Raw genomic sequence first — 57671 nt, 5'->3', positions numbered from 1 at the left:
TATATACACAAAATCGCGAGCCTTTCCTCTGCTTATATAAACCGTTCAGGTGAGTTTTATTTGTACCTTAGTCCTCAATGTCAGCGTAATAATCATTTTTTTGCTTTTCCCAGTACCGTCTGTCTTCATCTGTAATTTCCCTTAGCACTTTACATGGATTTCCTACGGCAACCACATTATCAGGAATGTCTTTGGTAACGATAGATCCCGCCCCGATAACTACATTATTTCCAATATTCACTCCTGGAGTGATTACGGTATTTGCGCCAATCCATACACTGTTCCCAATCGTTATCGGTTTACCAAATTCGAGCAAGGTGTTGCGTACATCTGAATCTATCGGATGCCCAGCCGTATATACACCTACCCTGGGGCCGAAAAAAACATGATCCCCTATTGTTACTTTCGCTACGTCAATAATGATGCAGTCATAATTGGCATAGAACTGATTGCCCACTGTAATGTGACAGCCATAGTCACAGCGAAATGGGGGTTCGATATATATCTCCTGACCTGTAGACTCGAACAGTTGTTTAAGTAGCTCTACCCGGTACTCCTGTTGCTCTTCCGTACTGTTATTGAACAAGCGGGTAAGCATTCTCGATTTCTTGCTATCCTTTGCTAATTCTTTTCCACCAGCCATATATAATTTGCCTTCTAACATATTTTCTTTATTCGTTGCCATGTACACTTTCCTTCCTGTTTAAAAGGTTTTCATTTCACTCCATGAAGTTGGACAAATGCCAGATACTAAATTATAGTATAGTTTATTATTATACTTTTAATAAGTATTGTCAAAAGAGCGGACGGATACCTGAAACGACATGTCCCACTTAAAGCTTGGTCCATTCTTTGCGGCTTTTAGATAAGGAGCGGTAAGGAGTTTTTTGCATGACAGCACAGCTTTCCAAAGATCCAAAGTTCGTTCGCAATATGCTATTCTTATTATTTGCTCTTCCAGGTGTGGCTTTTGCATCTTGGGTCTCCCGAACACCTACAGTCCGGGATACACTGGGTGCTTCAACTGCGGAGATGGGAGTTATTATTTTCATGTGAAATGCTTTCTTGCTGATCCTTCGTACGCCCGTTGCCAAACTTGAATATCAAAATGCCTCCGATAATGACCAGCACGCCGATCAGCTTGGTGAAGGTGAACGGAATCTTTTCCAGTCCCAGCCATCCTAACGAATCCCACAGCAAAGCAGTGCCCAATTGTGCCGTTAATACGATAGAGATCGCATAAGTCGGACCAAGCAGCTTCACTCCTTGTACCAGACAGAACACCACGCCAACACCAATCATTCCACTGAACCAGTACCACGGCTGCATATGCTGTAGTGTAAATGTATTTTTCCCTGCAAAAATAAGACTGCCGAGCAAGGAGGCCAGAAACCCCGTTCCCAGCACAAGTGTGGTTGTAGCCCATGAACCTGTCCGTTCGTTCACCTTATTATTGAATATCGTTTGCAGGCTAACAAAGGCTCCTGCGATAACCGCCAGTACAATTCCTGATAACATGATTTCAGCTCTCCCCGCTAATTCTTTTACGAATGATTATGCTTCATAAATATTATGGCCTGCCAGTTGGCCCAAACCTTCTCTGTCACGAATTACAATATAGCCCCGTGCTCGTTCCACCAATCCCTCTGCGCTCATCTTGCGAATCACACGGTTGAGATGCCTATAGCTGGTTCCGATTAAATTCGCCACATCTACGAGACTGGATGCCCGCAGTTCCTCATGGAAAGAAGCATCACCTTCGTCAAAAGAAACGGATAGCAGGTAACTGGCCAGCCTGACTTCCACGGGATACATTAAGTTAAAGCTGGAAAAGTCGGAATCCATGCAAAACTTCCGGGTAACGATATCCAGCAAAAATTGCAGCATTGGAGCGTAGTCTCTGCCATATTTATTCATCCACTGGTGGTGAATACTGATTACATATATAGGAGACACAGCCTCCACCGTGTTGATCACGTTGCTGCTGCGAATATATTCAACATCTCCTATGATCTCAATCGGTGTTTTAAAGCAGAGAACCAGTGTTTTGCCTTCCGTTGAACTGGTATAAATCTTGACCTTGCCCTGTACCAATATGTACAGATGTTCAATGGAATCCCCTTGGGAGCACAGCTTTTCCCCTTGTTCCAAACGATGCAGCGACAAATAAGGCCGCAGTGGCTCATGTAGTATGGTTTCTAGCTGATGCAATTGTAAAAAATGCTTCAGTTGCTCTTGATCCTGAATTTCTTTCATGCTTGAGCTCACCTTCGTTTTCTACGTTCTGGGTTCCTTCTCCGAATGAAGTTCTATTTAGAGCTTCAAAATGATCACACCCGCAATCATCATGCCAATGCCTATAAATTGCGGGAGCTTCATCTTCTGCTTCACTACACCGAACCATCCATTTATATCAACCAGGAAGGTCAGACACAACTGAGCAATCAACAGCGCCGAGATCGTGAACGTAACCCCAATATGCTGAATAGCGGTGACTTCACTGAATATGATGATAGCTGCAAAAGCGCCACCCAAGAGATACATGGGCTTTACCTGCTTCATCTCCGCCACATTTCCATCTCGTGTGAACATCCAGATCAATGCCGCCAAAATAACACCCGTCAGTTGAGTAACCGTAGCCGCCTGCCATGTACCGATATCCTGACTAATCCGTGTATTCGCTACCCCTTGCAGCGTAATACAAGCGCCTCCCAAAAAAGCAAACAAAATTCCTCTCATGAATCGTTATTCTCCCTATCTATGTGACTTTTCTATTTATTAAAGTATAGGTTAGTCTCACCATAAAGGACATATGTCCTGAAACAACTCCAACCATCCAACCCTTTCCTTCCGATCATTACGCTTCAATCCTGTACACTTGCGTTAATAACTAGACAGTATCCCATCATAAACTGCATGTTCCGGCACGATAAAATGGAATGCAGCATTCAATTGAGGAGTTGACCGCCATATGGCTAAACATAATCGGCTGCATCGAACAAGCCGCACTATTAAAATCATTATCCTGTTACTCATCCTGTGGCTGATTGCCGTCATGATCTATCAGACCCATAAGCCATTGCCTCCCTTCGTCTCCTATGAAAGTCAGGAGTATTCAACCAACGAGGTGAACTTCTGGACGGATTTGACCTATCCCTCCGGGGATGGAAGTACCGCACAGCATGAAGGGCAAATTTTGAATCGTATGTTTGGGATCATTGATGAAGCCAAACAATTTATCGTCATCGATCTGTTTCTGTTCAACGATTATAAACATAAGGGCCAGCGCTTCCCCCAAGTCAGCGCACAGATGACCGAGCGTCTGATTGCCAAAAAGAAGGCTCATCCCGATATGCCTATCTTTTTCATTACAGATGAAGTCAATACCAATTACAATTCATCCCCTAATCATTTGCTGGAGAATATGAAACGAGCGGGAATTCAGGTTGTGCAGACCGATGTGGACCCGCTGCGGGATTCCACGCCGAGCTATTCTGCCGTGTGGCGTACCTTTTTCCAATGGTTCGGACAGCAGGGCACAGGCTGGATTCCCAATCTGATGGCCAGTGACGGACCTGACGTTACGGCACGCTCTTATCTCAAGCTGTTGAACGTCAAGGCCAATCATCGTAAATTGGTTGCCAGCGAGCAGACAGCGCTCATTTCCACAGGCAACGTTCACGATGCGAGTGCATATCACTCCAATGTTGCGCTGGAGGTGAAGGGACCCATCATCGGGGACATTTTACAAACCGAGCAGGCGGTACTGGACTTCTCCGGCGGAGGGCAGCTTCCTGCCTATAGGCCACAAGCAGAAGCCTCTGCTCAACCGGGAAAGGACAACTACCGGATCCAATATCTAACCGAAGGCAAAGTATATACCTCGGTTCTGGATGCCATCGGACAGACCAAACAAGGCGACAGTATTCATATGGGCATGTTTTATTTGGCTGACCGCAGAGTGTTGAACAGCCTGCTGGAGGCCTCCGCGCGTGGTGTGAACATCCAATTGCTGCTAGACCCGAATCAAAACGCGTTTGGACAGGAAAAAATCGGTATCCCCAATCGTCCGGTTGCCAAAGAACTGTCCGATAAATCGGGCGGAAAAATCCAAATCCGCTGGTATAATACGACCCATGAGCAATACCATACCAAGCTAATTTATATTGCCAAGGGACAAGGAGATCACATCATTTTGGGCGGCTCCACGAATTTGACACCACGTAATCTGGACGATCTGAATCTGGAGAATGAATTGCGGGTGGCCGCTCCAGCGGATAGTAAGCTGACCCGACAGATTGCGGCCTATTTTGATACATTGTGGAATAACCGGGGAGCTGAATACAGTCTGGATCTGGAAGCTTACGAGGATAATTCTACATTTTGGAAAGATATACTATATCGTTTACAAGATATGTTGGGCTTTACCACATTTTAAAATTGAGATGGCACTGTAGCGTGCTTACTTTATTCATCAAACCTACAGCAGCGGTGAAAGCAGCCGGGCGAGGGATTCCATCAAACGCTTGAACAGACGCTTTTTCATAAATTCCTCGCGGACGATCAGGCTGGCAGACTGCAAATCCCGCTCATAATCCGCCACCATCTGCTGTACACTATGAGTTCGGATCAACAGAGCGTTCACTTCAAAATTCAGGTGGAAGCTACGCATGTCCATATTAGCCGTCCCGATGGTCGCAACCTCCCCGTCAATAATGAGGAGCTTGGAGTGAAGGAAGCCTTTTTCATACTCATATACCTTGACCCCAACCTCCAGCAACGTTTGAAAGTACGAATGGGATGCGAGGAACGGCAGCCACTTGTCCGGTTTCGCAGGAAACAGAATCCGCACGTCCAAACCGGACAGAGCCGCCATCCGCAGTGCGGTCAAAATATCTTCATCCGGGATAAAGTAAGGCGTGGCAATCCATACCGATTTGCGGGCGGATGTGATCATGGAGAAGAACAGATTTTTGAGCACTCTTCGCTCATTATCCGGGCCGCTGGCAATAATCTGCACGCCTCCGTCCGTAATTGGCTCGATTTTGGGGGACAGATATTCCTTATCCAGCACCGATTCACCCGTCATATGAAGCCAGTCCTGCAAAAATATAAGTTGCAGCGTCCGCACAGCCTCGCCCTTTACGACCATGTGCGTGTCACGCCAAAAGCCGTAGGCTTTGTTGCGGCTGAGGTACTCATCCCCTACATTCAGACCGCCGATCAATCCAATATTGCCGTCGATAACCACAATTTTACGGTGATTACGGTAGTTTACCCGACTGGAAAAGAACAAGATCCGTGCGCCGCCATAAGCGACGACTTCTACCCCCGCATCCCGCATTTCCTTCAAGAAAGTCTTCGACAGCTGAATGCTGCCCACCGCATCGTACATAAACCGCACCTTGACGCCAGCTTTGGCCTTTTCGATCAAGATTTCCTGAATGCTGGTGCCGATATCATCCGACCGAAAAATGTAGTATTCCATGTGGATATGATGCTCTGCCTTGCGTAGTTCCGCCAATAGTGTGGAGAAGGTTTCATCTCCGTTGTTCAAGATTTGGGTTTCCGCCGCAAAATAAATCGGGGAACGGGCCAGCCTGCGTGCCAAACGCATCAACTGCTGCTGCTCATCGGTAAAATAGGTCAAGTCCCGTTTGACGTGCATGGCATCCTTCTCAATACGGTCGTAAGCCTGCTGGTCACGCAATGCCTTTTTGTTATACTTACGGCGTTTGAACACATTTTGCCCAAACAAAAAATAAAGAGGAAGTCCAACCACTGGCAGCAGGGCCAGCAGCAAAATCCAGGACATCGTGGTGGAAGGATTACGATTCTCCGAAAAAATAATCAGACTGATGGAGATAACCGACAGGGTAGAAAAGATACTGATGACGGTTCCTTCATTTGTGCCGATGGAATTAAACAAGCCAAAATAATAAATACCAAAAACCATAGCCGCAATTAACACGGCCAGTAAGCTTCGCCTCATAATTTACCTCATTTCCAATGCACTGCATCCTCATCAAGCAGCAAGAAACAGACACTGTATATATGAACTGGATGATTCATCTTTAAAAAATAGACATCTTCATTATATTGTACATGAGCACCTTATTTCTTCCCACTTTTTTGTTAAGATTTATGAAGAAAAAAAGAATCCGTAGAAAAACTCAAAACAAAACCGGATAAACCCGGGTTGACACTTACTTTTTTTCGTGCAAAAATAAACTAACGAACGTTAGGTAGGTGAAAATGATGGGAATGGAAGACATTCGAAAAGCCGCTCTTTTCCAATTTGCCGCCAATGGGTATGAGGGGGCATCCTTAAGCAATATTGCCGCTGAGGTAGGTATTCGAAAACCTTCTATATATGCGCATTTTCAAGGCAAGGAGGATCTGTTTCTACAGGTGGCGAGGTACGCTTTTCAAGAGCAGAATTTACGTATTTTTGAATACTTTTCGGAACGCAGAGATCAGCCGCTGGAGCATACGCTGCATGACTTCCTGTTTTGGATGGGACAGGAATATGAGAGCAACAACACAGCCAAGTTTATGCTTCGCTTTTCCTTCTTACCGCCTGTGTCTTTGTATTCCGAGGTTCTGGATATTGTTAATCCTTTTCTGGAAAATATGGAGCGAAAATTAACTCGCATCCTCCGGAATGCACGAGATAGGGAACCCTTTGGACATATGGAGCCAGTGGATATGGCTCTATCCTTCATAACACTGCTGGACGGAATCATGGTGGAACTGCTCTATAGTGGCAGCCTGAACTACCACCGAAGATTGAAAGCTGCATGGCCTATTTTTTGGCGCGGGATTACGTTAACCCCGCCTCATGAAGCGTGAAGAACAAGAACATAACGAGTGATTAATTTACAACTATTCTATATTTAAAGGGGAACGCTCATCATGAATCGCAGCTGGATTTATGTTTTTATAGGTGGCCTTATTGAGGTCGTATGGGTCTCGGGTCTGAAGCACGCAGATTCTGCACTCGCCTGGATTGTAACCGTGCTGGCTATGATAGCCAGCTTTTATTTGATCATGAAAGCGGCCAGCCGTTTGCCTGTAGGCACGGTGTACGCTGTATTTACCGGACTTGGAACAGGCGGGACCGTTGTAGGTGAAATGCTACTGTTCGGGGAACCGTTTCAATGGTCCAAAACACTGTTAATCGCGCTTTTGCTGGCAGGTGTCGTAGGCCTGAAATTGGTTACTGACCGGGATGCTCAGGAAGGGAGTGGCGCATAATGGCTTGGATTGCATTGGTTATCGCGGGATGCTCGGAAGTGTTTGGAGTCATTGGCATGAAAGGAGTTACGGTTGGCAAGGGCTGGAAAGCACTCATGCTCATGGTTCTATCTTTTGTCATTAGCTTCTCGCTGCTCAGCTACGCCATGAAGAGTATGCCTATGGGAACTTCCTACGCGGTATGGACAGGCATCGGAACGGTCGGCAGCACGATTACAGGCATGTTCTTGTACGGTGAACAAAAAAGCATATTGCGTGTCCTGTTCATCGCTATGATTCTTGCCGCAGCACTGGGTTTAAAGCTAATTTCTTAAAGGAGTGATGCCTTGTGATTACCACCGTAACGCTTAACGCGGCTGTGGATAAAATCTACACGGTTGCAGGCTTCGGTCTGAATGCCGTCCACCGGATCGAGGGCGGCCTGACGGTGCCGGGCGGCAAAGGCGTGAATGCCTCCCGCGTCATTCGCACTTTGGGCGAGCCTGTGCGGGCGACAGGGTTTGCCGCCGGACACACCGGACGGCTGCTCACCGACGGGTTGAACGCGGAAGGCGTAAGCGCCGATTTCATCGAAACGGCGCAGGGGGAAACCCGTCTCGCCATTACCGTTCTCGACCCGTCCACACGCACGCAGACCGAGCTGATCGAAAGCGGCCCGACTATCGGGCCGCTTGAGCTGGCCACGCTGCGACGCAAAATCACGACCCTTGCCGCGGACTCGGCTTGGGTCGTGTTCTCGGGTAGCCTGCCTCCGGGCTGCCCGCCGGATCTGTACGCCGAGCTGTGCACGCTGGCGAAGGCGCGCGGTGCGCGAGTGGCGCTGGACGCGAGCGGCGAGGCCTTGCGCCTGGGGCTGCGCGGAAGGCCCGACCTCGTGAAGCCTAACGAGGTCGAGGCCGCGCGCTTCGCCGGCATCGACGCAGCGCGCGCGGATGCCGCTGATGCGGCGGCAGCGCAGCTGCTGGAGGCCGGAGCGCAGCTGGCTGTCATCTCGCTCGGCGCGCGCGGAGCGCTGGCGGTGACGCGCGAGGCACGCTACCGCGTGAGCCTGCCGAACGCGGACATTGTCAGCGCGCTCGGCAGCGGTGACGCCATGGTCGCCGGGCTGGTCACCGGCGCGGTGGCGGGGCTGGAGCTCCCGGCCATGCTGCGGCGGGGAGCGGCCTGCGGCACGGCGGCGGCGTTGCACGCCATGGCCGGAAAGATCGAGCTCCAGGACGTGCAACGTCTGGAGCAGGGTATTACAGTGACGCTGTTGTAATCGGCGTCACTTTTTTTATCCATCCAAATATTCGTTTGTTCGATGTTGCGAATGTTTGATGCTCGAAATGTCCTGTTCTCCGACTGACTTACAGCAAAACCCTGTTTTCCAGTATATTTTTCATACAAATATGCGACTTCGAAGGGCCTAACTTGACCAGTGAATCCTGAAACTCTGCAATTTCCTCTACCGACGCGGTTTGTACCTTGATGAGATAATTAAATTCCCCGCTGATGCGAAATAAATCGGTGACCTCCTTCGCTGCTCTACAAAAATCTACCAGCTCCTGGCAATACTCTGTCTTTAATAGAATAAACGTGGTCGTCCCACGATTCAGCTCCCGTAAATTAAATACGGTGCTATACCCGGAAATAATGCCTCGTTCCTCCAGCTTCATCATTCTTTCTTTAACGGAAGGTTGAGACATCGAGATTTCTTTACTGATCTGGGAAATAGATATCCGGGCATCATGCTGAAGCAACTGCATAATTTTGTGATCAATATCGTCTATGTGATGATGCATATCAAGCACCTCCTGCTTCGATCTTAAAAAGTAATGTTTTTTGTGCAAATTAACTTTTATTCAATCACTAATATAGTATAAACTCCTCATTTTTCATATATATGAACCGTATTATTATTCATATAATAAGGTTAACTTATATGTAAGGGGAGATTCTGAATGAGCGTGAAGGGTCTTGCACATGTGGCAATCCAAGCCCAGGATTATCAAGCAACCATTGCATTTTATACGGAGGTGTTGGGATTTAAAAGAGGACATCATTGGAGTCTGCCGTCCTTTCAAATTCGGGAAGCTTCCATGCTCATTTCACCTGATCAAAGAACCTGTCTTGAAATTTTTGATAATGATGCAGTCATTCCTGCTCAAGGAAAAAAAGCTTCCTCCGAGGATGAAATTGCCCACGGTGCTTTGCTGCACTTCGCATTTTATGTGGATGATGTAAACGAAATATACCAAAAAGCCCTTGCTCATGGAGCAAGAACCTTTGTAAAACCGGATCAGCTCACGCTTGGTGAACCCCCTCTGGTGGTAAAAAACGCTGTGATCTACAGCCCCAATGGCGAGGTTATCGAATTTATCGAGGATGTAGATTTTGATATGTCTTATTCCAACTAAAAATAGCCAGCATCGTTATAAGCATGATTTCAAATTTACTGAAAAGTCCGCTTCCCTAGGAAGTGGGCTTTTTCATATTTCACTTAACTCCGATCTATGATCAATCTGCAAGAATTAAAACGATTTTAATAAAGGACCGATATATTGATAAGCTACCTTTTTCACCAACATGGATGGTCACGAAATTATATTTAATATTAAACTGAATCAATTTCATAATACCCTCAGTAGCTTTAATTAAGAGTACATATAGATCAAAATGGTTTAGTTTGTCTATATGTAGTATACATTTCGTTGGCTTAATCATTTATGAAATTGATTCAACTATGCAAAGGAGTAGATTACCATCTCAATTGATTTCAGTGTGTATTGGTTTCATTTTAGCTCCGAACTGCTGATGCCGTTCTTCAGCTTGCTTGGACTGGTACTCATCTATTTTGGATTCAGAACGATCCGCCGCCATCGCTATCGCAAACGCCATTGGGTTCGTACCAAGGGGCAAATCGTGGATGCGCATATCGAAGTCGACGTTGATGTCGTTCCCTTTGACCGTGATGATCCGGTAGATACCAGCTACACCCGCCGATTGAAAGTACGCTTCTACACCACTTCAGGTGAAGTCGTAGAATTCTGGAATCCTTATAGCACCAATCTGAGCTTCAACAGGGTTGGAAGAAAGATTAACGTATTATACAATCCGGCGAACCCTCGTGATGCCCTAATTGCAGGCGGTGTAAATGGTGCAGGCTGCCTTGCCGTTATGCTGTTTCTGATCGGTGTTCCCTTCGCTTTAAGCGGGGTATTCGCTTTACTGAAATTTTTCTTGTAACAAGGTTTGGATCATATGCTGTTCATGAAATTTACCGCCATATAAATAGCCAGACCTAAAATAATCAAGGCCGATATTTTATTGAGCATGATGCCGAATCTTCCTTCTGAATCCATACGTCCTACAAGACGTCCGGCCGTCGCCAAACCAATAAACCATATCCACGATACCGACACGGCGGCTAGTCCGAAAGCCCAGCGTTCCCCCCGTCATATTGAAGAGAACTGGTTCCAATCACGCCGACGGTATCCAGAATGGCATGAGGATTCAGTAAGGATACTGAAGCGGCAAAAATCATCTGCCGCTTTGGCGGCATAGGCTGGCTTTCTCCCGAGGAAGCTGTCTTCGACTTCCAAAGGGTCCAAGCCATATAGAGCAGAAACAAACAGCCTGCTGCATAGAGCACATTCGTAAGCCATAGGAAACGCTGCAAAATAAGGGATACGCCCCCAACAGCGAGCGCAATGAGGACAGTGTCACAGACACCTGCCGTAATAACGGCAGGCAACGCATTGCGAAACCGTGACTGGGACGCCCCCTGGTTAAACACAAATACATTTTGTACCCCTAAGGGCAAAATCAGCCCTAATGCCAATAAAACGGCATGGATAACAGCTTCTAGCATGAATATATTCCCCCAAATTCATTCCATCATATTCTCTCTGGTATTTTCTCTCTTAAATAGTTCTCGAACAAAGAGCTTGTACGTTCCTAATCCTCCTGTGTTTCCTTTAAGTTTTTCACGTTCTGCGTGTCCTGTTGTACGCTATGCTTCAACTGCTCTATAGCAAGCTGGTAATCCTGCGGATTATTCATGTTAAATGTGGCCTTATGCCATATGTCTTCACTCACCCCCGGCAGATCCTCTACCTTCGCATAACGAACGTTCAGCTTGTCTAACCAATCAGTGAGACGAAGTCGTCCACTGCGCAAACATTCCTCGGCAGACGGCAGCACACTCTGATGGTACACAGCCAGCAACGGGTGTATACGTCCGTCCACAGAAGAGATTACAGCTTGCAATGCTGGTTCTGTCGTCCCTTGCAACTCCGCCCACTTCTCAGTTACAGCGAGCAGGACATGCAGCACCTCTGGCTGTACAAAAGGCATATCACAAGCGATAACGATGCCCCACTCCGTTCCAGAAGCAGACAAACCTGCATGGATGCCGCCCAAAGGTCCCATGCCCGGGTATACATCAGGTACATTCTCCAAACCAATCGTCCCATACCCCTGCCCGTCACGAGTGACGACAATAACCCGCTCGGTCACCTGCTCTAAAGCGGCAGCCGTCCGTTCAAGCATAGTAGCTCCCTGAATCTCAAGCAGGGCCTTATCCTGTCCCATTCGACTGGAACGTCCTCCAGCGACAATAATACCAGTCACATTCACGACCACATCCCCTTTTCTCAATGAAATAGTTCATAAATAACCCCTTGAACTATTGGACAAAATTTAATATTACATAATTGTTAATTTATTGGTTTGTTAACCCTTTCAACACATGATACATTGAATAGAGAACCTTCCCATAGATCGGCATCCTATGCTTTATTCTCTACCGGGCTAAGAAAGGAATGGCTTGCCTTGCAAAATAGAGAAATTCAAGAGACTCCTCTATACTCCTTAAAGCTGTACAATTTTTTTCTGTATGGAGCCATGGTCATTTTCTCCAGCTTCTTCCCGTTGTATCTTCAAGAGATCGGCATGGACAAGCTTGAGATCGGGAGCCTGATGGCGATTGGGCCTTTTGTATCAGTATTCGCGAATCCCTTCTGGGGATATACCAGTGACCAGAGCCGTAATCTTCGGCGTATTTTGCTGTTTATGATTGCAGGTACATTACTGTTACTGCAAGCTTTATTTCATGTCCATACGTATGTCATGATTTATGTGTCGATGATCGGTTTTTATTTTTTCCAAAGTCCCTTGTTCGCCCAAAGTAACAGTCTCATTCTCAGCTACATTGAGGGCACGGACCGGAAATTCGGCTCCTTCCGCATATGGGGTTCCTTCGGCTGGGCTGTGACGGCGGCAGTGGCTGGCCTGATCATTGACCAAACGGGAATATCCAGTATATCCACCATCTTTACTGTGCTGCTTCTGGCTGCCCTGATCTGTACCCTGGCGATTCCACCACTGAAAAGCAGCGTTGAAACGGCAACCATTCATTTGCGTGGCTTTGGCAGCATTTTAATGAACGGTTACTTTATATCTTTCATTTTGTTGGGTATCTTGGTATCCATTCCGAATTCGATCAACAGCGCCTTTATGTCCCTGTATATCACCGAACTGGGCGGGTCCAAGCTGATGCTGGGTTTTGCTGTCTTTATGTCATCGATATTCGAAATTATTGTTTTTTTGCTGTTCGACCGCTTTTTGAAGAAAAAAATGACAGTGATGGTCGGCTGTCTGGCCCTTGTCAGTTTGCTGTTTGCTCTACGTTGGGAGCTCATGGCCTTGGCCACGGACCCGATTCAGATCGTATTCATTCAGGCACTTCATTGCGTCACCTTCGGTGGATATTTCTATGTAGGCACCCAGTTGACCGTCCTGTTCACACCGATAGCTTACCGCTCATCCGGGCAGGCCGTATATACGTTGACGTGGAGCGGGATATCTGGCATCGTAGCAGGCTTTGCAGGAGGCTGGCTGTTTCAGAATTTCGGTGGCGAAATGATGTACAATGCAGGTGTCTTCTTTGCCTTGCTCGGCTTTATAGGATTCGCCATCATGTGGTATATGCTGTACAAGAACGGTTACAAGCCCTATCATGCCGAAGACCACAAACAAGCAGAAGAAGCCCCTTAACAACACCCGAGGAATATAACACCCTTCTCTTGCTTGCCCCTTACAGACAGGGATGTCTAGTACCGCCAACTATCATTATATATGAAGCCCGTGAGCGTAAAGTAAAGGAGTCTGCCGATGGCAGACTCCTTTTTGACTTGGTCGCACGAGGCTGCCATCCGTCCCATGCTTTCCAATAACCTATTGCTTAGGCAATTGGAAAGAGCTTTTCAGTGATACCACACGGTTGAATACGGGCTCACCCGGCTTGGAAAGCTTCGGATCGACACTAAAATAACCATGACGGAAAAATTGGAACTTGTCCTGCGATTGTGCTTCCTTCATATTCGGCTCGACAAAGCCGTGAGCAATTTCCAGAGAGTTTGGATTCAATTGGTCGAGGAAGGTTTTTTCCGTTCCATCCTCTTCAACCGCTTCCGGATCTTCTGCGTTAATCAAAGGCTCATACAGGCGGAATTCAGCAGAAACGGCCTGAGTAGCCTCCACCCAATGGATTGTGCCTTTGACTTTACGTCCGGTAAAGCCAGATCCGCTCTTGGTTTCTATATCGTAGGTACAATGGATTTCCGTTACATGACCATCCGCATCTTTAATGACATCGTTACATTTGATGAAATAAGCATGCTTGAGGCGTACTTCATTGCCAGGGAACAGGCGGAAGTATTTGCTCGGCGGATTCTCCATGAAATCCTCACGCTCGATATAAATCTCACGCGAAAACGGAATTTGGCGTGTGCCCAGCTCCGGATTTTCCGTGTTGTTTTCCGCTTCCAGCATTTCAACCTGACCTTCAGGATAGTTCGTAATGACCACCTTCAACGGATCAATGACCGCCATTGTACGAGGTGCCTGTAGCTTCAAGTCCTCACGTGCAAAATGCTCCAGCACTTGCAGGTCGATCACGCCGTAGGCTTTGGAAATGCCCGTCTCATATACAAAGCTCCGGATAGCTTCCGGCGTATAGCCACGGCGGCGCAAACCGGAAATCGTTGGCATACGCGGATCATCCCAACCGTCTACATGCTTCTCATCTACCAGAAGCTTGAGTTTACGCTTGCTGGTTACGGTTTGAGCCAGGTTCAGCCGTCCAAATTCGTATTGGTGCGGTACCTTTTCCATCTCGCATTCAGCTACAACCCAATCGTACAGCGGACGCTGATCCTCAAACTCCAGCGAACAGAGTGAGTGCGTTACACCCTCGATGGCATCCTCCAGCGGATGAGCGTAGGAATACATCGGGTAAATGCACCATTTGCCACCCGTGTTGTGATGCTCGGTATGCGAAATACGGTAAATCACCGGATCACGTAAATTAATATTTCCCGAAGCCATATCAATTTTGGCACGCAGCACCTTTTCACCGTTTTGGTATTTCCCTGCACGCATTTCTTCGAACAGCTTGAAATTTTCCTCCACGCTACGTTCACGGTAAGGACTGTTTTGCCCCGGTTCGGTCAGTGTGCCACGAGTTTCGCGGATTTGATCCGCGCTTTGATCGTCCACGTAGGCTTTACCCTTTTGGATCAGCAGAACGGCGCGTTTGTACATTTCGTCAAAATAGTTGGAGGCAAAATGTTTTTCCTCCCATTCATAACCGAGCCACTTCACGTCCTCCTGAATGGAGTTCACGTATTCCGTGTCTTCCTTCGCCGGATTCGTATCGTCAAAACGCAGGTTGGTGCGTCCTCCGAATTCATCTCCCAACGAGAAATTGATCCAGATGGCTTTGGCATGTCCAATGTGCAAATATCCGTTCGGCTCCGGTGGAAAGCGTGTAACAACTTCCTTTACCTTACCAGTACGTAAGTCCTCTTCAATGACACTCTTAATAAAATTGGGGGGAGTGATCGGCTTCTCCACGCTAATCAACCTTTCTTCCGTGTAATCTGTACAAAATCTGTTCCCTTAAATATACCCTTTCACACCGCATAACTCAATAAAATGAAAAACCTTATGCCCTCTTCAGTCCAAAAAGTAACAAGTTATGAAAAAGAGTTAACATTTCTGACAAATAAATTCGTTATAGTGTATATATCTTTTATTTTACCCGGAAAAGGAGAACCCACCCGTGTTTAAGCTACTCATCGTAATCCTGCTGTCTATGCTTTTGTCCTCTTCCGGTATAATTTCCGGTCATCCTTCACCGGATCCGGCACCTGAACCCATACAATCTCGTCCGTTAGCCGTCGCTCCTGAAGACTCATCCGTCAAATTGTATGTTGAGGAGCCGTCCCAGGGGCTATTCCGTACAGCCACGCTGGAAATCGGCCAGCAGCGTCGTACATTCGCATGGTCAGGCTCAGCAGATGTCGCTACCACACCACAGTTGTACTATACGGATGTAAACGGCGATGGCGTTCACGAAGCTGTAGTCATCCTGACCCGTGCTTCAGGCACGGGTGTCGAATTGCAGGAGCTTCATATCGTCAACGCACAGACAATGGAAGAGTATGCGGTTGAATCGGCGACAGATGCCGTATCTCAGCGTGTCCATAGCAGTGTGAAGCTGCGTGACCACAACCAGCAGGTGCATATTGCAGTTACGATTGATGGCATCACACACACGATCGACCCCAAAGCATCGGCGTTTTACGATGATCCAGCCCATTTTACAAACCGTCTCGATTTCAGCTCTGTCGTCATGTACGATGCCGAACAGCCCCCTCTGCGCGCCACCGTATCGGGCAGCGTATCCCCAACCGAATTTGTAGGGGATTTGGAGCTGAAGTATGTATATGAGCATGGACGGTTCCGGGTGGGACCTATTGAGTTTGCAGCTTCCTCTCCATTTTGACGACTCTCGCAGAATAAGGTAGCATGGGATTAAATGCTAGACTGGCTGGTTTAGCGATTTTCCGAGTGAAAGAGGGGATCAATCATGTTTACATACGCGTTGGACGAACGCACCGTCCTTCGTCCGCTCACCAAGGAGCATGTGCAGCCTCTGTTTGAGCTGATCGAAATGTCCCGTGACCGCCTGCGTCAGTGGCTTCCATGGGTGGATTCCACCACGGAAGTCAGCCACACAGAGCAGTTTGTGCAGAGCGCCTTAAAGCAAGCCGCAGAGAACGGCAGCGTGACCGCCGGAATCTGGCTGGATAATGAGTTGGCTGGCATCATCAGCTACCATGAAGTCAATTGGACTCACCGTTCGGTCAGCATTGGATACTGGCTTGGACACGGTTACGAAGGACAAGGTCTTATGACCAGCGCATGCCGCGTATTCATCGAGTATGCGCTGATAGAGCTGGACCTTCACCGGATCGAAATCCGTTGCGCCACCACCAACCGCCGCAGCCGGGGGATCCCGGAGCGTCTGGGCTTCGTGCTCGAAGGTATTATCCGCGAAGCGGAACTGCTGCCCGACGGCTATATGAACCATGCTGTGTACGGCATGCTCCAGAGCGAGTGGAAACAGCTTCGGTAACCTTGCACCATAAAACAGCGCCGCAACCCGTTTAGGGTCTGCGGCGCTGTTCCTTATGAACGGCTTATAGGATGCTATAAGAAACTGATTGCGCTATAGAATCCATGTCTATTTTAAGAAATAGGCCATTAACACATCGTCCACGAATTGGCCTGCTATGTAAAACTCCTCATGCAAACGTCCTTCGATCGAGAATCCGCATTTTTCATAAAACATTAGGGCCTCCGTGTTGCACGAGAGTACCCGCAAGCTTAACTTGCGAATGCCCTCAGCGGCTGCAATATCCTTCATGGCGTTCATAAGCGCCATCCCAATACCTTTGCGGTGATAGGCTGGATGCACGGCTATATTTATTTCCAATACATGGCAATTACTAGCCAACAGCGTTGGAGAACGAAATCCGATATAACCGCAGAGCACTCCCTGTTCGATAGCGACCAGTTGAGAGCCCGGAGGCGTATTGCGCAAAAACTCCCCACGCGACTTCCATGACAGCGAGGCGGGGGCCGTTCGTTCATTCCATACCAATTCATCCAGCGCAATCAGATCAGGAGCATCCTTCATCTCCGAATGACGTATCGTCAGGGGTTGACTTGTAAGCAATTTCTTTCAATCCTTCCTGTGAAGGCTTTCCTGAAGTATAGGCAGCAACCATTCGTCATTTATTGTACCATAATCACGAGCTTGTCACAGTCTTTATTAGGACTTAAGAACTGGAAACGTCTGCCTTGGACGTAGTAGTCTCAAAAGCAGCCTCTTCACAGCGGGAACGGTTCAATCCGCTATGCAGAATAAAGAACAGGATGGACAAAACCGCCACGCCCGCTGCCAGCCAAAGTGTGGGTGGCAGACCTCCGCCATCATATAGCCTCCCCATAATATAAGGCCCCATCACCCGTCCGGCAGCGCCAATCCCCCCTACTAAGCCGATGTAAAAAGGTGCTCCCCGACCTCCGTGGTCGGACAAAAATGCTGGAACCGCTGGTGCGATCAGCATCTCTCCCAGGGTTGCCAAAACCATGGCGAATATCATCCCCGTATAGTTCTGTGTGCCTAGCATGACAATATAGGCTACCAAATAAAATCCTCCGGCCCACGTCATTTGAGCCGAAGCATGCCGGGCATAAAGACGCTTGAGCCAGAAAATAATCGGCTGTGCAGCAAAAATAAGCACACCGTTCAGTGTCCATAGTAGCCCGTACATCGTTTTAGGCAAGCCCTGCTCAATAATATACGGGGACACTCCCGTATTCCAGATCGAATTACCGAACCATAAAAAGAGCGAGCCCAACCCGACGAAGAGATACAGCCTGGTATCACGGAAAAGCAGCCGCGCTGGTATTTCCTCTGTTCTTTTCTTCACGGACTTGCTGAGCTGAACTTCCCCCTCTTCCCGATCTACCCTGCTCAGATAGGACCAGAAAAATCCGGCAAATACCGCAGAGGTAATCCCGTTCATGACAAAGCTGAGCTGATAGGAGAGATCGGCCAGAACGCCGCTCAGTCCCGTTCCCAACGCCACCCCTATATTATTGGCAACATAGATAATGTTGAACAGCTCTCCACGGCGGTCAGCAAAGCGAAAACCTACAAATGCCTGAATCGCGGGCACAGATACGACATTAAAAAAGCCGATAAAGCCCATCATAATAACAAACGCAATCCAGTGACCGCTGGTAAACGGAAGCGTGAGAAGTCCCAACGCGTTCATTGCCAGCGAGCCGACAATCAGTTTTTTGGCCCCAATGCGGTGATAAAGGGCTCCTCCTAACACCTGACCAAAAATCCCGCCCAGAGACTGCACCAAAATCGCAATCCCCGCATCTCCCATACTGCGGTGCAGCTCGTCAAACACATACATGCTAACCAACGGCCACATTAGAGAGCTTCCGGCGGAATTAATCAGGCTGGCGACGAGAAACACTTTCACTTCTTTCGGATAAGAATCCAACCATTTCATATATTTTGTTTCTCCTTTAGCATCTGACACCATAACAACACATTATTTCATTGGCGTTTCACATTCACCACCGTTGAAAAGAAAGTAGCCCCCCGCCCCATATCCGACAGCCGATCAGAGGTTAACACATTGGCACGCTGTCTGCGTCCTTTACCTTCCCACCATAAACCTTGGCTAATCACCGTACCAGGCAGCATCAGATCCGTGACCTTGGCTTCCAGCTCATACGTTCCCCGGTCGTTCCATACCGTAACCGGATCACCGTCCGCGATGTCTCTTGCCTGAGCATCCTCCGGGTGAATTTGCAGCAAAGGTTCCCGTTCCAGCCGCTGATGCTTGGGCAAATTCGCGAACGTTGAATTCAGAAAATTATGATTCGGTGGCGAAATAAACATCAGCGGGAACCGCTCGTCCGCTTGCGGTCGATGCTCTCCGTCATATCCTTCGATCAGCGGCACATACGAAGGCATCTCGGGCAGACCCGCTTGCTTCATCTTTGCTGAATACAGCTCAATCTTGCCCGAAGGCGTAGTCAGACGATCCAGATAGGTAGCCTTTGGCGTCATGTCCAGTTTGACAAAAGGTGACTTTTTTAAGGCTTCCAAGGTCACACCGTTGAGATAAGGATTCGTCGGGTTATCAAGTGCACCCGTGATCATGTCCTCTTCGCTTTCCGTGAAAGCAGCCTCATCAAAGCCCATAGCCTGTCCAAGCAGGCTAAACAGCTCATAGTTGCTTTTGCTTTCCCCGAGTGGAGCAATAACAGGCTCCTGCATCTGGATATAATGATGCCAATACGATTTATACAGGTCTGTGCCTTCAAAAGAAGACGCCGCAGGCAGTACAATATCCGCATAGCGGGCCGTATCGGTGAGGAACAGGTCGTGAACGACCGTAAACAGATCCTCCCGTTCAAACCCCTGCGTCACCCGATCAGCATCAGGTGCTACGACAACCGGATTGCTGCAATACACGAACAGCGCCTTGATCGGCTCGTCCTTCTGTAGCAGCGCTTCGCCGATTTGGTTCATGTTGATCACCCGGGCATCCGGGTTCTTACGCAGATCAGGACGCGCCAGGTTGGCACCGTTGAATTTGCCGTAAGCCCCATTGGAACGTGATGCTCCCCCGCCGTGCTTCAGCCATTGCCCGGTGAGCGCTGGCAAGCATGTAACCGCGCGTACATTCATGCCGCCATTATCGTGATGTTGAAGCCCGTTGCCAATGTTGATATACGCCGCTCGCGCCTGTCCGTACATCTCCGCCAGACGAATAATATCTACCTCCGGCACACCTGTAATACGTGAGACCCGCTGCGGGGTATATGCCCTCACATGCTCGCGCAGTTCCTCATGACCGACCGTATAGCGGCGCAAAAATTCATCGTCCGTCAGCCCTTGCTCGAACAGTACGTGCATAACACCCAGCGCGAGCGCAGTATCCGTTCCCGGGTAGAGCGGAATGAACCAATCCGCCCATTGCGCTGTCCGATTGCGGTGGACATCAATGACGATCACCTTGGCACCTTTTTTACGTGCCTTCTCGGCCAATACCACCTGATGCATATTGGTGCTGATGATATTTCCACCCCATACAATAATGAGGTCAGCATCCTCTGTATCCTCCGGACTGGTGCCACCCTTAAAACCCATGACGGATGCCCAGCCTTCATTCCCAGCCACACTGCAAATCGTCTGGTCCAGTTGGCTTGAACCCAGCGCATTGAAAAAACGGCGATCCATCCCGTCCACACTCAACACGCCCATATTGCCATAAAAGCTGTAGGGGAGAATAGATTCCGGGCCGTCCGTGCGAATCAGTTCCTTGAAGCGGCCTGTAATGGTATCCACTGCCTCTTCCCAGCTAATTCGTTCGAACTTCCCTTGCCCCTTGGGACCTACACGCTTCAACGGATAGAGCAGCCGCTCGGGGTCATACACTCGCTCCGTCATATTGCGTACTTTGTTGCAAATGGCCCCTTTTGTAATGGGATGATCCGGATTACCGGTCACCTTGACGATCTTTCCATCTTCCTTGTGGAGCAGGAGCCCGCACGTATCCGGGCAATCCAGCGGACATACAGCCGGAAAAACACCGTCCGTACGCTCCGTCGTTCGCTGCCCCCTTTGCAAGTCTTGCTGAAGCACAGCCTCAGGAGGCGCGCTGTTGCGATGATCCATGATGTTGATGCTCCTTTCCGTTACCGTTTCCAAAAATTACACTGTTCTTATCATATATACAGCTATGTCCTATGGCAAGAGAAGGATTTTGCCAACCTAAATCCGTCCACAAAGCTCAAAAAATCCGCTTGCTGCTCCCAGCAAAACGGATTTCTAATATTCTATATTATTTTTTGACAATACCTGTTTCAGTAATGAATACCAAGGGTAAAAGAGATCAAGGCATTCTGGACGAGAGCACACTCATCCTCCATGCCAAATCATGGACCACTCCCAAAAAAATCCGCCATGACAGGTTTCGTTCCCCCGGACCTGTCATGGCGGATTTGCTTTGTTGCCATTTTCTAAGCCCAGCTTAATCAGGCATGGTCACTCAACGGAGTTGTTGCAGTAGACGAGGGTGCCTGAGATGAATCATTCACAGGATGTACAGCGGAATGAGGTTTTTTCAAATATGCCAACCAGTAAGCTCCAGCTACGAACATGCTTCCTCCCACCAAATTCCCCAGCCAAACCGGAATGAAGTTCATGACATAATCTGCCCATGAAAAATGACCTGCGAAAATAGCCGCCGGAATCAGAAACATATTGGCTACAACGTGCTGAAATCCGATAGCTACAAAGGCCATCGTCGGGAACCAGATCCCCATAATTTTGCCGCCGATCGAATCCGTGCTATACGCCAACCATACAGCCAGCGCTACCAGCCAGTTACATCCAATACCGGATATAAACGATTGCAAAAAGCTTTCATGCAGCTTGTGTCCCGCCATATCCACCACTTTGTCCAAGTAAGGTCCTGTCTCGGTTAAACCCAGCACATGACCAAAGAAAAAGGCAACAAACAACGCACCTGCAAAATTACTAAGCGTAATAATCGCCAAATTACGGAACATCGCCCCGGTCTTAATCCGTCCTGCCCATCTCGCCAAAGGTACAGCCATCATATTACCGGTCAGTAATTCTCCGCCTCCGATCAATACCAATACCAGACCTACAGGGAACACGGCTGCTCCAATAAAAGTAGCAATACTTCCCCATTCTTTGGGCGCACTTGCGATAACACGTATATCCAGCAAAAAACCAAGCGCAATAAATGCACCTGCCAAAAATCCCAATACCACTGCCACAGTCCATGGATTGTTCGCTTTGGCCACTCCTGTTTCCACCGTCTTTTCAGCAATCTGCCCCGGTTTATAACTTGCCATATATTCCGCTCCTTTAACATCTTTTTACTCGAATGTTCTCTCTCATATTTTATTTAAAATCAGTGATTTTGTTTGTGAAAAAAATCACTTTATTGAATGAGTATTTTGCATAAATCCCAAGAGCGTTTTCAAATCAGCAATATATAGATCGAAACGGTTTAATTCGTCTATATATTGTACTTTCGAGCGTTGGGAATCGAATGATGCAAAATACTGAAATATTAAAAAAAACAGCCCTTGGATAAAGGACTGTTTTTCATGTATTATTACGTCTACTGCGCTACTATGCGCTTTACATTTAGTTGTATTCTTCCTTTTCAACTGCTCTCAGGAACCAAATAACTCCACCGAGGCCTCCCAGCGCCACGACTACAAGAAAAAGGATATAAAACAAATCCATAAGCTACTTACCCCCTAATCCTTATGCTACTCTATATTGTACTATAAGGATTCGTCCATACGTCTCATATTGTTGACAAACTTATGAACAATGTCACAGACAAAATGGATTATACAGTAACTGGCTTCCGTTCAGATATCGGCGGCAAGGCTTGCAAACCCACTGCATTCAAGAAATTCCAAGGTTTGTTATAATGCGGCTGGAAGAAGAAATCCACAAAGGCCAGTTGATCAATGGTCATATGATTTTGAATGGCCACCGACAGGGTATTAATCGATTGGGTCAAATCTACCTTCGACATAATTTGTGCTCCGACAATTCTCCGTGTTTCCTGCTCATATACAACCTTCAGCAGCACCTTTTCCGAGGTTGGCATAAATTCAGGACGGTAGCTGTCCTCAATGGTTACAGCCTCTACAGCCATGCCTTCGTCCGCTGCTGCCGCTTCCGTCAAACCTGTTCCTGCAATATTATCTTCATAAATTTTAATACCCGAAGTTCCCTGTGTTCCCATATAGGCAATAGTCGGCTGAACCAAATTGCGTGCCACCAGCGTACCCATACGAACAGCGTTGGTTGCCAATGGAATATAAGCTGATTTGCCTGTCGGGTTGTAGCGGATTGCACAGCTATCGCCTGCGGCAAATACGTCCGGGCAGCTGCTTTGCATATAATTGTCCACAATGATCGCGCCGTTGGGCAGCATGTCTACCTGACCTTTAAGCAGATCCGTTTGAGGACGGAAGCCGATGCAGAGAATAACAAGCTCTGTTTCATATTCTCCTTTGGATGTAACCACTTTATTCACCTTACCGTTACTTCCTTCAAAACGGCTCACTGTTTCTCCCAGCACCAGCTTGATGCCATGTTCCTTCAAGGAACCTTCAATTCGGTCTGTATATTCCGGGTCCAAATATTTATTCAAAATACGATCAGCGCTGTCGATCAGCGTTACGTTCTTGCCGTTCATTTGAAAAGCTTCCACCAGCTCAACACCGATATATCCGGCTCCGACAACTGTAATGTTCTGTACATGCTTGGCTTTCTCAATGATGTCATTGGAATGATTATAGTTTTTGCAGAGCAGAATATGATCAAGCTCAATACCTTCCAGCTTCGGAATAATAGGCCACGAGCCTGTAGTTACAATTAATTTATCAAAGGTGTCCGTGAATTCTTCTCCTGTTTGGAGATTGCGTGCTTGCAGCGTTTTGCCTGCTGTATCGACATTCGTTACCTCATGAAGCATCTTGGTCACGACACCCAACTCAGCCAGTTCATTCGGGGAAGAATAAAACAATCCGTGCGGATCTTTGACGACACCACCTACGTACAGAGCAATACCACAGGATAAAAACGAAATATTGTCATTACGCTCGTAAACGGTAATTTCTGCATCTGGATAACATTTGGCTGTGTTGACGATGGCTGCCGTACCTGCGTGTGTACATCCGATAACTGCTACTTTCATGTTGAATTCCTCCTTGGTGTGTGGGCATACAATGTATAATAATTGTGAATTGTTACACGTAACTGTGTTATTGATTGTGATTTATTTCACTTCATGCGCTTATTATAATGTGACATTTTTCACATTGCAATAGCTTTCTATGATATTCACAATTTGTCCACATTTTTAAAGTCAGGAAGATACAAAGTCAGCCGTTTGCTGAAACGACTCTTTGCTTCATTCAGTTTTTCCCGTACGGGGCTTGATTATGCCTTTTATCAGGCTTCCAAATGCTACTGCAACGATCAACCTAATGTGAAATTCAGACAATAAAAAAGGCCGAACCCCGGAAAAACACCGGAAATTCAACCTTATCTAAACGCATATTTCTGACTAAGCTGGAAGCTATTACAGGAGTTGCTCGATAGCCGCTTTCATCGCCTCTGGTGATTCCTTGGGTTCAAAGCGCCCCACAGGCACACCTTCACGATCCACAATGAATTTCGTGAAATTCCATTGAATCGTGCCATCTTCCTGCTCTCCAGGCTGCTGCTTTTTCAAAAATTCAAACAGAGGTGCTGTATCCGGACCGTTAACGTCCACTTTAGCGAATACCGGGAAATTAACCCCGTAATTCAGTTGGCAAAATTCAGCCGCTTCCTCGCTGCTGCCCGGCTCCTGACCGCCAAATTGGTTACAAGGGAAGCCTAATACAACCAGTCCCCGATCCTTATATTCATCATATAGCTTTTGCAAATCCCCATATTGCGGGGTAAGTCCGCATTTGCTTGCGGTATTTGCGATGACCAGCACCTTACCGGTGTAGGTATCCAGAGGAACCTCCTGATTCGCTGGTGTTACAGCATGATGTGAATAGACAGACATATAGCATCCTCCTTTGTTTCGCTTGGTTTAAGTTTCATCACCTATTTTACCCAAAACGAGACGGACACGCCAACATCCCTCGACTTTAGCGAGACGCCACCACTTCGAGTCTGCGTTCTTCACGTTCTGAAGCGGACATCCTTGGACACGCAAAACAATACCGCTGGCCTCCACCTGTCTTGTAATATTGGCAGCAGGACGGTTTCATATATGCCTTCTCACCGGGACGGTAAGGGTTATCCAGCTCAACGAGACGAACCGTAAACGGGTTTCTTTTACGCCCGAATACCTCTCCCTCCAGCTCCCGTGTCACATAATCATAATCTTGTTCAAAATGCTCCACATCCTGTGGATCGGCTAGCGATGGCTGTACTCTGTCCTTAAAATACAGCAAAGTCAGCGGGAACTGTCCCCACATCTGTCCAACAGATGCACCTCCTACCGAAGCCATCGCCTCCAGTATCGGCCTGATCTGCAAGCTGTAAAAGTCACGCAACACCTGCTGCGCCTGCCCGGATGAATGATGCTCGTCTTGCCTGATGTTGTCCAGCTCAGTTGTGTCAATGACCTGAAAGCTGATGGCGGGATATTTCCCTTGATAACAAATATGAAATCTGAGATTGGAAACCGACAGATCGAGACGGCGTTCACACAAAGACACCATAAAATGCTGAGCAAACACAAGACCACGCAACTGGTTCACAAAATAAACGGCTGTGGTCAAGCCGTCTTCCGCACGCAGCAACTCACCATAATACTCCATCACAGAGCCAAGCTTATCCGGTTCAAGCCATTCTGCCACAGGCCCGGAGTATACCGCATCTTCTGGTGTGTCTGTCACTATTCGCGCCAACTGCTCAAGCTGATCATAATCCAGTGGTTTCATTAGGTCTCCTTTATCCTCTTGCCGCTACCTGTGGTCTGGCTTCACGCCGCTCGGAAACGGAGCCCACTACATGATTCTCCTCCAGCTTCAATCCCTTTACGGCTTGGCTTACGGCTGGTTGTCCGGCCAAAGCATATGGAAGACACAGCGGTACACCTGTACGAGGATCTGTTACGATATCCGCTTCAATACCGAACACCTCGCGCAGCACGTCAGGGGACATGACCTCGGTTGGCGTTCCTACAGCCTCGGCCTTCCCTTTTTTGATCGCGATCATATGCTGGGCGTACCGGGCTGCATGGTTCAAATCATGCACGACCATGACAATGGTACGTTCGGCCGAAGTGTTCAAATACTCTAACAAATGCAACACTTCCAATTGATGCGCCATATCCAAAAAGGTAGTCGGCTCATCCAAAAACAAAATATCAGTATCCTGCGCAAGCGCCATGGCAATCCATGCACGCTGGCGCTGCCCGCCAGAAAGCTGGTCGATCGGGCGATCGTGGAACTCGCTCATTCCTGTCACCTGAATGGCCCACTCTACCATTTTACGATCATCTGCTTTCATAGAGCCAAAGCCTTTTTGATAGGGGAAACGTCCGTAAGATACCAGTTCCGTCACAGTCAATCCTTCCGGTGCAGTCGGATTTTGCGGCAAAATAGCCAACTGCTTCGCTACCTCCCGGGTGGATTGCTTATGAATGGATTTACCGTCGAGCAGAACGCTGCCGCCCTTAGGATTCATGATGCGAGCCATCGTCTTCAGAATGGTGGATTTGCCAGAACCATTTGCGCCCACCAAGGCTGTGATTTTCCCTTGCGGTATTTCTACGTTCAGATCCTCCACAATCAACCGATCTTCATAAGCAATATCCAGATTAGCCGTTTTCAGACGAAACATTCGGAATCATTCCTTTCCCTTATCTAATATATAGTCACGGGCTTAATGCACGTTATTCATCAAAACTTCATTCTATCTTTATATAATAAAGATATTGATAATCATTATCAAGTATTGATTGGCATATTCCCTATATCATACAGTGCATATCATCCAATATTTCCTCAAAATTTCGAATCACATCTTCCAACCAAGGCAAGGATGCTCATGATTAAACTCAAAACTATATCTACATTGAGACACACCTGTTGATTAACCACTAAATGGTAGAAAAAAAGCCGTCAACTCGGTAAAATGTTTGTACCTCTACAAACTTAACCGAAAGGTGACGACTCCATGAAAAAGTCTATCACGATTACATCTATCCTTCAATCCATTCTGACACCAGAAGAAGTGCAAAACGTTGTCAAGGAAGTTGATTATGAAGACAAAGCCCGTAAATTCACGGTAACCCACTTACTTCATTACTGGTGTACAGCTGCTTTAGAACAATGGGACGGTTATCGTTCGGGTGTGGATCATGCCAATCGCAGTGGCCTGCCTGTAGTTCATTATTCTTGTTTTTCTACCAAAGCCGCCGAAGTCCCTTTTGCTCTATTTCAGGAGCTTTTACATCGGGTCATTCACAAGTGTAGCCGAGAAACACGCCGAAAACTTACGTTTCCCAAAGAATTACTCCTCATCGATTCAACGACCGTGACGGTGGGAAAAACACGACTCCCCTGAGCTCCTTATCACGGAGAGCGTTCTGGCATTAAACTTCATGTGGCTTTACGAGCCGAAAACGGGCGACCTCTTCAGGTCGTCGAATCGCTGGGTTCCAAGCATGAGGGCCCTATGAGTGAAGCGCTGGCTCAGCCAGACTACATTTTGGTGATGGATCGTGCTTATGGAAACTGGAGCGTCTGGATGACTTCAAAAACGTCATTCGGCTTCGCGACAACGTTCATTTGGAAAGACCTCATGCCCTTTCTCGTCTCCCAAAGACAGATTCATCCGTCATTCGAGATATCACTTGCCAATTGGGGACACCGCAGTGTCGTTCCAAGCAGCGTCATCGTGTGGTGATGTTTCAAGATTTTGAAGGCCGAGACATCCGAGTCGTGACCGATTTAATGCAGGTCACGGTAGAACAAATCGCACAGATGTATAAAGCTCGATGGCAGATTGAGGTTTTTTTTCGTTGGATCAAGCAACATTTGAATATTCCAACGCTGTTTGGTACGACCTAAAATGCGGTCTATGGGCAACTGTTCTGCGCGCTCATCGTCTATGTCCTGCTCAAATGGCTATTTGATGCTGCTCAAACGACGTGGCCCAAACACGCCATTCTTTCCTTTGCCCGATTTTCCCGACTTTCCCTTCTTCACAAACTGCCTGGTGAATGGCTAATTCTAATTCAACGCATTCTTCTCCAGAGTACTTCTAGTTTTATGAATTAAATTACTTATTATGGTTAATCAACAGGCGTGGAACTGAATCGAATGTATAGTGGAGATACAAGAAATTCACAACAAAGAACTCCCCGTAATACTCATCTGTGGGGCGGCTAGAGGCACGGTAGTTATAGTAGATAGGGATTTGCCCCGTACTGCGGGGAAAGGTCACGGGAAGTTTGGATGAGGGGTTCACATTACCAAACAATATATCGGAAACGGCTCTGCCCGCTTCAATACCGCTGTGCCAGGCGTATAACATGGCTTTGGCGTAAATAGACGGGCCTTCAAGGGCAAGGGGAAGGCCCGCGCATACTACGGCTACAATGTTTTTATTAAAACGGCGTATTTCTTCCAGTAGCCTTATACGCTACGGGCTTCGCCATACATGTTCTGCTCCGCTGTCACGGCCACTAACCATTGTCTTTTGAATATCAAGGTCAAAATTCGTCAAATATTCCTTTCATAAATTAACCCTTCCTTCATGTTTGACAACACTCATCCGCATTTGTAAAATGCCCTCGCCTAGCGCACACATGCTTTGGTTTATTTTAAGATTCCAAAGCATCTTTAAGAAATTGAAGTGAATCATGACGAAATGCACTTGTTTTTGATTCGTCTATATGATGAAAAGTAACATCATCAATATTTGGAATATTTGATGTATCGTAAACATAGCAAGAAGATAAGCCAAACGTATCCAGCAGAGCTATCAGTCTTGAATCCATTGATTTGGGGTCTTGTGGATTATCAGATACCGGGAAAACCAAAAATGGAACCTTATATAAAATGGCAAAAACAGCCCCATGAAAAGCACTAGTAATAAAATACTTAGCGTGTTTTATGTACCCTACAAATTCCTTCGGACCAAACGTAGCTGCTCCAGCAGTTGCAAGAGATATAATCTCGTATCCGTACTTTTGTGAAAGTGCTTCAGCATATTCCTGAACCCCTGTATCTCGTAAATCATAAGTGAGTATATAGGCTTTTTCTGGCGGAGTAGCAGCTATATCATCCCATTCGGATTTATCAAGAAGCATTACAGGATCCAATACATGAGTAACCTCTCCATTTTTCATCGTTTTCACAAAAGGGATTGCACTTTTTTCACGAACAGAAACAAAGTCTAAGGAATTAACGTGTGGAGCAAGGATATTTTTTCGATCGGGCTCTATTTCTGCTCCTCCCATGCTTGCTGCGTATGCAGTTTTCGTTTTTGATGCTGGAACAAAAGAAAGTGCCATACAGGGTAAAATGTCATCGGAAATAACCCATGGTAAACCCCATATTTGGTCGCTACCGCAAACAAAAATATCGTAATCATCAACACATTCTGCAATATCAGATACTGTATATAAGCGTTCGCTGTGGGGAATGCTTTCGGAAAAAGTCCTAAAATGTTCAGCACTTTTAGCACTTTCATATGCTTGTAAGGTGTATTCGTTTAGCCACTTGAATGTAATTTGCTCACAATGAAATCCTAACTTAGCTATAGCTTTTTGCAGTGCATAAGCTCCAAGTTGGCCACCGTAATTATAGTTTTTGTAATAAAGAGTAATAATTCCAACTCTTTTCATAATAATCTCCATTCCGACTAAGTCGGCACAAACAGGAATGAAAGAAAAGTGCCGAAAAGTCTACATAAATTTGAATTTTGCAACAGTATAGCGTAATAAATCATCCTAAAATGATTTATTTGACTATCCAATTAGCTCAAAAACCGCCGTTTTTGCATCCATCTCACTAACACAAGTTATTTTTGAACAGTTCATAAATCCTTCGCTTAGTTTTATTATTTATATTCTTACTATTTATACAAACTTTTCAAAATATCTTCCAGCGACGATTCTCGTACCCGAATATCCACCACATTATACCGGGAAGCAACATAGCTGATAGCTTCTCCCGTTCGCATTTGATTATGAAGGATTTTATAGAAATGTTTTTGCGTTTCGACTCTTTGCAATTGAAAATGTTCGTGAATTATTGGTGGTATAGACTGATCGAACTCAACCTCTAAAATATACTCGGTTTCTTTATATTTTTCGTGGAAATCAATTTGTTCACCATCAAATAATAGTTTTCCCTTGTCGATTAACACGAGCCTTTGAGCCACTTCTTCAATATCTTTAGTATCGTGCGTGGTAAGTAGAATAGTGGTATTCTCCTCTTTGTTAATTTGTTTCAAAAATTCCTGAACTCTATCTTTAACAAGCACGTCTAAACCTATGGTTGGCTCATCAAGGAAAACTACTTGAGGTTGATGCAAAAAGCATAATGCCAAATTAGCCCGCATACGTTGCCCCAAGCTTAACTGTCTCACAGCCTGAGATAAAAAATCACCCATATCCAGCATTTCAATAAGTCTATCTCGCTGACGTTTATAATCCTGGGGCTTGATTTTGTACATAATCTTAAACATTTCAAAAGTATCACGCACAGGTAAATCCCATAGCATTTGAGAACGTTGCCCAAACAATACCCCAATTTTAAGGGCGTTCATTGTTCGGTTCTTGCAAGGATCATGGCCAAACACACGCACTGTACCCGAACTAGGAGTAAGGATACCCGTAAGCATTTTAATTGTTGTAGATTTACCTGCACCATTTGGACCTATAAAGCCCACCATCTCTCCTTGTTCGACGGTAAAATTGATATTTCTCACAGCGCATTTTTTTGTATAGCGAGGTCTAATAAATTCTGCAAAAACGGAACGATTGCTTTCACGATTGCGGATTTTATAATCCTTAGTCACATTTGATAATTCTATTTGTGGCATAAGCCCACCTCCTACAATGAACATAATTTAAGTTTCACGTACCTGCACTTTCATACTTGCTACTTAAAACCTGCCAACACAAAGCAGTAATCCCAACCAACAAAACAGCAACGATTGGTGCCAGCCACATAGTTATTTGCGGCATTATACCATCTTCTTTTCCAAGCAAAACTTGAATGGGATAGTAACTGGTAAACCCAAAGGGCAGTATTGTTGTAAATACAAATACAATAGCACGCGGATAAATGGTAATAGGATACTGAGTAAAACCCCGCACTTCCGAATAAAACATGCTCGTAGGTGACTTAGAACGAGTCCGGATCGCAGGCATGTCGCATATAAGCATCATACAAGCATTAATAACCGCCCCACTGATAATGACTATTACAAACCAAAGCCAATGTAATACAGTCCAAGAGATACCAAGTTGCGCAATGCTATACACCAAAACCCCTATCGATAATGAAATATGCGAAATAAATCCGGCATTATATGTGGTAGCCATTACATAAAAAAATGGTGACATTGGGCGAGTATACGCCTCATCGAGTTGACCATTTATAGCCATATTAGGGAAACCTCTGCACATATGCGTAGTGAAAGATGCCCCCAAAGCATATGTCAATAACCATACGGCATACATAAAAATGATTTCCGTTGACTCCCAGCCAGCCAATGAACCAAAATTCCACACCATTAAAAACAACATTAGTATTGAAATACTATAGCTAAACCATTGTGCAACAATACCGCCTAAAAACGCTCCAAGGTATTCAAAACTTGATCGATACACATATTTAATAATTGTAAAAAACACTCGCAACGTATGCAGAATTTATCCCCCCTGGACTACAATTTTATATTGAACCCTACTCCAAACAAATCGCTCTAAGGCAAACAGTAATGCAATCCAAAATACTTGCATTACTAGAAGCGTAACTATACCATCACCACGTATACGCCCCAAGTAAATTTCCATAGGAATAAATAAGGAGAATTGGAAAGGTAAAACATCGCTCACGGCTCTTAACCAATCGGGGTAAAACCATAGTGGCAAGACTGTGCCACCAAACAACATAAACAATGCCCCTTTGTACAAGCGAATATACCAAAAACCCATAAGCCAAAAGACTGAATAGCTGATTATCAGGTCAATTAAAATATATATGATTCCCCCCATTATTGCGGCTAAAATAAAAATTCCAAAAGTTACTGCGGATACGGGGGGTAAAATTCCGATTAACACGGTAGCTGCAATAAAAATAGGAAGGGAACTTGTAATCGTACTTACAACTGCCTTTGAATGCAAGCCCATCAAAAGTTGAAAATGATACGAACATGGCCTTGTAAGAGCGTGAGAAATATCCCCGGAATGGATATCTTTTCCAATAGATTCGCTAAATGTCGATGTTGTCCACACCATAAGAATATCCATTACCACAAAATAGGTTATAGTTTCAATTAATGTAGAATCTCCGCCATTTCCTGTCTCATATAAAGCCATCCACAATGCATAACGCACCCCCAACATAAACAATGCTGAAGTTACCCCCGCAAAAATATTGGTGCGATAGGTTGTAAACTGACGAACACCTTTAGCAATTGTGATGCAGTATAAATTAAATGCATTTCTCACGCAGGACGCACCTCTTTTTTTCTACATGCTGATTTGTAGTAAAGTATCTCTAAATTTTTCTCTATCTTGCTTATCCCAGCTTTCTAACAAACGTGCTATCTCATTCCATTTCGAATAACATTCATATTTAGGTGCAGGAGAATATTCAACTCTAAATAATTCAGAATTAATATTAAATTTATTGTTATTTTTATTTAAGTAGTCTAAAGCCCGCCTTAGCTCGTCACCATAAAAAGGGTAAAAATCATCCTCCCATTCTCCATTAGATTCTTGTTTAAGTTTTTTTTGGGTTCTATTAATATACGAGCCTGTCCATTTGAAATGATGAACTTGGCAGATAATTTCATTTGTTATTAGATGATCTTCAGCAATAACTGCATGGCTGCCTTCACTCAACGTTATGTGTCCTTTACATGCGGTTATTTTATATGGCCATGAATCGGCAATAGGAAAAGCAAAAAACCCACACATAGGAAATTGTTCCCAAATTGATTTATCATAATTTATTAATGGTAAATCTCCATCTTGTGTAAATCTATCTAATAAACAGCCTGAAATATAATCAACGTTGTCATTTTTAGAATTAATTATTTTTTTGATATCATTTGGATAAATTTGAAATTCATCTGAATCAGCAACAATAAACCAATCATCACTATATTTATTTATTGTTTCATTTATCAACGATGTTGTTATTCCACCGCTCCAATTTCCTGTATATATTTTTTCGGGAGTTATGCCTTGCTCTCGAAATACTAACAGTTTTTCATCGATTAGATGAAGCATATTCTCAGGTAGATGTAAAATTATATGAAAAGAATCAACTCCTATTTTTTTGTAGTGGTCTATAAAAAATGGGAATAACTCTAAATCTGGTGAAAAAACGGAACATAGTCTAAGAATTTGTTTCTTCATACCTACCTACCTACCTTCTAATTATTTTATGACTATCTAATTAGCTCATAATGATGACACGCACGCCACTTGTGAAGTGGTTTTGGTAATATACCTAACATCAGACGATAAGCGAGGCATAAGTGAGCTGGTTCTCAAGGATAAAGGCCAACTCATGGAAAATTCCCATATCGTCATTATCTGTGGATGGAATAAATTCATCATTTGAAACACTTCTTGTATATCCCAAATTCAGCATTATTTCTTTCATTTCCCCTATAAAGCGCTTATTTAAAAGTAAATCAATATCACCAATACCCCTCAATAAATATCATCATACAACAATTTTGAAAGAGCAACTCCTTTCATTAATACTACAGGTATTTTTTGATCTTCAGCACATCTAGCTAGCCTATCCAGTTCGTTTAAGTACAACTGTCCTTCCTCTATTAGCTTACTTACTTTGTTATCAAATTTTTCCTAACACCAACCGGTAATAGCTCTCTAAGATAGTTATATGGTACTAGAAACATCTTCTGATTTGTGCTCTATCAAAAAATGATTCCCAGTCTATATCGACGTAATTTTGTATGTTTATTCCTTCGGGAGAGTCAATATTATGTGCTATCTCAATAAGAAGGCCTCCTCGCTATTCGGCATGGGTAAAATAGACTGCGATTTTATATGGAGGGGCGGGCATGATAAGCTGGTTAGCATCGCGAAGTCCCTATGCTTCGCGGCTTTCGCGAGCAGTCATGCCCGCAGAGGCTCCATGTCAAATCGCCCTATTAACCTATCAAACGTGTCATTAACCACGCAGTATAGCGAAGAGCCATAAGAAGCTTATCTTCGTTACATAAACTACTAAGAACTGAACTCATGAAATCCCATCTCCTTATCAAGTTTATTGTTAATAACAATATTAATTAATTAACCTATTACCGTAACCTTTTCTTATATTATATTTACAAATTTTGAAAATGCAACATATTTCCTTGATTAATACTGTTAAAATTTATGACTTTAAGCATATTTTCAGGTGAATTCGTCGATATAAAGGCGACTTACCCCATCGGATAATCTGTCTTTATTCCTAGACAGGTTGCTTATCACATGCAGACAGATCTTAAATAGCTTGAACTTCTGGCCAAAGTTCAGCTTTTACTGTCCACCCATGTGTAATTGGCGTATCATAACCAGGCTCAAGAGCAAACTGGTTAACGTTTGCTGCACACCTTCCATTATGGCTTCAATATCACTTACCTCTGTTTCGAGTGGGGCCGATAAGTCAAGAGAGAACCCTTTAGGTGTAGCTCCCATAGCTAAAACATCACCGCATGTACATGCTGCTGCCCATCTTCCATAAAACTTAAGATTTTCTTCCAGAGTTAGCTTTCTTTTAATGTATGAGGGATGATCAATCGAGTTAGACAAGGTATGGTGCACTCGGATCCCCAGTAAATTCAGAAAGGTTTAAAATAATACAGCCATCAAATTTCTCAATTTTGGCTGTAGAGGCATACTTCCCCAAGACATTTCGGATAAACGATTTTTCCTCTAATTGTTTCAATTGCATTTTAATTAATCACTCCTTATAGAATGTGTACCCAAGGTTTTTATGCCTCATGGGTATCTTGAGAGTGAATTATAGTTACTAGACTATTGACTTGTCAATACTAGTCAATTATGTTTATATTACTTACTTAACATATGACTAACGCATTTTCACAAAGTACAGAGTAAATCAAACTGGTTTGATACCCATTACTTATCCGCTGGATCATTGATTCAACAAAGGGCCTACGATTCTTTAAAAGAATTATGCATTATGGAAACGCTCTCTCGTTTTACCCCTGTCCTAGTAGGTACACTACCCCTTAACCTGAACGTAAGTGGTAGTGATCTTGATATCCTTTGTTGCTTTGAAGATCAAGAAGAGTTTTACGAATATTTGTCTCTAAATTTTTCGAAACACTTTAGGTATTTCATAATTCATTCGTTATCACATTACGCAAGTCTTTACGTAACGCAACACGATCAACCCAATTACTTGTACGTACATTTAGTTATTGACAAAAAGAAGTTAAAATGGAAGTATATTATTGATGTGCCAACATATATGAGAGAGGTGTTAATGTGAAGTTCGATACATCGCCACAAGAGCTAAAAAACAAACGATTAATTTTTGCACTGCTAGCGCATCAAGACGAAGATGTATTAACTGCTCAGATAGATAACATTCGTTATTTTAATCCAAATGCCGGCATTGTTTTGTACAATGGAGGTACGAATGTTAATTTTGCTAAAAATATGAATGTATTAATTTATCCTCAGAGTCATCCATTGAAATACGGAAATATCGCGCCGTATTTTTGGGAAATTATGAATTGGATCGAAACTATGCAACTAGATTACGACTATATAATGAATGTTGATCATGATATGCTTTTTATCAAGCATGGTTTCGAAACATTTCTTGACGAGATTATGAAAGAAAATGATTGCATAGGATGGAGACTCGAAAATTCTATTGATCATCCAAATTCAGTTCCAATCGAAAGTATGGTAATTGAATGGAATTTATGGAAGCCTATTTTCAAAACTAATATTTATAAGAGTTATTTTAACCCTGGTCAAGTTTACACTCGTGCAATAGTCAAGCGTATGCTCACTCATGTCGAACATTCAGTCGTCGAACCTCTTATTAGGAACTCAGAGGCTTACGCCTTAGAGGAGGTTTTTTTTGTCACGCTTGCAATGGCTTGTGGAGGCAAAATAGGCGAATATCCTGGCGGAAGTAAATTTAACGAAGCCGTACGATGGGGTGAAAATATCACTTACATGGATATGAATGAATCCAATAAGAATCCGAATTATTATTGGATTCATCCCATTAAAGGCGAAGAACTCATTCAATTAAGCAGACAGATTCCGAAGATACCGAACAGAACAACGTGCTATCTGTAAATTCGCTAATTAGGTCTCTAACTATTAAGTATTCATGTTGAACACTCCTGCCACTTAGTAAGGCTACAATCGGGGGATTCTTTGATTATCAAACCTATTGATTTGAAGTTCTCAGGTCATACCACTCCGCTTTATAAGAAAGCTGACCGCACAAATTCTCTCCATGATTAATCTGCAATGGATTTAGTCAACTGCTTGTTTTTAAGCATATTCACTTGCAGACTTTCGATGTTGATCGTTTGGTTCTCACGTCGTGAATGCGTGCCGCTTCTTGCTTTGCTTTATGGTTACTACTTACATCGTAAGCGTCAAATAGCCCACATCTTCAGGACAAGGGTAGAGTAAAGGGCTGGGACTGCCAGCCCCTTCTCATCAAACCGTACGTCAGACTGGCTAACAATTATTAAAATCTCGTTTTTTGGCATGAAAATGGATGTCCTTTGTCGAATTTCTATATAAGGAGATGAGCGTGTATGCCTTATATCGAAGGTGAAGATAGATATCAAATTTATTTACTGCCAAATACGTTGGACGACTTTGTAGAAGAAGAAAATTCTGTCCGAGTCATTGATGCCTACGTCGATAGTTTGGCCCTGGAAGAATTGGGGTTTCAGATGTATCAGAGTACCAAAGCCGGGCAAAAACCCTATCGCCGGGAGGATCTTCTCAAGCTCTATCTTTATTTCTATATGAACGGCATCCGTTCCTCTCGCAAGATGGAAACCGAAACGAAAAGAAACATTGAACTGATGTGGCTAATTGGCAAGCTCCAGCCGGACCATGGCACATTATCTGCTTTCATGAAGAATAACCAAATAGCTATAAAAAAGCTGTTTAAAGAGTTCACCTTAATGTTAAAAGGTTTCGGATTGATCGATGGTCAACTTGTCGCGATAGACGGTACAAAATTAAAGGCGGACTGCTCTAAAAAACAACACTTTAATGCTAATGTTATCAGTAAGAAGCTAGAGTACATCGATCAAAAAATCGATGAATACTTGCGTGATTTTTTAACGGAGAACAATCGCCAAAAAAAGCAGGAAATCACAGAGAAGTTAGAGGATTATCAAAAGCGAATGCATGCGTTGCAGGTAATTAAAAAGAACTTAAGGATACGGGTGAAAATCAGCTTTGCGTTACCGATTCGGATGCTAAATCAATGAAAAATAACGGGAAGCATGAAGTTTGTTTCAATGTTCAAACTGCGGTGGACAGCAAGTATAAACTAATCGTGGACTGCGATACGGTCAACGATCAAGGGCAGCTGTCCAACATGGTGCAGAAAACAACGCAAGTTTTTCATGATCAAAAAACCACAATTGTGGCCGATACAGGCTATTTTAATTACCTTGAAACATCGACGTTGTCGATGAAAGCACCGAACTCTTAATTAAGCCGCATTTGGGGTTCCAGGATACGTTTGACTGCCGCTTGCACGACACGGTCTTCTACGGTAGGAATGCCTAGAGGTCTTAACGTGCCGTCCGCCTTCGGGATGTAGACTCTCTTTACCGGCTTTGGCCGGTACGTCTTGCTTCGCAGCGCGTGCTGAAGGGCTTGTACATGGCTCTCCAACTCAGACTCGTATGCCTTTAGGGTCACTTTGTCTACGCCTGCAGCTCCCTTATTGCGTTTCACCTCTCGAAAGGCTTCCTCCAAGTTTGGTACTGCCCAAATCTTGTCGATGAGGCTATACCATCTGCGCTTCTTGCCACCTTCTCCTTCACGGAAATGCCTGACGGTTTTCGTCTTTTCCTCCATGCTTTATCTACTTCCCTTCTAACACCCAGCGGATTAGCCCTGTGGGCAGTATTCCGAGTGCATGGTTGGTCCTTCACCCCAGACGGTCTACCATTATGTTCGACCCCGGTTCTACGCGCTTCGTGGCTCCCCGGCTTCTGCCTGGTACATGGCAGTTTTTTTCAGCACTTCTCTTTCACGGTTTCGGGCTTCGCACCAGGTCACTGCCTTTTCAAGTCGGCGCCTGCATCGGCGACTCTGCGCCAATTCACTTGCCTTTGCGGCCTTTCCGGCAAGCTTCTTCACTACTATCCCTACCTACGTCTGACTTCTTACCCTCCGTCGTTTCGTTCTTGACCTCACGATCAACGAAAGTTACCGCTTCGCGGAGAGGATAAGATCTCCTTGGGTCACGTCATCGCACTTTCCCCCGAATCCAGTCCTCTTAACCTACAAGAGTTACGGATGGTATGGGACGTTCCTTTCTTTTGCAAGGTTGTCCTACTCTGCCGGCCAACTTGGTTTTGCCGCCTGTTCCGGGTTTTGCCTTCTCATCCTCAGCACCCTTCCTCACGGACAGAGCACTATGAGTCAGCTATGTACTTCCGCCATCTCGCGGTGTACCGGGGGACCTTCACCCGTTAGCACGATGCGCTGCCAAGCGCACAAAAGGAGGTCCTGCAGGACCTCTTCCGATTGATTACAGACATATGTATGAAGTTAAGAGATGGAATAGGCGTAAATAGGCTCGATCGGCTTAAAGTACAGATACCCGTCGTCCCATGGCTGGAAGTGCAAGTCCATTCGTGAATTCTCCCAAGGGACAGGGGGACCTTTTGTGCCGAGACGACCCGGAATCACAGTCACCTCAATGACAGCGTGAAATTCCTGATAGCCGAACAGCAAATTCTCGTGCATCGCGATATTCTCATACTTATTCCCAAAAAAGCATGTTCCTCCTGCAGCTGGTAATGATAATAGATGTAGCGCGCCATCATTCCCCGCTTCAGATGAGCGATCCGGCCAACACGTCGCTCCACTGGATTTTTGCGCAACCAATGCTCATAACCTGCGGGTTCATTGAAGTGGGATACTGCCATGTTTGGGGGTGTAATGGATTATTTCCAGCCGTTTGTCTAGACGCAAAGCCGTTTCGGATTCAAAAGCTTCATATAACGAGGCTATTGAGTCGGTATTCAATTTGCCTATCACCAAACGGATTTTGGGTGTACTCAGGTAATGAACGTCTAACAATTTCCGAACTTGCTCCACCCACACCATTTTTGTGCGACGAGGACGAACACTGACGTGCCGCCAGCCTGCAAGTGGTTCGGTGAAGATAAAGATACCACAGGTTCCATGGTGTACGTATTCCGAGTCTTCGTGCATTGGCTCGGCGGGCTTCATCGGGATCGGTTTTCGTGCGTCATCCAGTAGTTTGGAACGGTTTCTCATCCATACAAATCACAGGACATGGGTAAATGGTATACCTCTGGTTGTCTCCTGTGCACGGATCTGTCTCTGGATCTCGTTACGATTCAAAGGTATTATCACATGCGCTGGAATATCGAGACAGAATATCGTTACTTTAAGGAACTTCTCAGTTTCTAGAAAACCTGCATCAAACCCGTACAGAAGACAGTCCAAATGCTTCAGCCATGAGACGTATAGATTTCATTTTGGCATCAAAGTCGTGAATAATGCTCGCAACCATGATCTCCTGTGCATTATAGTCCTTACTTAATTGCTCAATCTGACGTTTCACCTGTTCGGGCGAACCGACCACCATACGTTTGCGATTCTCACGAATCCGCATCCGGTCAAACGGCGTATACGGATACGCCAGTGCCTTTTCTACGGAAGGTGTGCCAGCGGAGCGCATTCCCTGCTCCAGTAACACCAGAGACAGGTCCATACTGGAAGCCAATCGGTTGGCTTCCTCTTCGGTATCCGCACAGATAGCAAATACAGCGACAAGCGAACGTGGACGGTCACTATGCTGCGAAGGCTTAAAATGCTCCTGATACTCCTTCATCGCTCCTGTGCCGCCTTCGCCGTTGATGAACTGCGCAAATGCAAAACCCACGCCGCGTTCGGCGGCCAGACCTGCGCTATCACCGCTGGAGCCAAGCAGCCACATTTCCGGTACAGTTTCTACAAGCGGCATCGCCTGTAGCGAACCGAAGCGATGCTCGTTGCCTGTGCTGTCATGCAAATAAGCTAGCAGGTCATCCAACTTCTCAGGGTACAGATCAATGCCACCCCGCATTTTGCCTTCTTGCAGGGCTCTGGTAGCAATCGGCATCCCTCCGGGCGCTCGTCCCAAACCCAAATCAATGCGTCCCGGATACAATCCCTCCAGCACGCGGAAGTTTTCCGCTACTTTATAAGCGCTGTAATGAGGCAGCATCACACCACCCGACCCCACTCGAATTGTTGAGGTACGGGCGGCCAGATGTGAAATTAGTACCTCCGGGCTGGACCCTGCAAGATTTGCGGCAGAATGATGCTCTGATACCCAAAAGCGATGATACCCCAAGCGCTCCGCCTCTATAGCAAGCTCAGCGGTCTTTTGTAATGCTTGCGCATGCGTCATGCCTTCCGATACCGGAGATTGGTCAAGAATGCTGAGTTTTATCATATAAAGTCTGACCTTTCTGTTTGGGAATAAGAATAGGCATTAATTATAGCACGCGAAGCCACAGTTACCCAAGAGGGGTCAATTTGGTTTACACTGGAAAATTGATTTTACACCGGAATTGGAAATGTTTATTTTTCGTTGAGGCTCGCCTTCACTTTATCCGCTTCATAAAGATGTGAACGCTTTTTAAAGAAACTAAACAGATGTGTGACGATAACCTTCAATACAGCATAGCCCGGAACCGCCAGTATAATCCCTATCACTCCAAACAGATTGCCCGCCGTCAGAATGACAAAGATAATCGTGATCGGATGCACCCGGAGAGACTTGCCCATAATTTGCGGAGAAATAAATTTACCCTCAATGAGCTGTACGACTGTCCATACAATGACCATTTTGAGCAGCATAACCGGAGATGTTACCAAAGCTACAATTAATGCAGGCGTAATGGCAATCACAGGGCCCAAATAAGGAACAACGCTCGTAAAGGACGCAATGACGGCAAGCGTCAGAGAATAGTCCAGCCCGATGATCAAGTAGCCGATATACAACAGCACCCCGATACAGAAGCTGACAATAATCTGCCCCCGGATATACGAGCTGACCTGATGATTCATTTCGGTCATAATGCGATCAGTCTCTTTACGAAACATAGGCGGGAACATCTTTAGCACCGACTGTGGCAGCTTGCGTCCATCCTTCAGCAGGTAGAACAGAATAAATGGAACCGTAGCGATCGCAAGCACCGTTTCTGTGACTACACCCAAAAAACTTCCCAAACTTGCCCAGACATTATTAATGAAGGCAGATAACTTTTCAGAAGCCTTGGAGGCCAGCTCTGAGGGATTGATTTGAATCGTGTTCTGGAACTGGTTCACAAAGTCACTGCCAATTAATTTCTCAAACTGTTGTTGTACTTGCTCGCTATATGCAGGCACATTTTCAATCAAACCCTGAATCTGATCTTGGATCACAGGCACTACCGATGTAATCACGACGGTAATAACCCCTATGATGAGCAAATACAGCACAATAATGGAGTATATCCGTTTGACCTTTTTGCGTTCCAGTGCATCAACCAGCGGATTGAACAGATAGTACAAAACACCGGACAAAATGACAGGGAGAATGATCGTTTTTAGCAGCACAATGACAGGGGTAAATATGTACGAAATTTTGGTGAGCACCAATACATTTAAACCGATGAGCAGCAGTACCAGCAGGAATAACACAAACTTGTTGTTCAGAAAAAACTTTTTGAATCGGTCTTTCCATGCCGGAGTTGTTTCCACATGACATTCCCCTTCTCTTTAAGCAAATGAGTTAATGATCCTTCATATTGCTAAGATATAATTTTAGATCAAAATATACAAGATTATACCCGAATAACACAAAAGCAAACAAAGTTGTACGACGGCATACAGACTTTGCTTGCTTTGGAATGTTATGGAGTATCATTTGTCTTGGTTGCAGCGGAATCCGTCGTTGTGGTCACAGGTTTGTTTTCTTGCTCAAACATATTTTGTACAAAGCTCTCGAGCTTTCTCTGGTCCACACCCAACACCTGTGCCCCCTTAACCGTTGTCTCTCGCACCAGCTCATTCGGTGGAATTTGCTGTTTCGCGATCGTTTTGGCGTCGATATTAAAGCCTAATGAAGCCAGTTGCAGCATTTCCGTTGTGCTCAGGTTCGTTTCAATATAAGGAGAAATGCTGTTTAAAATACTTGGCAGCTTAATCAGAGACGAGGTCGACTGGATTTTGCCACCCAGCTCGGTAATAAATTTGCGTTGCCGCTCCGTACGCGTAAAATCGGAAGTGGCATCATGACGAAAACGTACATATTGCAAGGCCGTTTTACCGTCCATATGCTGCATTCCCTTTTTCAAATCAATATCAAACTGGTGCTTGTCTGCTTTGGAAGTGTAGTACATATCCTTTTCGACATCCAGATCAATACCGCCCACAGAATCCACCAGCGCAATAAAGCCGTTAAAATCTGTGTATACATAGTATTGGATCGGTATGCCGAGCAGGTCGCTCACCGTTTGTCTGGTCAGATCAGGCCCGCCGTAAGAAAATGCGGCATTCAATCGACTTTGCCCATGGCCCGGAATATCGACGTACGTATCACGCAGGATCGACATAAGCGTAGCCTTCTTCGTGACCGGATCAACTGAAGCAACCATAACAGAGTCAGAGCGTCCTGAATCCTCCCCGCGTGAATCGCCGCCCAGCAGCAAAATATTCACTCTCTCTTTTCCATCCCACTCCGGGGGAAGAGACACTTCTACAGGTTGTACATTCGTTGGGGACTGGCTTTGTGCTTGCGGCTTAAATTTCGAATCCTGACCGGTAGCGACCGAAATTTGATTTGTAAAATGATATATAGAGTAAGCATAATATCCGCCCACCAAAAGAACTGCCGCAGTCACAGAAATGCCCAGCCATTTTAATATTTTTCGCATATTTTCGAGTAACCTCGCTTTTATTCAACATCTTTCAGCTTATAAAAGCATACCCTCCCTGCAAGTTATCTGTCAATTTGCGTCGTCTGTTCAGCGTACACGATTGACCTGTGACTAATGGTAGTTTTCCTTGTCTGTCACGCTGTTATTCTTATGTTCTTGCGGCGCCAGGTTAGCATTGTCAGGAGTGTCCGCGTACCATGGATTAAGATGCACAAGCACCTCGTAAACCCTCGGCTCCTGCTTCATCACAGCCCCTTTGATCAGCCGGATAATATCATGTCCCTGCTGAATCGTCAGGGAGGCATCCACAGAAGCGCGGATATCCACAATAATGTAATGACCGTGCTCACGGGCACGGATGCGGTCAATTCGCTGAACCTCGGCTACACTTAGGGCTGCTTCGGCATAGCTTTCGATTTCCTCGGTTGCAATCGCCTTTTCCATCAGTACATCTATGGATTCACGGCCCATTTCCCACGCCAGCCTCAGAACCAGCAATGCGACCACAAACCCGGCAATCGGGTCACCGTAGGATAAAATATGAATGCTCCAGTGCTCCCCGATCAAGCCCAAACCGATACCCAGTACAGCAGCAGCGGAGGCGTACACGTCCGCCAGATGATCTTTGGCCGTAGCAATGAGGCCCTGGCTATTGGCTGCCCTTCCGATACGGATCGTATATATATACAGCCATTGCTTCCAGAGCAGGGAGATGATCGCCGCCACCAATGCCAGTATATGTTCCTTCGGCATCGGTTCAAACAACGCGATAATGGAATGGTAGCCGATAAATATGCCGGCTGCGAACAAAATGACCGCCACCACGCTGGCTCCAATAACCTCTGCCTTGCCGTGACCATATGGATGATCCTCATCCGGCGGCAGACTCGATATACGCATCGCCCCCAGCGCCGTTGCCGAAGCGATTACGTCCCCGGCGTTATGCACACCGTCAGCAACCAGCACCTTGCTGCTGAACATGACGCCTGTAATGATCTTAATGCCGGTTAATAGGATGTTGCTGATCAGGCTGATCCACGCTGACACCATAGCGCGTTTGCCCATATCCTGTTCCTGCATGATGTATAACCTCCGTATCTATCTTAAAAACAACTGTTATCGCCAAGTTAATAGTTGTTTTTAAGGCAGCTATGCTGCTGGTTTTTCTTCAGTTGCTCAAGGCAGCTGAGCTGCTGGTTTTCTTTAGTTGCTCAGCGCAGTAATGCTGCTTATGTCATCCTATGATGCTGCCGCATTGGTGGTATGGGTGGAGATTACAATAGCCCCGGAAGATGAGCCTCTCCGGGGCTATTATCATAACCATAGTTGAGCGTTCTATGAGAACGCTCTTGCTTTATCTGGACCGTCCGCGACGGCCTCCCTGTCCTTGAGCCCCGCGCGGGCCGCCTTTGGCCTGTCCACTGCGACCACCTTGGCCTCCGCGAGCGGAGCCGCCGCTGCTGCGGTCATACCCGCTGCGTTCGCTGCTTTGCCCTGCGGATCGACCTTGGCCTCCGCGAGCGGAGCCGCCGCTGCTGCGGTCATATCCGCTGCGTTCGCTGCTTTGCCCTGCGGAACGGCCTTGGCCCCCGCGCGCGGAACCACCGCTGCTGCGGTCATATCCGCTGCGTTCGCTGCTTTGCCCTGCGGAACGGCCTTGGCCTCCGCGTGTGGAACCACCGCTGCTGCGGTCATACCCGCCGCGTTCGCTGCTACTGCGGCTGGAGCGACGTTCACCGCCTGCGGATGCAGCGCGCTCTTCGCGCGGCTGCTCCCGCTCGGTGCGGCCACGGCCTGCGCCGTCACGACGGCCCGCCTGTTCACGGCCGCTGCCCCGGCGTCCGCCGCCGGAACCGTTGCCGCCGAAGGAACGGCGGTCGTTTCTGCCTGAGCGGCGTTCTCCATCCTGCCGCTCAGCTGTACCGGCAGCAGGTCTACGCTGCCCGCCGCCCTCGCTGCTGGTGAATGTGACACCAGCAACCTTCTGGATGTTCCGAAGCTCTGGAACATCCCGTGGCGTGGCGAGCGTTACCGCCACACCTTTGCCTCCGGCACGGCCGGTACGCCCGATGCGGTGAATGTAGCTTTCGGCATCCTGCGGCATGTCATAGTTGAAGACATGCGTTACGCCTTCCACATCCAGGCCGCGTGCGGCTACATCGGTCGCTACAAGCAATTGAAGCTTCGCTTCACGGAACGCCTTCATCACTTGCTCACGCTTGTTCTGGGACAAATCCCCGTGAAGCTCGCCGCTCTCGAAGCCCATTTCTTGCAACTGCTCATTTAACGCAGCAGCGCGGCGCTTCGTACGGCAGAAAATAACAGCCAGATACGGACGATCCGCATTCAGCATATCCACTAATGCTTGCTGCTTGCCCCGATCCGTCGTCTGTACAACGACCTGACGGATTTGGCTCACCGGAACGGAAGAAGCAGACTTCACTTTTACATCCACAGGCTCGTTCATATATACACGAGCCAGTTTGCGGATACCTGCTGGCATTGTAGCGGAGAACAGCATGGTCTGTCTCCGGTACGGAACTTCCTGAAGAATCGTCTCTACATCGTTCAGAAAGCCCATGTGCAGCATTTGGTCGGCTTCATCCAGCACCAGCATTTTAACACCGCTCAGATCCAGTGTGCCGCGTCTCAGGTGATCCAGCAATCGTCCGGGTGTACCGATAATCAACTGTGCGCCGCCCTTCAGCTTGCGAAGCTGACGCTCTACATCCTGTCCTCCGTAAACAGCCAGCAACGACAAGCTTGGCTCCGTAGCCGCCAATAAGTTCGCTTCCTGTGTAATCTGGAGCGCCAGCTCACGCGTTGGAGCAATCACGAGCGCCTGCGGATGGCGCTTGTCCAGATTCATTTTTTGCAAAATCGGCAGTAAAAACGCAAGCGTTTTACCTGTTCCCGTATGCGCCTCGGCAATAACGTCCTGACCTTCCATCAACAGCGGAATGGACTCCTGCTGTACAGGTGTTGGTGCTGTAATTCCCTGCTCTTTCAAGGCGTCTACCCAATGTTGCTCTACGCCTAATGCTGCAAAATTCTTCAAGTGGTATTCACTTCCCTTATCCGTATTCAATATGTGTCACGTAAAATAGGTTCATGTGCCATATGACATTCATCGTTCCATAGTTCAGAATTCCCATTTTTGTATCGGTTCTCATTCAACCCTTTTCAGGAAGGGAGCTTATCCGTTATCGTTGATTCTGTTCATGTAACCAAAACATACGGCCGCAATGCGGCTCAGGCCGTTCCATATATGACTTTCCTAGTATACGCGAAGTTGAACGGGTTTCCAAACCATTTTAATGAACGGATGCAAAAGATGAATTTAGTTGCCATGTCATATATTATGATAGAAGAAATGCTTGAACGAGATACCCCGGACATGAATTATGTTTTCCAATCATGGACTTGTTTTTCTTTACCACAACCTTGAAAAATCCATTATACTAAATATCAGGAGGTTGAAACTTATGCATATTCAGATTCAAAACGTTGAAAAAAAAGAAAACGATTATCTCATTCATTACAAAGCCGGGGGCGCACTGCCGTTCGTTCCGCATGATATTGTTCTGATTCATGGCAAGCAGTATTTTATCGGCACGATTGTGGAGGTAGGGACGGAACAGGCTCTTTTACGTATCAATCCGCAATATGAGAGCCAGTTGGCAGGCTCCATCGGACTTGAACTGGCTTTCTCACCAACAGTCTCCATTCAAGGAGCAGATAAAATCGTGGAAAAGCTCGGATATTTCCCTCCCTTTCATTATGACCAAATTACAGCAGCTGATATCACAAAGGACCAGATATCATTGACGATTGAACTATCACCCCCTACCGTACTGATACCCAAATCACCCGATCTGACTCCTTCGGCTGAACAGCCTTCGCTTTCCACGTTTTCAACGGAAAATGTACCCCGTTACGCGGTGTCCTTTACTTTTTTAGAGACAAAGGAACATGAGTTGACCGCTATGGAAACGGAAAATATCATTTTACAGCTTGATTTCCGTTATGAAGAAGCGGACATGGTCATTGATATTGATGCATTAACCGGACTGTCAGGCAGCTTCCTGTGCAGAGGCATCCGTGCGGAGATTGCAGAGTTGAATGAATAAACAGGAGGCTCGGGAACTGCTGCGCTGTCATTCTTTTACACATGATGATCTGGATCATCCCAAAATGACGAACGGATTTTTCTGTTGCAGTTGGCGCAGCAGTCGTCCGGGGATGAGCTTATTCGTATGGAGGTGCTGAAGGTCATCGGACTGTACACGGATGGCAACCAGCAGTCGACTGTTGTACAGGGAATTTGCGAGCTGCTGGTCACGCCTGACGAAGATGATGATGTGCAAATAGCCGCTTTGCAAACTTTGGCATGAATGTCCTGCTCGGAAGCAGAACTCTGATTGGCCCTGAAGCTGATCCACAGTGATGCATACATATTAGTCAAGGAAGCAGCCTTTGCGCTGCTGTGCTCACATAAGCACCTGCCTTTCGCACAACATGCCCTGAAGCAATTGCTGCAACATGAGGAATTCGGCGTGTCTGCCAAGCGGGAACTGTCAAGATAATCGACAACCAAAGGAGAATCAACCTACTCATGCGAGTCAAAATATTTATATTCATACTTATCATCGGGGTAATATGTGTTCCCGCCTATTTCATCATGTGCAGCTTCGGGTTATTTCAAAATGAAAAGGTACTTGTACAGTACAAGGTTGCCGTGGACTTGGAGGGTGAAAAGTATGATGCCTGGCCTGTAATCAGCAGCTTTACCGCTATAGACAAAAAAGGCGACGACCGTCAGCTCTACTATCAGGCGGAAGGCGCAGGCTTAGAATACTTGTTTCAGTTAGCCTACGGACAATATGAACTCAAGCCCTCCAAAGAAAATCCTTTTCTGGACGGAAGGATTCACTACACCCTGGATCATCCCGATTACGTTCGACAAGAGAAGAAATATAAGAACGCCAACGATTACAGTCAGTTACAGCATTATTATAACCAGCAGGAACAAGTCATCTATACTTATAACCCCGAAGCCAGGCTTGACAAGACATATGTTCGCTCCATTATCACAACAGGTATGACTCGCAGCTCTGGTGGATCAAGCAGTCTTGTGAAAGATAACTACATCAATATCAGTAGACTGTTCAAGGACAAGCTGGGAATTACCGTAAAAGTAGACGTGGACGAGGACAATAAAATCGTTACTCTATTCATGATATGAAAAATAACCGTGAGAAAGGAAGGGGCTACTTATGACAGAAACACAACAATATCGATTGGGACCTGCTTATTTGGAGGGATGGGCTGTACCCGAGAACCCGGACGCATGGATCGAGCAGGAATGGACAGGAAAGCTCCGTTCACAGGCCGGACATACGAAATTTCATTTTTTTTATTATGGAGAGTGGATGGACGAGCTGATCGCCGTGACTGAATTTGCACCTCAGCTCATGATTGCGGAGGATACGGTCACGGGCGAACAGATCGTGATATTTGACGGAACCCGACACGGTTACGACGCACTGCTATGCGAAGTATATACGGAGGAACAGCAGAACAACCGCACTCCTCTTTTACCCTATTTAGATGAAGACGGTGAGGATACGTTTGAGGTGAGCGTGACCGCTTATTACAATGTCGATTGGGATGATGAATTTTCAGACGATGTGGATGAGGATGGGCAGCTTGAGCTGATCAACGGCAAGCTATGCGATTTTGAAGAGGCGAAACGGAACGGCTTTGATGCGATTAGTATTACGATTACAAGCGCCAAAGGTCTGAAAACAGAAATCATTCAGGAAGAGCTGGCCTGACGAGGATGGAACAGAAACGCTTCAAGGAGGAATCTCTGAGCCTGAGCATACAAGCCTTTGATAATCTCGAAGCGTTAGTCCAAGACGTTAGCCAAACGGGTATGAATGAATGGGTACACCAATCTGGAACGTTTTCAGAGCAATCCTGTCAATACCACCTATTATATATCATCCCGGAGGAAGAGCTATGGGAGCTGGAGGATGCAGGTCTCACCGTCACCAATCACCGCGATGAGAGTATTCCTGCTTCCCTTCCCGATCACCACGCACAGGCATGGCTGGAGATAGCGACCGTGCAGGATGTCATTGAAGTGCTACGCCGCAGCGGCAACGAGCCGGACATCCACCGCATCGCACAGGGACTTCAGTATTACCACGAATACGATGCTTTTATGGAATAAGAGACGCCAGCAGTGCTTTTACCACAGGATCAGCCTGTTTCAGACTGCTTTTCAGCTTCTTCTCGCCGCCCCAAATTCGGTAAACGAGCAGCTCTTTGTCGTATTCTTCCAGCTTCTCAAGTTCCTCGACCAGCACCTGTGCCTGCTCTACGCTTTCGATTCCAGACGACTTCAACGGCTTGGCACTTTGGTTGCCTGCCAGAAGAATCGTCGTCCAAACTGGAATCGTGTCTCGGGTCAGTCCATGCGCTTCGGCAAAAACAGCCGCGTAGCCGTCCTGTACCGACTGATGCTCCGTGTCCACCAGCTTCATATAGCGAATCACCAATGGAAAATAGTCCGTTCCTTTCAGGCCCAGTCCCATCACCGCATAGGTGCCCGGCATCGCCGATTTTTCTCCCGGCTCCACATCGTTGTACCACTTGAACTCTTCCATCACGATATCTGCATATTCAGCCAGTAGCGGGTAGAGAGCGGGATATTCCAGTGCATTGGCAAAAAAACGATGCAACGTGGATTTAGCCAGCTTGGGCACAGGCAGGATATTTTTCACCTTGCTCTTGAGCTTCAGACGATATTCCTTGGTAAAGCCTTTCTGTAAAATATCGCATACATATACGAGCGCTTCCCTGTAGCTCTCTTCTTCCTCCGAACGAATATGAACCTCCAGCGTTTGCAAAATATCATTCGCTTTACAGGTGACACGCTCGCTTGTATATAGCGCTGGAATGCTACCTGATCCGCTCTTGAGCCACTGGGCGGCCTGCTCCGAGCCTAGCTGTGAAGCGATCTCCAAATATTTCTGCCGTGCATCGGCATCGGTCGAACCCACTCGCATCGCGGTGAGCAGGAACATCTCCATGGCTGGTGCAGGAATATCTGAAGGACGAATATCAGGCTTCACCGTATAATCCAACCCGTAGCTTTTTTCACGATCCGCATACCTCGCCAAAAATTCATCTTCGGCCCAACGCTTCAAGTCACCATTAAGCTGATGTCTCCATGCTTCCTCACGATTTCGGCTCACCTTCACTTTTGCATCCATTCGATCCAGAAGGTCACCTACCCGTTCGGCATCTATAGGGTACAAATGAGGATCGAGCAAATGCCTCACAAAGAAAAAATCGTCCTTTTCCTTCGGCACAGCTTTACTGGAGGGGTTGAGCTTCTGTTCCACAAACTGTTGGATAGAGGCTAACAAATGCTGTCGTTTATCTTCGTTTAGAAGTGAAAATGTAAAATGGCTGGATTTCTTCTCCAAGACCACTTCCAGATGAAATTCCAGCCGATAACGAAAGAACATGGAACTAAATTTTTCAGACTTAAACAGCGTCTCTATCCGTTCCCTGATCACAGGCATCCATTCGTCCTGCACCTGCTGTAGCGTTACACCCTCCGTAAAATTAGGAATCTTCGTATCCGGTTTACGACTGTCCCAATCAAATAGCTCATAGATATCTACCCGTAGCCCGTTCTTATTACACATGACGTTCAAGTATTCATGAATTCCTTCGTGAAGGACACTTTTTGTCTGGAATTCGGCGATTCGTTTTTGCTCAGAAGCGTATACCTTATCAATTGCCTCGAAAATCGGATCTATGTATGCTTGTACCCCTGATGCCATTATGATGTGTTCCTCCTTCATCCCCTTACAAATTGTAGTTCCTACGCAATTAAGATAGACTAATCTATAACTATTTTATTTCCTGATTATAGCATATCCCTCATTTACTTTTGGACTCAATGAACAGAAAGCAACGGAGCTTCGTGATCAGATTCTATTATTCTTGCAGAAGCAGCATTGTCTGATTTTAAAGTAAAAGGAGGATGAATGAAAATGACGGCATATTTTGAGCAAACCCTTGATAGACTGGGAGATATCGCAGAACGTCTGAGACAAAGCGGAATGCCTGACGTGGAATACAAGTGGACGGAGGGCATCTCCACAGTGGAGATAACTGCTCTGGAGGAACGGCTACAGATGACTTTGCCTGCCTCCCTGTCAGAATTGATACAACGATGTGGCAGCCTATATCTGTTATGGTCGCTCCCCCAACACTGCATTGTAACTAATGCATCGAGACGTACAGGTGAACATAGCTTCGCCTCTGATTACGAACTGAACATACTCGATGATATCACGGGTGAGTTTGGCTGGAATCATGAGTATATTAGCTATTTCACATCCTATGGGGAAAATGCAGACTCACCAGCGGCAATGGACGAACATCGGTATCTGATTTTTAACTATAACGGTGCGGGCGATCCAGTGTTACTCGATTTGGCGACATCCACTACCGAGCCTGCGGTGTTCTGCTATGATCACGAACAGGATCGATTCACCTTGCTTGCGGACAATCTGCTCGCCTATATAGACACCATCCTCACGTTGCACGGCCTATGGGTATGGGATTGGACGACAGTGATTGACGAGCATGGCATTCAGCTCAAAAGTCCCCCACTACAAATGTGGGTACGGTGGCTGGATACGTTCTGCAATGTGAAGCTGGAGGATGCCCATTCGCTTGAAGCTTTGATTAGATACACCACGATGCATGGTGTAGACAATCCTGCCATATTACAGGCTTTTCAGCCCTATGATCCGAAGGATACTTTTCTTGCCTGGGAGCAGCGCATTCAGCATAACCCTGCACAATTCGCTACATTAGCCGTCTTTATAGGAGAAACCGCTGGCGACGGAGCTGCCGATTGGGTCCGCTCCTTATGGCAGCCGGGCGCTGTGCAAGCGTGGACTTCTTCCTCGGTTCCAAATAGCGGCTCTATTGCTGTAGGTACATTTGTATCCACCCGTGCCTACCTGACCGCCCGCTGCCTGCCCGAGCATGAAGGATTAGCATACGTTTGCAATAACCTGCTACGGCATTCGGCGGGGAATGGTAAATTAGAAGGGTATGCCGCTAACGGGCAGCTACAGCATTTTCATTCACCACAGGTCATTGACTGGATGCGGGATAAGGTGAATCATCCGGTGGATGGCTGGGCAACGCTTTTCGCACACTCCCGTCCTACAACTAAACAGTTGCTTGAATGGCTATCCGACAGCGAGCTTCATCAGAAAATCACAACCGAAGCACTGGATATCATGATCCACCGAAATCTTCTCCCCACTCTGGAAACAGACGCTTGGGCTAACATCTCAGCTCTGCTTCATGCTTCTTTGCAGCTTGTTATGCTCAAAAAAGATAAACGCCGTATTGAAGCAGTGCTGGAGCAACTTTCTGATTTGGAGCTTTGTTAACCTTTTGGAGCCGCTGCGTCATCGGCTTACCCCCCGAAAAAAGGTATCTATAGTGAATGAAATTAATTCGTCATTCGATTTTGCCGTAGGGAAATCAAAATTCAGGAGTAGGGAAGTCAATCCGTGCAGCATGCTCCATACGGATGTAGCGATCAGGCGCTCATCCCCTTGAGTTATGCTGCCATCATTCATAGCAGCTTTTAGTCCGGATTCAAGCAGTTCAAAGCCTTTAAAGCGTCCACTGTCAATAAGGCTGATTAAACTTACAGATTCCAGGTTGCTGATAAACAGGATGTTGTAATATTCCGGGTTAGCCGTTCCAAAACGAACATAAGCGTCGGACACTGTTTTCAGCACATCCAGGGCATTCAATCCTGCTGCCTGTGCTTCTTCCGCACGCTGCTGAAGAGTCTGCAAAAACATGGAATTTCCTTCAATCAGCAGTTCACGGACAATCGCTTCCTTATTGGCAAAATAATGATAAATGGTCGTTGGCGAATATTCGATCTGATCCGCAATTTTGCGCATAGAAACTTCGGCATACCCTTGGTTCAGGAAAAGCGAGCGGGCGGCCTCGATTATTTTCCGGCGGATCTCACTGCTTTCACGTTCTCGGCGTTTGATATGTTTCATGAGTAGATGTACTTGCCCTTTCTGCCTGCCCCAATTTGGCGGAGATACGATCAGCTTCCATTATACCTGAGTTCATAGCCCCTTGAAACCCGCCCCCGGGTTGTGTCCAGGCCCCAACCAATGACAGACGGTTCACCGCTGTTTTGCGCTTCAGCCTTTTAATACCGGACTGCCGGACAGTTTGCGCGTAGCCATAGACGGCCCCATCAGGATTGGCAGTATAACGCTGCATCGTACGCGGTGTGCCCAACTCGGCTACCACCACTTTACTGCCAAAACCCGGATACAGCTGTTCAAGGAGCTCCAGTATCTGCCGTATTACGGCTTCTTTTTTGGCTTTATATTCGGGATGTGTGGCAGGCCAGTTCTCAAACCTGTCCAAAAATGTAACTGCAATAACGCCTTTACCCGGTTCATTAAGTGTGGGGTCCATGGCGTTATAATTGGTGAGCATCCAGTTGCCTTTGGTATACTGACCGCTCATCATGACTTCATAATCTGTCTCCGAATCCGGCTCGTTACGCAGGATTAAGTCTTCTTCGGTGATGCCTAGCTCACGCGGCTCGCAAGATAACCCAAGATACAATTGGGTGAGAGATGTGCCGGTCTCCAGCATGCTGACGGCTTCCAGCTCACGGCGGGCAGCATCATGGTTCGACAGCAGACGGCCATAGGTATGATGGGGACTGATACCGGACACAATCCATTTGGCTTCATATACGTCCCCTTTTTTCAGGCGTACACCAACTGCTTTGCCGCCTTTGAGCACAATCTCCGACACCTGACTGCGCAGGTGAACCTCTCCGCCGGCTGACTCAATGGCGGCAACCAGTGCATTGGATAAAGCCTGTGCGCCTCCCTGAATGTAATACGTTCCCTCCAGATGATAGCCGATCCAGGGAATGAAAAAATACAAGGCGGCAAGCCGCTTCGGGGGCAATCCATAATAGGGCCAGAGCGCGGTGAAAAATTCCGTGAATTTCTCAGACAGCCCAAACTGACTTACAGCCTCCCAAGTGGTCATTTGCGTCCAGCGGAAGAAGATTCCTGCTTTGAGCAGGCCAGCCGCCTTGCGCCAGGAAGTGAGGGAAGAGGAAGAGAAGGCGGAGAAGCCTTCCTCAAAACGGTGAATACCTGCAAACAGGCTGTCGATGGCTGCCTGCTCAGCAGGGAACATGTTTTTGAGGAGCTGCACATATTCCTGCACATCGGACGGGATATCAACGATCTGCCCTTCCCAACGAATGGAATACGGGTGTTTTTTGCGGAGAGGCACGACCTGTCCGTCCACTTTGCAATCTTTCAGCAACTGAGCGAAGCTGCCTTCTTCGAGTCCGCCGACGCCATGCAGGGATACGTCAAAAGTATAACCCTTTCTTTTGAATTCAGTTGCAAAGCCGCCCGCCAGGGTATGACTTTCAAAAACAGCCGTCCGGTAACCGAGCGCGGAGAGTCTTGCTGCACAGGACAAACCGCCCAGACCTGCGCCGATGACGATAACATCATACTTGTTCATGATTTCATCTCCTTTGTTAACATTGTTATTTAAATTAACACTGTTAAGTTAAAGGGATTATAACCCACAACATTACGTTTGGGAAGCCCCGGTTTTTGGGGTTATCTGTCGGGGCTAACCATCAAAACATAAGAGATTTAGCTCTTATTACAGCTGCAAAAGTTGAGATAATACAAAAAACATCCAAAATTGTAGCGCTTTCACTTGTCAAATTCCAATGAAGATGCTATCCTGCAAGTGGGATTGTTACTGAAAAGGCAAAACCCGAGTACATTTGTGTACCCGGAGTTTGCCTTTTTTTGATTTTATATCGATGCAGCATTATACAGTCAACCATCCCAAGCATTTGTAAGCGCTTAAAAAAATGACACCAAAGGAGATCAATTTCATGCAAAGAAGACATTTCGCCCTTGTTCTACTATCTTTCGTGTTCCTGCTCACGATCGTTTTTCCGTCCTCCAGCTCTGCCGCAGCATCCGATGTACCAGCACCACAGGCTACCCTGCTTACTCAGGTACAGCCTTTGGGTGAAGTCGTTTCTGCCGTTGTACTGAAATACAGCACCAATATTGACGGGGCATCCTTGTCCACTTCCAGCTTTCAGGTTCAATCTGTACTTAATGATGTATACACAGACAGAACCGTGACTGGTGTGTATACCAACGATTCTGGAATCATCACCAACCGCAGTACTCATGGCAAGTATGTCGTGATCGAACTGGATACACAGGATAAAAATGCAAGTACCCTTACTTACGATGCAACGAGTGGCGTCAACCGCATCAACACGTTGAATTATTACATTAGTCAAAAGAAAGACTTCGCAACTCAAAAGAAAGCAGTCATTCCAGCCACTGCACAGACTGTAAAAGCAACCGATAAAGTTACACCTATCGTGGACGATTTCCAAAAAAACACCTTTGAAAATAAAGACGGCTTCAAACTGAACTACTTTACGTTTGAGCCTAAAGTAGAGTCTGGCAAAACCTACCCGCTGGTTGTGTTTCTGCATGGAAACGGCGAACGTGGTGACGGAAACGGAGTGAACCTGCTGGCGAATGCTGGTGCCGTTACTTGGGCTTCTCCTGAGCAGCAAGCCAAACACCCTTCCTTCGTAATCGCTCCACAAAGCCCGATTGACCTGGAACATAAATTCATTTGGGCGGATGAGCCGCGCAACAGCGCTGTAGCCGATCTGGTACGTGAAACGGCGTTAAAATATCCGATCGACACTAACCGAATCTATATCGTTGGTATTTCTCAAGGAGCTATGGGAACGTGGAGATTGTTGGAGAAAAATCTTGATTTGTTCGCCGCAGGTGTGCCGATTGCCGGTTTGACCAACTATGAGAAAGCCGTTAACATGTATGCTCCTGTTGATCCTAAACACGTCGAAGTATTGAAAAACGTACCTATTTGGGCCTTCCATGCCGTAGACGACACCTCGGTAAGCCCTAAAAACTCGCAAGAAATGGTAGCTGCCATTCAAGCACAAAACGGAAATCTCATTCATTTTACTGAATATGAAGCTGGAATTATCAAACCTGTAGGACACTTCTCATGGGTTCCCGCTTTGCAAAATCAGGATATGATTGAGTGGCTGTTTGCACAAAAGAAATAAAATGATGTTTGTATACCTCTAAAAATAAAGCGCCAGGCGGTTCGATACCCGTCTGGCGCTGTTTTGCTATCTAAAAAAAGTACCTGCCTTCCTGTGTACCACCATCAGGAGTGCAGGTACCACATCTGTTTTAGCCATGTGTAAATCACTATTCTATTCATTTAGGCTCTTATTGGGAGTCTGTGCCTAAAGACTATTTGTAGAGTAAATATGTACCTTGAGTAACGGAAGAGTTTGTTTCACCCTTTTACGCTTCTGTGTTACATTATAGTTAAGTAACGTCGGAACAAAAATTCGAATCCGAATTTACGTTCGCCATTTTTTCATAGTCCTTTGTTCCGAACTAAATCAAAGTCTATATCTTCCCGACATGTATTCCATAACAGTTCATCTGTAAGAAAACTTAATGCATCCATGTTGCGCAATCGTTCGACCAACTCAGTAATCACATCTATGTCTTCACGTTGTACATGCCTTGCAAGAGTGATGCCACCTGTATCGCCGTCAACATATAGATGGGAATGATGTCTTTCCTTTTTTACATGTCGAAGGGTAAGCACGCTATTGTCGATCATGATGACGTAACGGTCCTTGATCAGATAGCCCTCAAAAAGCTCATACATATGCGGAAGATCGCAGGGACCAAGAATGAGACTTACTTTTTCAAAATTACTTTTGTTCATTAGAATTTAGCTCCCTCTTTATGAAATTAGAGTATTACCATTAGGGCAGACCTATTAACAATTCATTAAAAAAGATATTCTTAAAAACAATAGTAAAACTTCTGAAGTACATTTAATGTACTTTTATAATAATACTTCTGTAGTAAAACTTCAATGATTTTCGTGATTATTTTATTATAACGCGATCAAATCCATACTTTAGATACACAAGAGGAGAATTCAAATTATGGATGTTAAAAATAGGTACCATTTTAAACTTGGTGACATCTTGGAAGAACTTGATATTACACGTAACAGACTGGCCGTAGAAGCGAAAATACGTCCTGCTACCGTCATTGATATGGTAAATGGAAAAACCAAAAGACTTGAACTGGAAACACTCGTCCACATACTTGATGCTCTGAACAAATTTGCCCGCCAACGGAGATTTACACGGACTATTACTCTTGCTGATATTGTTGAGTACATTCCTGAGGATGAAATGGACAATCATTGATTCTGCCTGTGATATTAATGTCAAAATAAACAAATATAAAAAAAACAAAAAGGCACTGTCCCAATA

At 46.0% G+C, this 57671-nt stretch carries 63 protein-coding genes and 3 pseudogenes; 28 read left to right on the top strand and 38 right to left on the bottom strand.

Annotated elements, in window-relative coordinates:
- Window positions 1-67: 67 nt before the first annotated feature.
- Window positions 68-685: a sugar O-acetyltransferase gene (locus tag QD47_RS11215; RefSeq protein ID WP_044646207.1), complete on the bottom strand. Its 618-nt coding sequence runs from the start codon at window positions 683-685 to the stop codon at window positions 68-70.
- A gap of 206 nt (window positions 686-891) precedes the next feature.
- Here QD47_RS11215 and QD47_RS32515 point away from each other — a divergent pair.
- Window positions 892-1050 (top strand): annotated as a pseudogene (locus QD47_RS32515) (MFS transporter); the annotation flags it as partial.
- Here QD47_RS32515 and QD47_RS11205 read toward each other — a convergent pair.
- From QD47_RS11205 to QD47_RS11195, 3 genes are read right to left on the bottom strand one after another with little or no spacing between them, the layout of a single operon-like run.
- Window positions 1021-1518 (bottom strand): DMT family transporter, encoded by a 498-nt coding sequence (locus QD47_RS11205; protein WP_044646205.1) that lies wholly within the window; start codon window positions 1516-1518, stop codon window positions 1021-1023. The pseudogene QD47_RS32515 and the gene QD47_RS11205 overlap by 30 nt on opposite strands.
- Window positions 1519-1554: 36 nt before the next feature.
- Window positions 1555-2256 (bottom strand): Crp/Fnr family transcriptional regulator, encoded by a 702-nt coding sequence (locus QD47_RS11200; protein ID WP_044646204.1) that lies wholly within the window; start codon window positions 2254-2256, stop codon window positions 1555-1557.
- 57 nt (window positions 2257-2313) lie between these two features.
- Window positions 2314-2739 (bottom strand): DMT family transporter, encoded by a 426-nt coding sequence (locus tag QD47_RS11195; protein ID WP_044646203.1) that lies wholly within the window; start codon window positions 2737-2739, stop codon window positions 2314-2316.
- A gap of 232 nt (window positions 2740-2971) precedes the next feature.
- On the opposite strand from QD47_RS11195, the gene QD47_RS11190 reads away from it, so the two are divergent.
- Window positions 2972-4438: a phospholipase D family protein gene (locus tag QD47_RS11190; RefSeq protein ID WP_044646202.1), complete on the top strand. Its 1467-nt coding sequence runs from the start codon at window positions 2972-2974 to the stop codon at window positions 4436-4438.
- A 42-nt stretch (window positions 4439-4480) separates the two neighbouring features.
- On the opposite strand, the gene cls is transcribed toward QD47_RS11190, so the two are convergent.
- Window positions 4481-5992 (bottom strand): cardiolipin synthase, encoded by a 1512-nt coding sequence (cls, locus tag QD47_RS11185; RefSeq protein ID WP_044646201.1) that lies wholly within the window; start codon window positions 5990-5992, stop codon window positions 4481-4483.
- Between the two features lie 266 nt (window positions 5993-6258).
- Between cls and QD47_RS11180 the strand changes: the two genes are divergently transcribed.
- The 4 genes from QD47_RS11180 (at window position 6259) to QD47_RS11165 (ending at window position 8518) form a co-directional block, all read left to right on the top strand.
- Window positions 6259-6852 (top strand): TetR/AcrR family transcriptional regulator, encoded by a 594-nt coding sequence (locus tag QD47_RS11180; RefSeq protein ID WP_044646200.1) that lies wholly within the window; start codon window positions 6259-6261, stop codon window positions 6850-6852.
- 63 nt (window positions 6853-6915) lie between these two features.
- Window positions 6916-7257: a DMT family transporter gene (locus QD47_RS11175; protein WP_014278502.1), complete on the top strand. Its 342-nt coding sequence runs from the start codon at window positions 6916-6918 to the stop codon at window positions 7255-7257.
- Complete coding sequence (locus QD47_RS11170) at window positions 7257-7571, top strand: DMT family transporter (protein ID WP_044646199.1); 315 nt, start codon at window positions 7257-7259, stop codon at window positions 7569-7571. The genes QD47_RS11175 and QD47_RS11170 overlap by 1 nt, the downstream gene beginning before the upstream one ends.
- Before the next feature lie 14 nt (window positions 7572-7585).
- Window positions 7586-8518, top strand: a complete 933-nt coding sequence (locus QD47_RS11165) for a 1-phosphofructokinase family hexose kinase (RefSeq protein WP_044646198.1) — start codon at window positions 7586-7588, stop codon at window positions 8516-8518.
- Window positions 8519-8606: 88 nt separating this feature from the next.
- Here QD47_RS11165 and QD47_RS11160 read toward each other — a convergent pair whose 3' ends face one another.
- Window positions 8607-9041: an Lrp/AsnC family transcriptional regulator gene (locus QD47_RS11160; RefSeq protein ID WP_044646197.1), complete on the bottom strand. Its 435-nt coding sequence runs from the start codon at window positions 9039-9041 to the stop codon at window positions 8607-8609.
- A 159-nt stretch (window positions 9042-9200) separates the two neighbouring features.
- On the opposite strand from QD47_RS11160, the gene QD47_RS11155 reads away from it, so the two are divergent.
- Window positions 9201-9656: a VOC family protein gene (locus tag QD47_RS11155; protein WP_044646196.1), complete on the top strand. Its 456-nt coding sequence runs from the start codon at window positions 9201-9203 to the stop codon at window positions 9654-9656.
- Window positions 9657-10020: 364 nt separating this feature from the next.
- On the top strand, window positions 10021-10485 hold the full coding sequence (locus QD47_RS11150; protein WP_044646195.1) for a DUF3592 domain-containing protein: 465 nt from the start codon (window positions 10021-10023) through the stop codon (window positions 10483-10485).
- Window positions 10486-10496: 11 nt separating this feature from the next.
- Here the strand turns inward: QD47_RS11150 and QD47_RS11145 are convergent.
- Together QD47_RS11145 and mobA are read right to left on the bottom strand one after the other, a co-directional pair.
- Window positions 10497-11110 (bottom strand): annotated as a pseudogene (locus QD47_RS11145) (LysE/ArgO family amino acid transporter).
- A gap of 86 nt (window positions 11111-11196) precedes the next feature.
- Window positions 11197-11877 (bottom strand): molybdenum cofactor guanylyltransferase, encoded by a 681-nt coding sequence (gene mobA, locus QD47_RS11140; protein ID WP_044646194.1) that lies wholly within the window; start codon window positions 11875-11877, stop codon window positions 11197-11199.
- Window positions 11878-12072: 195 nt separating this feature from the next.
- Here mobA and QD47_RS11135 point away from each other — a divergent pair, with 195 nt between their 5' ends.
- Window positions 12073-13296 (top strand): MFS transporter, encoded by a 1224-nt coding sequence (locus QD47_RS11135; RefSeq protein ID WP_044646193.1) that lies wholly within the window; start codon window positions 12073-12075, stop codon window positions 13294-13296.
- Between the two features lie 180 nt (window positions 13297-13476).
- Here the strand turns inward: QD47_RS11135 and QD47_RS11130 are convergent, their stop codons facing one another.
- Window positions 13477-15156, bottom strand: coding sequence for a glutamine--tRNA ligase/YqeY domain fusion protein (locus QD47_RS11130; RefSeq protein WP_044646236.1), 1680 nt, complete (start codon window positions 15154-15156; stop codon window positions 13477-13479).
- A gap of 208 nt (window positions 15157-15364) precedes the next feature.
- On the opposite strand from QD47_RS11130, the gene QD47_RS11125 reads away from it, so the two are divergent.
- Window positions 15365-16090, top strand: coding sequence for a hypothetical protein (locus QD47_RS11125; RefSeq protein WP_044646192.1), 726 nt, complete (start codon window positions 15365-15367; stop codon window positions 16088-16090).
- A gap of 84 nt (window positions 16091-16174) precedes the next feature.
- A complete protein-coding gene (locus QD47_RS11120; RefSeq protein ID WP_044646191.1) occupies window positions 16175-16723 on the top strand; it encodes a GNAT family N-acetyltransferase in 549 nt (182 codons plus the stop codon).
- A 108-nt stretch (window positions 16724-16831) separates the two neighbouring features.
- Here QD47_RS11120 and QD47_RS11115 read toward each other — a convergent pair whose 3' ends face one another.
- The 8 genes from QD47_RS11115 to QD47_RS11080 all read right to left on the bottom strand — a co-directional run bounded on the left by QD47_RS11115 (window position 16832) and on the right by QD47_RS11080 (window position 26596).
- A complete protein-coding gene (locus QD47_RS11115) occupies window positions 16832-17326 on the bottom strand; it encodes a GNAT family N-acetyltransferase (RefSeq protein WP_044646190.1) in 495 nt (164 codons plus the stop codon).
- Window positions 17327-17429: 103 nt separating this feature from the next.
- Complete coding sequence (locus QD47_RS11110) at window positions 17430-18683, bottom strand: MFS transporter (RefSeq protein ID WP_044646189.1); 1254 nt, start codon at window positions 18681-18683, stop codon at window positions 17430-17432.
- Between the two features lie 47 nt (window positions 18684-18730).
- Window positions 18731-20863: a molybdopterin-containing oxidoreductase family protein gene (locus QD47_RS11105; protein ID WP_044646188.1), complete on the bottom strand. Its 2133-nt coding sequence runs from the start codon at window positions 20861-20863 to the stop codon at window positions 18731-18733.
- A gap of 359 nt (window positions 20864-21222) precedes the next feature.
- Window positions 21223-22071: a formate/nitrite transporter family protein gene (locus QD47_RS11100; RefSeq protein ID WP_044646187.1), complete on the bottom strand. Its 849-nt coding sequence runs from the start codon at window positions 22069-22071 to the stop codon at window positions 21223-21225.
- Window positions 22072-22580: 509 nt separating this feature from the next.
- Window positions 22581-23942 (bottom strand): FAD-dependent oxidoreductase, encoded by a 1362-nt coding sequence (locus tag QD47_RS11095; protein WP_044646186.1) that lies wholly within the window; start codon window positions 23940-23942, stop codon window positions 22581-22583.
- Window positions 23943-24329: 387 nt separating this feature from the next.
- On the bottom strand, window positions 24330-24806 hold the full coding sequence (locus tag QD47_RS11090; protein WP_044646185.1) for a glutathione peroxidase: 477 nt from the start codon (window positions 24804-24806) through the stop codon (window positions 24330-24332).
- Window positions 24807-24891: 85 nt separating this feature from the next.
- Complete coding sequence (locus QD47_RS11085) at window positions 24892-25692, bottom strand: hypothetical protein (protein ID WP_044646184.1); 801 nt, start codon at window positions 25690-25692, stop codon at window positions 24892-24894.
- Window positions 25693-25702: 10 nt separating this feature from the next.
- Complete coding sequence (locus tag QD47_RS11080) at window positions 25703-26596, bottom strand: ABC transporter ATP-binding protein (protein ID WP_044646183.1); 894 nt, start codon at window positions 26594-26596, stop codon at window positions 25703-25705.
- Between the two features lie 336 nt (window positions 26597-26932).
- On the opposite strand from QD47_RS11080, the gene QD47_RS31580 reads away from it, so the two are divergent.
- From QD47_RS31580 to QD47_RS31575, 3 genes are read left to right on the top strand one after another with little or no spacing between them, the layout of a single operon-like run.
- Window positions 26933-27322 (top strand): hypothetical protein, encoded by a 390-nt coding sequence (locus QD47_RS31580; RefSeq protein WP_152643794.1) that lies wholly within the window; start codon window positions 26933-26935, stop codon window positions 27320-27322.
- 39 nt (window positions 27323-27361) lie between these two features.
- The gene (locus tag QD47_RS32510; protein WP_200893420.1) at window positions 27362-27664 is read left to right on the top strand and encodes a hypothetical protein; all 303 of its coding nucleotides are present in this window, start codon (window positions 27362-27364) and stop codon (window positions 27662-27664) included.
- A complete protein-coding gene (locus QD47_RS31575) occupies window positions 27547-27828 on the top strand; it encodes a transposase (protein WP_161797173.1) in 282 nt (93 codons plus the stop codon). Before QD47_RS32510 ends, QD47_RS31575 begins: the two co-directional genes overlap by 118 nt.
- 211 nt (window positions 27829-28039) lie before the next feature.
- Here the strand turns inward: QD47_RS31575 and QD47_RS34140 are convergent, their stop codons facing one another.
- The 10 genes and pseudogenes from QD47_RS34140 to QD47_RS32140 all read right to left on the bottom strand — a co-directional run bounded on the left by QD47_RS34140 (window position 28040) and on the right by QD47_RS32140 (window position 34917).
- Entirely contained in the window at window positions 28040-28390 is a 351-nt protein-coding gene (locus QD47_RS34140) for a glycoside hydrolase family 3 C-terminal domain-containing protein (RefSeq protein WP_412177971.1), read from the bottom strand.
- A 193-nt stretch (window positions 28391-28583) separates the two neighbouring features.
- Window positions 28584-29609: a polysaccharide pyruvyl transferase family protein gene (locus tag QD47_RS11070; RefSeq protein ID WP_044646182.1), complete on the bottom strand. Its 1026-nt coding sequence runs from the start codon at window positions 29607-29609 to the stop codon at window positions 28584-28586.
- Window positions 29610-29839: 230 nt separating this feature from the next.
- On the bottom strand, window positions 29840-30811 hold the full coding sequence (locus QD47_RS11065; protein WP_044646181.1) for an ABC transporter ATP-binding protein: 972 nt from the start codon (window positions 30809-30811) through the stop codon (window positions 29840-29842).
- 34 nt (window positions 30812-30845) lie between these two features.
- Window positions 30846-31628 (bottom strand): ABC transporter permease, encoded by a 783-nt coding sequence (locus tag QD47_RS11060; RefSeq protein WP_044646180.1) that lies wholly within the window; start codon window positions 31626-31628, stop codon window positions 30846-30848.
- Window positions 31629-31646: 18 nt separating this feature from the next.
- Window positions 31647-32447, bottom strand: coding sequence for an ABC transporter permease (locus QD47_RS11055; protein ID WP_044646179.1), 801 nt, complete (start codon window positions 32445-32447; stop codon window positions 31647-31649).
- Between the two features lie 21 nt (window positions 32448-32468).
- The gene (locus QD47_RS11050; RefSeq protein ID WP_044646178.1) at window positions 32469-33362 is read right to left on the bottom strand and encodes a hypothetical protein; all 894 of its coding nucleotides are present in this window, start codon (window positions 33360-33362) and stop codon (window positions 32469-32471) included.
- 100 nt (window positions 33363-33462) lie between these two features.
- Window positions 33463-33666, bottom strand: a complete 204-nt coding sequence (locus QD47_RS11045; RefSeq protein ID WP_044646177.1) for a hypothetical protein — start codon at window positions 33664-33666, stop codon at window positions 33463-33465.
- A pseudogene (locus QD47_RS34135) lies at window positions 33663-33806 on the bottom strand (hypothetical protein); the annotation flags it as partial. The pseudogene QD47_RS34135 and the gene QD47_RS11045, both read right to left, overlap by 4 nt.
- 696 nt (window positions 33807-34502) lie before the next feature.
- Complete coding sequence (locus tag QD47_RS34130) at window positions 34503-34787, bottom strand: AIR synthase related protein (RefSeq protein WP_412177970.1); 285 nt, start codon at window positions 34785-34787, stop codon at window positions 34503-34505.
- Window positions 34768-34917 carry a hypothetical protein gene (locus tag QD47_RS32140; protein WP_161797171.1) on the bottom strand — a complete coding sequence of 50 codons (150 nt, stop codon included), beginning with the start codon at window positions 34915-34917 and terminating at the stop codon, window positions 34768-34770. The genes QD47_RS34130 and QD47_RS32140 overlap by 20 nt, the downstream gene beginning before the upstream one ends.
- Window positions 34918-35124: 207 nt before the next feature.
- Between QD47_RS32140 and QD47_RS34125 the strand changes: the two genes are divergently transcribed.
- The 4 genes from QD47_RS34125 (at window position 35125) to QD47_RS30045 (ending at window position 37698) form a co-directional block, all read left to right on the top strand.
- The gene (locus QD47_RS34125; RefSeq protein ID WP_412177969.1) at window positions 35125-35481 is read left to right on the top strand and encodes a DUF4269 domain-containing protein; all 357 of its coding nucleotides are present in this window, start codon (window positions 35125-35127) and stop codon (window positions 35479-35481) included.
- Complete coding sequence (locus QD47_RS11025) at window positions 35478-36308, top strand: hypothetical protein (protein ID WP_044646174.1); 831 nt, start codon at window positions 35478-35480, stop codon at window positions 36306-36308. The genes QD47_RS34125 and QD47_RS11025 overlap by 4 nt, the downstream gene beginning before the upstream one ends.
- A 473-nt stretch (window positions 36309-36781) precedes the next feature.
- A complete protein-coding gene (locus QD47_RS11020; protein ID WP_152643791.1) occupies window positions 36782-37471 on the top strand; it encodes a transposase in 690 nt (229 codons plus the stop codon).
- Window positions 37468-37698 carry a hypothetical protein gene (locus QD47_RS30045; RefSeq protein ID WP_052646761.1) on the top strand — a complete coding sequence of 77 codons (231 nt, stop codon included), beginning with the start codon at window positions 37468-37470 and terminating at the stop codon, window positions 37696-37698. The genes QD47_RS11020 and QD47_RS30045 overlap by 4 nt, the downstream gene beginning before the upstream one ends.
- Here the strand turns inward: QD47_RS30045 and QD47_RS11015 are convergent.
- From QD47_RS11015 to QD47_RS10980, 7 genes are all read right to left on the bottom strand, one after another.
- Complete coding sequence (locus tag QD47_RS11015) at window positions 37695-38069, bottom strand: reverse transcriptase family protein (protein WP_044646173.1); 375 nt, start codon at window positions 38067-38069, stop codon at window positions 37695-37697. The genes QD47_RS30045 and QD47_RS11015 overlap by 4 nt on opposite strands.
- 699 nt (window positions 38070-38768) lie before the next feature.
- Window positions 38769-38966: a hypothetical protein gene (locus tag QD47_RS33130; protein ID WP_235332247.1), complete on the bottom strand. Its 198-nt coding sequence runs from the start codon at window positions 38964-38966 to the stop codon at window positions 38769-38771.
- Between the two features lie 703 nt (window positions 38967-39669).
- Window positions 39670-40689: an LLM class flavin-dependent oxidoreductase gene (locus QD47_RS11000; RefSeq protein ID WP_044646172.1), complete on the bottom strand. Its 1020-nt coding sequence runs from the start codon at window positions 40687-40689 to the stop codon at window positions 39670-39672.
- Window positions 40690-40817: 128 nt separating this feature from the next.
- Window positions 40818-41981 (bottom strand): AI-2E family transporter, encoded by a 1164-nt coding sequence (locus tag QD47_RS10995; protein ID WP_044646171.1) that lies wholly within the window; start codon window positions 41979-41981, stop codon window positions 40818-40820.
- A 152-nt stretch (window positions 41982-42133) separates the two neighbouring features.
- Window positions 42134-43156, bottom strand: a complete 1023-nt coding sequence (locus QD47_RS10990) for an LCP family protein (protein ID WP_044646170.1) — start codon at window positions 43154-43156, stop codon at window positions 42134-42136.
- A 114-nt stretch (window positions 43157-43270) separates the two neighbouring features.
- Window positions 43271-44239: a cation diffusion facilitator family transporter gene (locus QD47_RS10985; protein WP_044646169.1), complete on the bottom strand. Its 969-nt coding sequence runs from the start codon at window positions 44237-44239 to the stop codon at window positions 43271-43273.
- A 274-nt stretch (window positions 44240-44513) separates the two neighbouring features.
- Window positions 44514-46217 (bottom strand): DEAD/DEAH box helicase, encoded by a 1704-nt coding sequence (locus tag QD47_RS10980; RefSeq protein WP_044646168.1) that lies wholly within the window; start codon window positions 46215-46217, stop codon window positions 44514-44516.
- Between the two features lie 427 nt (window positions 46218-46644).
- Between QD47_RS10980 and QD47_RS10975 the strand changes: the two genes are divergently transcribed.
- Genes QD47_RS10975 through QD47_RS32500 form a run of 7 tightly spaced genes read left to right on the top strand, consistent with a single transcriptional unit; the run spans window position 46645 to window position 49397 of the window.
- The gene (locus QD47_RS10975) at window positions 46645-47289 is read left to right on the top strand and encodes an immunity 50 family protein (protein WP_044646167.1); all 645 of its coding nucleotides are present in this window, start codon (window positions 46645-46647) and stop codon (window positions 47287-47289) included.
- The gene (locus QD47_RS32505; RefSeq protein ID WP_200893418.1) at window positions 47282-47428 is read left to right on the top strand and encodes a hypothetical protein; all 147 of its coding nucleotides are present in this window, start codon (window positions 47282-47284) and stop codon (window positions 47426-47428) included. Before QD47_RS10975 ends, QD47_RS32505 begins: the two co-directional genes overlap by 8 nt.
- Complete coding sequence (locus tag QD47_RS33125) at window positions 47416-47553, top strand: hypothetical protein (protein ID WP_235332246.1); 138 nt, start codon at window positions 47416-47418, stop codon at window positions 47551-47553. The genes QD47_RS32505 and QD47_RS33125 overlap by 13 nt, the downstream gene beginning before the upstream one ends.
- A gap of 27 nt (window positions 47554-47580) precedes the next feature.
- Window positions 47581-47745: a hypothetical protein gene (locus tag QD47_RS33120; protein WP_235332245.1), complete on the top strand. Its 165-nt coding sequence runs from the start codon at window positions 47581-47583 to the stop codon at window positions 47743-47745.
- A gap of 29 nt (window positions 47746-47774) precedes the next feature.
- A complete protein-coding gene (locus QD47_RS10965) occupies window positions 47775-48404 on the top strand; it encodes a hypothetical protein (protein ID WP_044646166.1) in 630 nt (209 codons plus the stop codon).
- Between the two features lie 31 nt (window positions 48405-48435).
- Window positions 48436-48996 carry a hypothetical protein gene (locus QD47_RS10960; RefSeq protein WP_044646165.1) on the top strand — a complete coding sequence of 187 codons (561 nt, stop codon included), beginning with the start codon at window positions 48436-48438 and terminating at the stop codon, window positions 48994-48996.
- Between the two features lie 5 nt (window positions 48997-49001).
- Window positions 49002-49397, top strand: a complete 396-nt coding sequence (locus tag QD47_RS32500) for a DUF7716 domain-containing protein (protein ID WP_044646164.1) — start codon at window positions 49002-49004, stop codon at window positions 49395-49397.
- On the opposite strand, the gene QD47_RS10950 is transcribed toward QD47_RS32500, so the two are convergent.
- Window positions 49387-51021 carry a DUF6138 family protein gene (locus QD47_RS10950; protein ID WP_044646163.1) on the bottom strand — a complete coding sequence of 545 codons (1635 nt, stop codon included), beginning with the start codon at window positions 51019-51021 and terminating at the stop codon, window positions 49387-49389. The two genes, QD47_RS32500 and QD47_RS10950, sit on opposite strands and share 11 nt — an antisense overlap.
- Before the next feature lie 213 nt (window positions 51022-51234).
- On the opposite strand from QD47_RS10950, the gene QD47_RS10945 reads away from it, so the two are divergent.
- Complete coding sequence (locus tag QD47_RS10945) at window positions 51235-52656, top strand: SMI1/KNR4 family protein (protein ID WP_044646162.1); 1422 nt, start codon at window positions 51235-51237, stop codon at window positions 52654-52656.
- An 18-nt stretch (window positions 52657-52674) separates the two neighbouring features.
- On the opposite strand, the gene QD47_RS10940 is transcribed toward QD47_RS10945, so the two are convergent.
- A complete protein-coding gene (locus QD47_RS10940) occupies window positions 52675-53289 on the bottom strand; it encodes a TetR/AcrR family transcriptional regulator (protein ID WP_044646161.1) in 615 nt (204 codons plus the stop codon).
- Complete coding sequence (locus QD47_RS10935; RefSeq protein WP_044646160.1) at window positions 53261-54805, bottom strand: phytoene desaturase family protein; 1545 nt, start codon at window positions 54803-54805, stop codon at window positions 53261-53263. The genes QD47_RS10940 and QD47_RS10935 overlap by 29 nt, the downstream gene beginning before the upstream one ends.
- 388 nt (window positions 54806-55193) lie before the next feature.
- Between QD47_RS10935 and QD47_RS10930 the strand changes: the two genes are divergently transcribed.
- Window positions 55194-56426, top strand: coding sequence for a PHB depolymerase family esterase (locus QD47_RS10930; RefSeq protein ID WP_044646159.1), 1233 nt, complete (start codon window positions 55194-55196; stop codon window positions 56424-56426).
- A gap of 323 nt (window positions 56427-56749) precedes the next feature.
- Here the strand turns inward: QD47_RS10930 and QD47_RS10925 are convergent, their stop codons facing one another.
- Window positions 56750-57109: a hypothetical protein gene (locus tag QD47_RS10925; RefSeq protein ID WP_044646158.1), complete on the bottom strand. Its 360-nt coding sequence runs from the start codon at window positions 57107-57109 to the stop codon at window positions 56750-56752.
- Between the two features lie 226 nt (window positions 57110-57335).
- Between QD47_RS10925 and QD47_RS10920 the strand changes: the two genes are divergently transcribed.
- A complete protein-coding gene (locus tag QD47_RS10920; protein WP_044646157.1) occupies window positions 57336-57605 on the top strand; it encodes a helix-turn-helix domain-containing protein in 270 nt (89 codons plus the stop codon).
- Window positions 57606-57671: the final 66 nt, after the last annotated feature.

The organism is Paenibacillus terrae (assembly GCF_000943545.1).
Classification (GTDB): domain Bacteria; phylum Bacillota; class Bacilli; order Paenibacillales; family Paenibacillaceae; genus Paenibacillus; species Paenibacillus terrae_A.
Note: the sequence above shows the minus strand (reverse complement) of the source record. Positions and strands in the feature narration are given on the sequence as shown.

Excerpts from the sequence above, each read along its gene's own strand:
- QD47_RS11215 (WP_044646207.1), bottom strand. The coding sequence starts at position 685 with ATGGCAACGAATAAAGAAAATATGTTAGAAGGCAAATTATATATGGCT.
- QD47_RS11205 (WP_044646205.1), bottom strand. The coding sequence starts at position 1,518 with ATGTTATCAGGAATTGTACTGGCGGTTATCGCAGGAGCCTTTGTTAGC.
- QD47_RS11200 (WP_044646204.1), bottom strand. The coding sequence starts at position 2,256 with ATGAAAGAAATTCAGGATCAAGAGCAACTGAAGCATTTTTTACAATTG.
- QD47_RS11195 (WP_044646203.1), bottom strand. The coding sequence starts at position 2,739 with ATGAGAGGAATTTTGTTTGCTTTTTTGGGAGGCGCTTGTATTACGCTG.
- QD47_RS11190 (WP_044646202.1), top strand. The coding sequence starts at position 2,972 with ATGGCTAAACATAATCGGCTGCATCGAACAAGCCGCACTATTAAAATC.
- cls (WP_044646201.1), bottom strand. The coding sequence starts at position 5,992 with ATGAGGCGAAGCTTACTGGCCGTGTTAATTGCGGCTATGGTTTTTGGT.
- QD47_RS11180 (WP_044646200.1), top strand. The coding sequence starts at position 6,259 with ATGGGAATGGAAGACATTCGAAAAGCCGCTCTTTTCCAATTTGCCGCC.
- QD47_RS11175 (WP_014278502.1), top strand. The coding sequence starts at position 6,916 with ATGAATCGCAGCTGGATTTATGTTTTTATAGGTGGCCTTATTGAGGTC.
- QD47_RS11170 (WP_044646199.1), top strand. The coding sequence starts at position 7,257 with ATGGCTTGGATTGCATTGGTTATCGCGGGATGCTCGGAAGTGTTTGGA.
- QD47_RS11160 (WP_044646197.1), bottom strand. The coding sequence starts at position 9,041 with ATGCATCATCACATAGACGATATTGATCACAAAATTATGCAGTTGCTT.
- QD47_RS11155 (WP_044646196.1), top strand. The coding sequence starts at position 9,201 with ATGAGCGTGAAGGGTCTTGCACATGTGGCAATCCAAGCCCAGGATTAT.
- QD47_RS11120 (WP_044646191.1), top strand. The coding sequence starts at position 16,175 with ATGTTTACATACGCGTTGGACGAACGCACCGTCCTTCGTCCGCTCACC.
- QD47_RS11110 (WP_044646189.1), bottom strand. The coding sequence starts at position 18,683 with ATGAAATGGTTGGATTCTTATCCGAAAGAAGTGAAAGTGTTTCTCGTC.
- QD47_RS11105 (WP_044646188.1), bottom strand. The coding sequence starts at position 20,863 with ATGGATCATCGCAACAGCGCGCCTCCTGAGGCTGTGCTTCAGCAAGAC.
- QD47_RS11100 (WP_044646187.1), bottom strand. The coding sequence starts at position 22,071 with ATGGCAAGTTATAAACCGGGGCAGATTGCTGAAAAGACGGTGGAAACA.
- QD47_RS11095 (WP_044646186.1), bottom strand. The coding sequence starts at position 23,942 with ATGAAAGTAGCAGTTATCGGATGTACACACGCAGGTACGGCAGCCATC.
- QD47_RS11090 (WP_044646185.1), bottom strand. The coding sequence starts at position 24,806 with ATGTCTGTCTATTCACATCATGCTGTAACACCAGCGAATCAGGAGGTT.
- QD47_RS11085 (WP_044646184.1), bottom strand. The coding sequence starts at position 25,692 with ATGAAACCACTGGATTATGATCAGCTTGAGCAGTTGGCGCGAATAGTG.
- QD47_RS11080 (WP_044646183.1), bottom strand. The coding sequence starts at position 26,596 with ATGTTTCGTCTGAAAACGGCTAATCTGGATATTGCTTATGAAGATCGG.
- QD47_RS31580 (WP_152643794.1), top strand. The coding sequence starts at position 26,933 with ATGAAAAAGTCTATCACGATTACATCTATCCTTCAATCCATTCTGACA.
- QD47_RS11070 (WP_044646182.1), bottom strand. The coding sequence starts at position 29,609 with ATGAAAAGAGTTGGAATTATTACTCTTTATTACAAAAACTATAATTAC.
- QD47_RS11065 (WP_044646181.1), bottom strand. The coding sequence starts at position 30,811 with ATGCCACAAATAGAATTATCAAATGTGACTAAGGATTATAAAATCCGC.
- QD47_RS11050 (WP_044646178.1), bottom strand. The coding sequence starts at position 33,362 with ATGAAGAAACAAATTCTTAGACTATGTTCCGTTTTTTCACCAGATTTA.
- QD47_RS32140 (WP_161797171.1), bottom strand. The coding sequence starts at position 34,917 with ATGCAATTGAAACAATTAGAGGAAAAATCGTTTATCCGAAATGTCTTG.
- QD47_RS11020 (WP_152643791.1), top strand. The coding sequence starts at position 36,782 with ATGCCTTATATCGAAGGTGAAGATAGATATCAAATTTATTTACTGCCA.
- QD47_RS30045 (WP_052646761.1), top strand. The coding sequence starts at position 37,468 with ATGAAAAATAACGGGAAGCATGAAGTTTGTTTCAATGTTCAAACTGCG.
- QD47_RS11015 (WP_044646173.1), bottom strand. The coding sequence starts at position 38,069 with ATGGAGGAAAAGACGAAAACCGTCAGGCATTTCCGTGAAGGAGAAGGT.
- QD47_RS33130 (WP_235332247.1), bottom strand. The coding sequence starts at position 38,966 with ATGCACGAGAATTTGCTGTTCGGCTATCAGGAATTTCACGCTGTCATT.
- QD47_RS11000 (WP_044646172.1), bottom strand. The coding sequence starts at position 40,689 with ATGATAAAACTCAGCATTCTTGACCAATCTCCGGTATCGGAAGGCATG.
- QD47_RS10990 (WP_044646170.1), bottom strand. The coding sequence starts at position 43,156 with ATGCGAAAAATATTAAAATGGCTGGGCATTTCTGTGACTGCGGCAGTT.
- QD47_RS10985 (WP_044646169.1), bottom strand. The coding sequence starts at position 44,239 with ATGCAGGAACAGGATATGGGCAAACGCGCTATGGTGTCAGCGTGGATC.
- QD47_RS10975 (WP_044646167.1), top strand. The coding sequence starts at position 46,645 with ATGCATATTCAGATTCAAAACGTTGAAAAAAAAGAAAACGATTATCTC.
- QD47_RS32505 (WP_200893418.1), top strand. The coding sequence starts at position 47,282 with ATGAATAAACAGGAGGCTCGGGAACTGCTGCGCTGTCATTCTTTTACA.
- QD47_RS33125 (WP_235332246.1), top strand. The coding sequence starts at position 47,416 with ATGGAGGTGCTGAAGGTCATCGGACTGTACACGGATGGCAACCAGCAG.
- QD47_RS10965 (WP_044646166.1), top strand. The coding sequence starts at position 47,775 with ATGCGAGTCAAAATATTTATATTCATACTTATCATCGGGGTAATATGT.
- QD47_RS10960 (WP_044646165.1), top strand. The coding sequence starts at position 48,436 with ATGACAGAAACACAACAATATCGATTGGGACCTGCTTATTTGGAGGGA.
- QD47_RS32500 (WP_044646164.1), top strand. The coding sequence starts at position 49,002 with ATGGAACAGAAACGCTTCAAGGAGGAATCTCTGAGCCTGAGCATACAA.
- QD47_RS10950 (WP_044646163.1), bottom strand. The coding sequence starts at position 51,021 with ATGGCATCAGGGGTACAAGCATACATAGATCCGATTTTCGAGGCAATT.
- QD47_RS10945 (WP_044646162.1), top strand. The coding sequence starts at position 51,235 with ATGACGGCATATTTTGAGCAAACCCTTGATAGACTGGGAGATATCGCA.
- QD47_RS10940 (WP_044646161.1), bottom strand. The coding sequence starts at position 53,289 with ATGAAACATATCAAACGCCGAGAACGTGAAAGCAGTGAGATCCGCCGG.
- QD47_RS10935 (WP_044646160.1), bottom strand. The coding sequence starts at position 54,805 with ATGAACAAGTATGATGTTATCGTCATCGGCGCAGGTCTGGGCGGTTTG.
- QD47_RS10930 (WP_044646159.1), top strand. The coding sequence starts at position 55,194 with ATGCAAAGAAGACATTTCGCCCTTGTTCTACTATCTTTCGTGTTCCTG.
- QD47_RS10925 (WP_044646158.1), bottom strand. The coding sequence starts at position 57,109 with ATGAACAAAAGTAATTTTGAAAAAGTAAGTCTCATTCTTGGTCCCTGC.
- QD47_RS10920 (WP_044646157.1), top strand. The coding sequence starts at position 57,336 with ATGGATGTTAAAAATAGGTACCATTTTAAACTTGGTGACATCTTGGAA.